Consider the following 54,747-nt stretch of genomic DNA (forward strand, 5'->3'; position numbering starts at 1 on the left):
AGGATTTTTTTACGGATATGGGCTGGATAGGTCATGATTTTGATGGTTACTGTTTTTTTGCTATTTAACTACAATGGCGCCTGAACGCGGGTGTCCGACAAACCGGGCAAGGCGAGAATTTCGCCATTTTTTGATGCCGCTGTCTCTTCGAACCAATACTTTGTCTGCTAGCTGTTCCGCGCTATTCTCCGCCCGGTTCCGTAGAGTACGCCAAGGTTGTACATGGCATAGGGGCTACCCATATCGGCTGCTTTACCAAAGTACCTCCGTGCACGGTTACTGTCCTGCGCGACATCTGCGGTCACGGTGGCCGGTGGCAGCGGTGGCCGGGCATGGCGGATGCAGGCGTAGAAGGCGAGCAGCAGTACGCCGGCGGCGGCATAGATCGGCAGGCGCTTCGTCATGGGGACTCTTTTTGCGAACCGGATGCGGGTTGCAGGCGCAATTCGCCGCCCGCCTGCTTCCACTCGAAATGACGCAGGATACGCATCCCCAGCAGCACTTCATCCTCCATCTGCGGCAGCACGGCGGCGGGAACGCGCTCGAACTGCCAGCCGCCGAAGCCGAGTTCATCCAGCGTGACCATGCCCGCCTCGGTAACGCCGTTCGCCGTGCTGACCTGGCTGCGCCCGCGCGGCTGCAAGCCGATGCGGCGCGCCAGATCCTCGCTGAGTGCCACGCCGCTGGCACCGGTGTCGAGCATGAAGACCACCGCTTCGCCGTTGATGGTGCCGGTGGTGCGGAAATGGCCGTCGGCGGAGGCTTTCAGCGTGAGCACCTCATCCACCGCCAGCGCGTTGCGGTTCGGCAGGTGGGTGGCGGACTCGTAGCGGTCGTAAGCGAAGAAAAACAGCGCGCAGCAGAGCAGGAAAACGATCAGCGCGAAAGCGGTGGCATAGCGGCGGGCAAACGGTTGGGATTGCATGAAATCTCCGGAACATGACAAGATGACGACCCCATTCAACCGGCCAAGGAGCCAATCTCATGGATTTCAACAGCATTCTAAATCAGGTACTGAGCGGCGGGCAGCAAATCGCGCGGCAGGGCGGCAACCTGCTCGGCGGCGTCAACCGCGACACCCTCAAAGGCTTCGGCGGCGGCGTGGCGGCGACCGGCCTCCTCTCGCTGCTTGCCGGGCGCAAAGGCTTTGGCCGCAGCGCGCTGGAACTCGGCTCGATGGCCGCCCTCGGTGCGCTCGCCTACAACGCCTGGAAAAACTATCAGGGCGGGCAACAGCAGGCTGCCGCCGCGCAGCCGCTCCTGCCCGCCGCACAACGCAGCCCGGCGCAGGCCGCACAGGCGGGCGAGCTGACCGTGAAGGTGATGATTGCCGCCGCAGCCGCCGACGGCCGCATCGACGAAGCGGAAAGCAGCGCCATCCTCACGCAAATCGGCACGGAAAGCGCGGAAGTGCGGCAATGGCTGGAAGGCCAGATCCGCCGCCCGGCGACGCCGCAGGAAATCGCCGCCGCCGCAGGCGATGACCGCGTACTTGCCTCCGAACTCTATCTCGCCGCGCGCGTCGTCTGCGGCGAACTCGACCGCAAGGAAATCGTCTTCCTGCACGAACTCGCCACCGCCCTCAAACTGGATGACGGCATCGTCGCGCAGTTGGAGCAACAGGCGGGATTCTGAACCGCAAAAAAGCCCGCGCAAGCGGGCTTTTTTCATGCCAGGCGGTATTGACGCCGCCCGGCGCGAAAAGCCCTATTGGGCATAGGTATAGTCGTTTCAACTAGAACTGATACGGTGTTGGCGAGCCTTGCCGTATTAAACATACTGTCTTCGGCTCGCCGCCTTGTCTCAGTCCTAGTTGAAACGACTATACCTACCCATCGCGCAGCGAGAAAATCTTTTTGGAAACAGCGGAAACCCCTGCCCCCCGCAGGCGGGGAAGGGGTTTTCGGGTCAGCGATTCGCAAAGCAAGCGGGCGGCACCCGACCGGCCCTCGGGTTATGTCCGGGATCAGGGATGGATACCGCCTCCGGCAGGCAGGGTCATGGTCTCGCCCATGCCGGTTTTCATGCGGTGGCGAAGACGTCCCGCCAGATGGCGCAGATGTCGTCGCGCAGTGCTTGCCAGGGGGCGGCGGGAACGCGTTTGTCGCGGTCGTTCAGTTGGCGGTGGTGGGCTTCCGCGCGCAGTTTGCGGTAGGCGTCGCGCAGGGTCATCGCCTGCGATGAGGTGAGGATGCCGGTGGCTTCGAGGGCGGCAAGCTGGCGGATGTTGTCGCTCATGCGGCTGAGGACGGGCTCTGCCGCGCCGTGCGCGAGCAGCAGGTACTGGACGATGAATTCGATGTCGATGAGGCCGCCCGCGCTTTGTTTGAGGTGGAAGGTGTCCGGCGGCAGTGGCGCGGCGTTGTCGTGCATTTTTTGCCGCATGGCGAGGATGTCTTCGCGCAGGGTCGCTTTGGCCGGGCGGGTGAGCAGTTCGTGGCGCAGGCGGGTGTAGCGTTCGCCGAGGGCAGGGCTCCCCGCCACGGGGCGGCTGCGGGTCAGCGCCTGGTGTTCCCAGGTCCAGGCGCTTTCTTGCTGGTAGCGGGCGAAGCCCTGGATGCTGATGGCGGGCAGGCCGCTCGCCCCGCCGGGGCGCAGGCGGGTGTCGATGGTGTAGATGCTGCCGTTACTGCTGGCGGCGGAAAGCAGGTTGCTGGTGCGCTGGGCGAGGCGGGTGTGGTAGAGGCGGTTGTCGATGGGTTTGGCGCCGTCGGTCATGCCGTCTGTGTCGCCGTCGTCGTAGAGGTAGATGATGTCGAGGTCGGAGCCGTAGCCGAGTTCGAGGCCGCCGAGTTTGCCGTAGCCGATGATGGCGACTTCCGCCGGGCTGCCGTCGGCTTTGCGCGGGATGCCGTGTTTGGCTTGCAGGGTGTGGGCGGCGTGGTCGAGTGCGGCTTGCAGGGTGGTTTCGGCGATGTGGCTGAGCTGGTCGCTCACTTGCATGAGCGGCAGGTGGCCGTGGATGTCCGCCCAGGCGGTTTTGAAGGTTTGCACGTGTTTGTAGTCGCGCAGGGCGTGTTGCCAGGTTTCTTCGTCGTCGATGTGTTGCAGGCGTGCGGCGAGGTCTTGTTGCAGGGCGGCGCGGTCGGGCGGCAGGCGGCGTTCGTTGTTGAGGTCGTCGAGGACGAGCGGGTGCGCGGCGATGTAGTGGATGAGCCAGGCGGCGCTCGCGGCGATGTTGAGCAGGTGGTTGGTGAGGGCGCTTTGTTCGGCGAGGAGGGTGATGTAGTTGTTGCGGCCGCTGACGGCGGTAATGAGGTCGAGGATGCCGGCGAGGCCGTCGAGCTGGTTGTTTTGTACGGCGCGGCTGAGGATGGCGGGGATGAGGCGGTCGAGGTGTTTATTGGTTTGTTGCGGCAGGCGGTGGCGGTTGTTGGCGCGGATGTGGGCGGCCAGCGTCGCGGCGGTCGCGGCGCGGGTGTCGCCGTCGGCGATGTTGTCGGCGAGCCAGCGCGCGAGGTGGGCGTCGTCCGGGTCGGTCCAGTCCACGGCGGCGAGGGCGTCGGCGATGGGGTCGGGCGCGGCGTTGTCTTCGTCGGCGATGGTCGCGGTGTAGTGGCGGTGGATGGTGTCGCGCGCCCGGCGGATGTCCGCTTGCAGGGTGGGGACGCTCGCGGCGCGGCAGGCGGTGGCGAGGTGTTGCCAAGCGTCGGTGTCGGCGTTGTCCGGCAGGCTGTGGGTTTGTTGGTCGTCGCGGTATTGCAGGGCGTTTTCGACGCGGCGCAGAGTGAGGTAGGCGTCTCGCAGGGCGGCGGTGTCGGCGGCGGGCATGAGGCCGCGCGCGCGGAGGTGTTCGAGGGCGGTGAGCAGCGACGGGGTTTGCAGCGCCGGGTATTGGCCGCCGTAGATCATCTGCATGGCCTGCACGGTGAATTCGGCTTCGCGGATGCCGCCCGCGCCGAGTTTGATGTGGCGCTCCATGCCTTCTTCGCGGATTTGCCGGTTGATGCTTTGCTTCATGTCGGCGAGGGCGTTCAGGGCGGCGTAGTCAAGATAGCGGCGGTAGGTGAAGGGGCGCAGGGCGGCGAGCAGTTCGCGCCCGCCGTCAAGGTCGCCGGCGACGGGGCGGGCTTTCATCAGGGCGTAGCGTTCCCAGTCGCGGCCGTGGATGAGGTAGTACTGTTCCATCGCGGCGTAGCTGAGGGCGAGCGGGCCGGTCTGGCCGAAGGGGCGCAGGCGCATATCGACGCGGTAAACATTGCCGTCTTCGGTCGCGGCATCGAGGGTGTGGATGAGGCGCTGCGCGAGTTTGCGGTACCAGGTTTCGTGTTCTTCGGGTTTGCGTCCGCCGCTGGTGGTGCCGTTCACGCGGTAGGCGTAGATGAGGTCGATGTCGGAGGAGAAGTTGAGTTCGCCGCCGCCGAGTTTGCCCATGCCGAGGATGAGCATGGGCATGGGGTTGCCGTCGCTATCCAGCGGGGTGCCGTAACGGGCGCAGTGGGCGGCGAATTGCCAGTCGTGCGCGGCGGCAATCAGGGTTTCGGCGAGCGCGCTGGTGCGGGCGAGGAAGGCGGGTTCGTCGATGAGGCCGTTCACAACAGCGTGGATGTGGCGGATTTGCCGGCGGTGTTTGTATTGGCGCAGTTGCCGCATCAGCGCCGCTTCGTCTGCGGGCGGCGGGTTTTCGGCGGCGTAAGTGGCGCGGTAGTCTTCGGTGGGGCTGGCGGCGGGGTCAAGGTCGGCGAGCCAGTCGGGGTGGCGTTCGAGCTGGGCGGCGGCGTAGGGGCTGGCGGTGTAAAGGCGGGCGAGGTCGGGGCGGGTCATGGCGGGCGGTGGGTTATGGGGAAGGGGATAGTGTAGTGTGCGCCCGCCTGTCGGGGTGTTTTTATTCAGGGCTCCTGCCACTGCCAGCGGCCACGGTGGGCGTCGGGGTTGTCGGTGAGGCGGGCGAGGTAGTCGCGGCGCGGGATGTGGACGGCACCCATGCTGATGAGGTGCGGGGTGAGGAATTGGGTGTCCAGCGTGTCGATGCCGATACGGGCGAGGTAGGCGCAGAGGCGGACGAGGACGATTTTTGACGCCGACGGGCGCAGGCTGAACATGGATTCGCCGCAGAAGATGCGTTCCAGGCTGACGCCGTACATGCCGCCGATGAGGATGTCGCCGTGCCAGAGTTCGCAGCTGTGCGCGCGGCCCTGGCGGTAGAGGGCGGTGTAGCAGCGGCGGATGTCGGCGGTGATCCAGCTTTCGCCGTGGACGTTGGCGCAGTAGTCGATGACGCGGCCAAAGGCGGTATCCAGGGTGAGGTGATACGGCATGGTGCGCAGCAGTTTGCGCAGGCTGCGGCTTGTGTGCACGGCGTCAGTGGGGATGATGGCGCGCGGATCGGGGCTCCACCACAGGACGGGGTCGCCGCTGTCGTACCAGGGGAAGACGCCCTCGCTGTGCGCGGCAAAGACGAGTTCGGCGTCGATGCTGTCGCTGTGCGCCAGCAGGCCGTGGTGGTCGGCGTATTCGGGGTTGGGGAAGCGGTATCGTGACATGGCTAGGCCTCCGGCAGGCGCCACACCCACAGCATCAGGGCCAGGATGATGAGGGCAAGCGCCGGTTTCAGGTGATTGTTATCGGGCAGGCAGATGCCGCCGCCCAGTGAGACGGCGAGCATGAGGGTGGCGAGGGTTTTGGCGCGGCGCGGCACGGTGCGGTGTTCGCGCCAGGCGGCGATGAGCGGGCCGAGGTGTTTGTGGGTGGTGAGCCAATGGTGGAAACGCGGGCTGCCTTTCGCCCAGCACCAGGCGGCAAGGATGAGGAAGGGGACAGTCGGCAGGATGGGGAGCGGGATGCCGATGAGTCCGAGGATGAAGGCGAGACAACCCGCAAGTGTCCACAGATGGCGGTGCATGGTTGGCGGCTGGTTGATGGGCTTGGCCGCATTCTACGCGTTATGTCGGCAATTTTGGGAATTTATTTTTGTTTTTCAGATAGTTGTGGTTTTTTGATTGGCATTGGGGAAATGTCCCCCGCTGCCGGGTTGTTTTTGGGGTTTTGCCGCCGTTTTTGTGCAGCGCTGTTGATATGGCGGGCTTCACTTATTAAAGAGCCAGTCGGGGATGTCGTCCCGGATGAAGCGGCAGATGGCGCGCAAGAGGTGCCGGATGCCTTTGGGGAGGGTTAGCAGGGCGGCGGGGAGGAAGGCGTGGATTTGGCGGAGGGTTTGCATGGTTTTGCGGCGCGTGGGTGTGGTGATGAAGGATACACCGCTTGACGGGGGCGGTATTTATGCCGCTTGGCGGGGTTTTTTCCGTGCCGCTATCAAGAACGCAAAAAGCAAACCCGGCAACTGCGCCGCCTGGCGGCACAGTGTTCAGGCCGTCGCCACCCAGGCGCAGAAGGGCAGGGCACGGAAGCAGGGGATGATGTCGCCAAAGCCGGCGCGGTGCAGGCGGTCTTCCACCGCCGCGTAGCGGTCAGTCTGCATGATGTGTTCCAGCGATTCGCGTTTTTGTGCAATCGCCAGTTGCGAGTAGCCCTGCGCGGCTTTGAAGGCTTCGTGCCAGCGGCGCAGGCGGTCATCATCCGGGCGGGTTTTTTCGGCGAGCAGCAGGGTGCCGCCGGGGCGCAGGGCGCGGCGGATGCGGGCAAGCAGGGCATCGCGCCTGTCGGGCGGGATGAATTGCAGGGTGAAGGTCATGAGGACGAGGTCGGCGGGGGCAAGTTCCAGCGTGGTGATGTCCGCCTGTGTGACGCTGATGTTGGCGATGCCGGCACCGGCAACGTAGGCGGCGAGGCGGTCGGTCATCGCCGCCGAGTTGTCCACGGCGATAATGGCGGCGTCTGCCGTCAGGTGTTGTTGCAGGGCGATGCAGGCACCGCCGAGGGCGCAGCCGAGGTCATACACCCGCCCGCCCGGCGGCACGATGTCCGCGCCGATGACGGCGAAGAGTTGCAAGAGTGCCGCGTAGCCCGGCACGGAGCGGTGGATCATGTCGGGGAAGACGGCGGCGGTGCGCTCGTCGAAACGAAAGTCAACGACCGCCTGCGGGCGGTCGTAGAGATCGTCGCGGGCGAAGCCGCCCATCAGAGGACGGCTTTCGCCGACATGTCGGCGTGGAAGGAGGAACGCACCATCGGCCCGGAGGCGACGTGGGTGAAGCCCATTTTCAGGCCTTCGTCGGTGAAGATCTGGAATTCTTCCGGCGTGTAGTAGCGCTTGACCGGCAGGTGGTGCACCGAGGGTTGCAGGTATTGGCCAACGGTCAGCATCTGCACGTCGTGGCGGCGCAGGTCTTCCATCACCGCGAGGATTTCCTCTACTTCTTCGCCGAGGCCGACCATCAGCCCCGATTTGGTGATGACGGGTTTGTTGCTCACTTTTTTGTATGCGCGCAAAAGTTCCAGCGAATGTTCGTAGTTCGCGCCGGGGCGCACTTCTTCGTACAGCCGTTTAACGGTTTCGAGGTTGTGATTGAAGATGTCGGGCGGGGTGTGACGCAGGATTTCGAGGGCTTTTTCCATGCGGCCGCGAAAGTCAGGGGTGAGGATTTCCACGGTCATGCGCGGCGCCTGACGACGGATTTCGCGCACGCAGGCGGCAAAGTGTGCCGCACCGCCGTCGAGCAGGTCGTCGCGGTCCACCGAGGTGATGACGACGTGGTGCAGGCCGAGGTTGCGCACGGTTTCGGCGAGGTGGATGGGTTCCATTGCATCCAGCGGGTTGGGGCGGCCATGACCCACATCGCAGAACGGACAGCGGCGTGTGCAGATGTCGCCCATGATCATGAACGAGGCCGTGCTGTGGCGGAAACATTCGCCGATGTTCGGGCAGGAGGCTTCTTCGCAGACGCTGTGCAGTTTCTGCTCGCGCATCAGCGCCTTCATCCGCTGCACTTCTTCGCCGCCGGGGAATTGGGCGCGTATCCAGCGTGGCTTGCGCAGGCGTTCTTCGCCGATGTGGTCGGTGTTTTCCGCAACCTGACGGATCTTTTCCGCGCCTTTTTTCTTGACGCCCATGGATTTGGGCTTGAAGACGACCGGTTCTGTCTGCTCGTTGTCGCTCATGATGGTTATCCTTGGAAACTGGTTTATGTCGCTTATTTTAACGCAGCCTGTGTATCGCCGTGGGGGATGGCTTGATGTCACGCAAGCGGATCTGGCAAAAATCACAAGAGGGAAAACAGAACCTGTCGCCTCGCCCGGCAGTGCTTGCCCACGGCGGGTTCACGTCGTAATCTGCTTCGGCCGGGATTGTCCGGCCATCCACCACGAGGAACTGTTTTATGTTTTCTACCCGTATGTTGAAACTGGCCGCGCTGGTCGCGGCGATGTCGCTCTCGCTGCATGTTACGGCACTGCAAGGCCCCGCGCCCGCGTCGCAGGCAAGTGAGGCGATTTTTTCGGAAAACGCCATCCAGCACCCTGTTTGGGCGAAAAACGGCATGGTCGCTTCGCAAGAGGCGCTGGCATCCGCCGTCGGCCGCGATATTTTGCAGCAGGGCGGCAATGCGGTAGATGCCGCTGTCGGCGTCGGCTTCGCCCTGGCAGTCACCCTGCCGCGTGCCGGCAATATCGGCGGGGGCGGCTTCATGCTCATCCACGATGCGCAGAAGCAGGAAACGGTTGCCATCGATTATCGCGAAAAGGCGCCGCAGGCGGCATTCCGTGACATGTATCTGGACGAGAAGGGCGAAGCGGTTGAGGAACGCTCGCGTTATCACGGTCTTGCTGTCGGCGTGCCAGGTACGGTGGACGGGCTACTGCTCGCGCTGGAAAAGCACGGCACAATGTCGCGCGAGCAGGTACTGGCCCCGGCCATTCGTCTGGCTGAGGAAGGGTTTGTGGTGACGCCGGGCTTGTCCACCTCGCTCACGGGTTTGTCCGAGCGGATGCGCCGCTGGCCTTCCACCGCCAAGATTTTCTTCCACTCCGACGGCAGCGCCTTGCAGCCCGGTGATGTGCTGAAACAGCCGGAACTTGCCGCTGCCCTGCGCCGCATCGCTAAAGACGGACGCGACGGCTTTTATCAGGGTGAGACGGCTGAGAAGATTGTCGCTGCCGTGCAGGGCGCGGGCGGTAGCATGACCACCGCTGATTTGCGCGATTACAAGGCGGTGGAACGCGTGCCGGTACGTGGCACCTATCGCGGCTACGAGGTGGTTTCCATGCCGCCGCCGTCATCGGGCGGGATTCACATCATCCAGATTCTGAATATTCTCGAAGGTTATGACCTGCGCGCTTCCGGTGCCAATACCGCACAGACGATCCACCGCCTTGCCGAGGCGATGAAGCCCGCCTATGCGGATCGCGCGGAGTATCTCGGCGATCCGGATTTCGTCAAGGTGCCGGTCGCCGGGCTGATCAACAAGGACTATGCCGCTATATTGCGTCAGCAGATTGACGACAAGAAGGCGCGCCCCGGGGCGGACATCCGTCACGGCAATCCGCTACCGTACGAAAGCGATCAGACCACGCATTACTCCGTCGTTGATAAAAACGGCAATGCAGTTTCCAACACCTACACCCTGAATTTCAGCTACGGCACGGGGCTGGTTGCGGAAGGCACAGGCATCCTGCTCAATAACGAAATGGACGATTTCTCCGCCAAACCCGGCGTGCCGAACGGTTACGGCCTGATTGGCGGCGATGCCAATGCAGTGCAGGCAGGCAAGCGGCCGCTGTCGTCGATGAGCCCAACCATTGTCTTCAAGGACGGCAAGCCCTTCCTCGTTACCGGCAGCCCGGGCGGTAGCCGCATCATCTCGACTGTGCTGCAAATCATCAGCAACGTCATTGATCACGACATGAATATCGCCGAAGCGACTAACGCGCCGCGCATGCATGATCAATGGACACCGGATGAAATCCGCGTCGAACACGCGCTGAACGACGATACCATCCGTTTGCTGGAAGGCATGGGGCATACCGTGGTACGCAAAGCAACAATGGGGTCAACGCAATCCATCATGGTGACGCCGGAAGGGTTGTACGGTGCATCCGACCCGCGTATTCAGGATGCGGCCACCGTCGGCTATTGACACAATGGCGGCGCGAGGTGATGCCGCATGAACGGCACTGTGCAAAAGCGTGAAAATCGCGCAATACAGACGCGAACAGATTGCATTTTGCCTGTCGCGCACATACCATGCGTCGCGAACTTTCCCCTTCCCTTAACCAAGAGGTACACACCATGAGAAAACTGATGATCCCCGCCATTGTCGCCCTGATGAGCGCCGGCGTGCTTGCCCAGGACGCTAAGCCGGCCGAAGCCTCTGCCGCTGCCCCGGCTCCGGCTGCCGCCGAAGCTGCCAAACCGGCTGCCGACGCCGCCAAGCCGGCTGAAGGTGCCGCAGCCGCTGCGGGGGACTGCAAAGTCGTGCTGAAGGCTGACGATGCAATGAAATTCGACCTGAAAGAATTCAAAATCAATAAAACCGCCTGCCCGGAATTTACCGTGGAAATCGACCACGTAGGCAAGCTGCCGGCCGCTGCCATGGGGCACAATGTTGTTATCACCAAAGAAGCCGATGTTGACGCTGCCGCCAAAGACGGTATTGCTGCCGGCCCGGCCAGCAACTACGTGAAAGAAGGCGACCCGCTGGTTATCGCCCACACCAAACTGGTCGGCGGCGGTGAGAAAGCCGACGTTACCTTCAAGACCGAAGGTTTTGAAACCGGTGGCGCTTATGCGTTCTTCTGCTCCTTCCCCGGCCACTATGCCGTGATGCGCGGTAAAGTCATCGTCGAATAATCCGGCCTGATGCCGAAAGCGCCCCTGAAAAGGGGCGCTTTTTTGTGCATGTCGGCAGGAGAGGGCAGGGCAGTAATTCAGCTTTCGCGGCGCAGGCGGGTTTCCACTTCGTGCAGCAGTTGCTTGAAAGAGTTGGTGAAGTGGTTGTTGTCGGTGTCGATGCGGATGTCGGCCAGACCTTCGTAGAGGCCGAGGCGTTCGTCGCGCAGCTGTTCGAGTTTTTGTTGCAGATTTTCCGCACTCTGCACCAGCGGGCGGTTGCGGTCGCGGCCGATACGCAGGATTTGCCGCCGCACGGAAACGTCGATAAAAACCACCAGGAATTGGCCGGCAATCAGGCGGCGGTTTTCCGCCCTGATGACGATGCCGCCGCCGCAGGCAACGACGCGTTCGCGCGGGTCGGCCAACTCGGCAGCGAGCGCGTCATGCTCGCGTTTGCGGAAACCCGCTTCGCCTTCTTGCGCGAAGATGGTCGGGATGTCCACGCCGGTGCGGGCGCACAGCGCCTGGTCGGTATCAACGAAGTCCCAGCGCAGGCGGGTGGCGAGGCGTCTGCCCAGTGAGGTTTTTCCCGCACCCATCGGGCCGATGAGGACGATTTTGCGGCCTGTCGTCATGTTATTTTCCCAGCAGCATGTGCTGCGGCAGGTGCTCTTTGAAGTAGTTGACGACGCCGTTGGCGATGCCTTGCGCCAGTTGTTCCTGGTAGGCGGGCGAGGCGAGCTTGCGCGCTTCGTCGGGGTTGGAGATGAAGGCGGTTTCAACCAGCATGGAAGGGATGTCGGGCGAGCGCAGGACGACGAAGTTGGCGCGCTGCACCTGGCCTTTGTGGATTTTGCCGATGCGGCCGAGTTCGTTCAGGGTCTTTTGCGCGAGGATGTAGCTGGATTCGATGGTCGCTTCTTGCTGCATGCCGAGCAGCGCCTGCTGGATGTCGTTGTCGTATTTGCTGACGTCCACGCCCCAGCGCAGATCCACCGAGTTTTCGGTACGTTCGAGGTATTTGCCGATGGCGGTGGTTGCGCCTTTGGTGGAGAGGATGTACACGGATGAGCCGCTGGGTGCACCGCTATCCACAGCATCGGCGTGGATGGAAATGAAGAGGTCGGCTCCGCGCCGGCGCGCACTGCCGGGGCGTTCCGGCAGCGGGATATAGGTGTCGTCGCTGCGGGTAAGGAAGGCACTGAAACCTTTTTTGCTGTTGATGTGTTTTTTCAGGCGGTGCGCGATTTGCAGGACCACGTCTTTTTCGCGCAGGCCGCTGCCGGGGTTGACCGCGCCGGTGTCTTTGCCGCCGTGACCGGGATCGATGGCGACAACGATGATTTTTTTCGAGATGGCGGCAGGCGCGATGATGTTGCTCTGTTTTTCGACTTTGCCGGTCGCCGAGATTTTCCGCTCGACGGTAACGGTGGCGGGGCGGCTGTTTTGTGGTGGCGGTGGCGGCGTCTGCGCGACGGTTCTGCCGCTGTTTGTGCCGCCCGGCGGGAAGGCGGGCAAGGGTGCGTTTTGCAGGAAGGGCGGCGGCGTACTGTCGCGCGGCGGTGTGTTGATGGCGACGGGGACGCCGGTGCTGCGCGGCGGCGGGGCGTTGATGTCTACCGGCACGCCCGTGCTGCGTGGCGGCGGATTGATGGCGATGTGTCCGCCGCCCGGTGGGGGGGAAAAGGCACCGATGTTACCGATGGGGGCGCTGTTATTGATGCTGATGCCGTTGTCGTGCATGTTTTCCAGCGCTTCTCCGGCAAAGACGACGTAGGGCGGCTGTGCTTCGCTGTCGAGTGATTCCAGCGTCAGCGCGGGCGCGGCGAGATTGTCGTAAATGTCGATGACGATGCGGTTGCCGCGATTGCCTTCCGGCGGCATGGTGTAGATGTTGGCTTTGGCGGTATAGCGCAGATCGATGACGACGCGCAGGGTGGTTTCATTGCTGAAGCCGGTGCGGATGCTGTCCACTGCACCCGCGCCAATGGTGATACCCGCACGCCCGCTGCGGGAAGCGTCGGGCAGGTCGAGGACGATACGCGGCGGCCCGGCAAGGCTGAATTGCTGAAAAACGGTGGGGCGGTCAAGGTCAAGGATGAGTTGGACTTTATCCGGCAGGCGGTTGTAACGCACGTCTTGCAGGACAACGGCAAGTGCAGCGGGGCTGTGGGCAAGGAAAAGGGCAGCGAGCAGGATGAGCGGGTATTTGCGCCATGAATGTAGTATGAGTAGTAGTCCTTGTTTCAGCACGGTGTATCCCGTTGTGAATGGTCAAGGCGCTATTATGCCCGCATTCCCGGAAAGCAGTCATGGCTTTTTCAGCGAATGCAGGGGAGCAACGACAATGTGCGGCAGTCCTTATGCAGGGAAAACTGACATATTGCGTCAGCCGGGGGTAGCAGATTGCCGCCGTTTTGCGCCCATTCGATAAAGATATGCCCGGCGCGTGTTGCCCAGTCGCGCACATCGAGGTACAACAGCTCGTCCGGCGCCGTCAGGCGGTATAAATCCGCATGGATAACCGTATGTTGCCCTATATAATATTCGTACATAAGGGCATAGGTCGGGCTCTGTACCGCACCCTGATAACCCGCTTGCCGCAGCCAGCTGCGGACAAAAGCCGTCTTGCCGGCACCCAGCGCACCTTCAAGATAATAGACTTTTATTTCAGTATGTTGCCGTATAGCTGCGACGGCTGCGTCAAGTGCGTCCAGCGTGGTGATGTCAAAATTTTGTTGCATGGGGTTCATCAGGTTCAAATCTGGGCAGCATTACAGCAATATTTCCCCCGGCAGGTAAAGGCAGGAGCTGAACAGCGCGTATTTTGTGCAATAATGTCATGTTATGAAAGGATTTTTAGGGATCGGTACGGCTGAAGCATAGAGGCAGGTGCCTTAGGCGTTATGCAAAATAGTTATATCACTTGGAGTAAATCACAATGGCTAAAATTGACCTCAGCAGCCTGCAAGACATTGACGGCTTCAAAGCAGCGGCACTGGTAGATTCGGACAGCGGTCTTGCACTCGCTACCGAAGGTTCGGGCATTGACCTCGAACTGGCTTCCGCCGGCAACACCGAAGTCCTCAATGCAAAACGTCGCGTATGCAAATCCTTGGGTCTGAACGACAGCATTGAAGACATCCTCATCACCCTCGGCAAGAGCTATCACTTGATTCGTCCGCTGGATCGCAACGAAAAACTGTTCCTCTATCTCGTTCTGGATCGTGCGCGTTCCAACCTGGCAATGGCCCGTCACGAACTGCGCAGCTTCGAAAAAGAACTTGATTTTTCCTGATTGGGGGAATCCGTCGCGCGCTCCCTACCTTATTGATAGGGAGCGCTATTTTTTATGTAACTCAGTGACATGGAAACTCTCGTCATGCCGGATAATCTCAATATCTGCCTGCTCGGATTTTCGCCTGAATCGGAAACCCGCATCAAGAAACTTATCAACAGCGCACCGCAAAATTCCAGAATTGCGTGGGTCGCTGCCAATCACAAGGGGCTGGACGGTGTGGTCATCAACGCCGGTTTCCTGCCGACCCCCCAGATTCAGAAATATATCTCGCTGGTGCATTGCCCCATCGTCTGTGCCTATAACAACGATGACGGTGCCGCACAGGCCAAACAACATCATTTTCCCGCCCTGGATTTGCGCGATACCGAGCATGGTGGTGATGCCGCACTGTGGCTGGACAAACTGTTCGGTGGCAACGGTGCCCCTGTGTCGGTATCCGGCGAGGAAACACCCGCAGCGACATACCGTACGGCCGGCGCCGCACCAAGCAGTAATACGCGCGAATTGCTCGATCATATCCGCCGCCGCGACAACATGGTCATCCGCGCCACGCATGAGCGCAACATTACCTGGATCAAGCCGCGCGAAGGGCTGGTGTATATCAACTACCCGCGCGAGGCCGTACCGGGTTTCGATTCCTGGACGTGGGTGATAACCGATAACGACGACATCCCCGACAGCGCGCGCAAACTGCAATTTGACCTGTGGCTCTTTGAAAGCCTGTGGCAATCGGATATGGACGGCCGTCAGGACATTGATGACCGGGCCTATTACCGCCTGACCCGTTTCCCGCAGCCGCTCGGCCGCCACGGACGCACCGAAGCCCTGCGCCTTGCCACCTGTGCGCAAACCCATCCGGTCAACATCGAAATCCTCTTCGAAAAGACCTCCTATTCCTATGACCGCATCCGCCGCTTCCTTTTCGCCACCCTGATGGCGGGACAGGTACAGAGAGTCGAACAGGGCAGCTTCATCGCCGAAGAACAAATCAGGCGCACATACAGCCCGCAAGAAAAAGAAAAAGTGGAACAAAAACGCGGCCTGCTGCAACGCCTGCGTGAAAAACTCGGCCTCTAACCTCAAACGGATAACCAAGACATCATGCAAGAATTCAAGATTATCTTTGCAGGCAGCATGGGTGCCGGCAAAACCACAGCAATCAAGGCGCTCTCGGACAAAGAAGTCGTCTCGACCGATGTCGTCAACAGCGACAAAAAAGCGCATAACAAACTGCTGACCACCGTCGGCATTGACTACGGGCAAATCATCTTGCCGCCGGATACCAAAGTCGGCCTCTACGGTACCCCCGGCCAGGAACGCTTCGAACTCGTCTGGCGCGTCGTCACCGAAGGTGCACTCGGCGCCATTGTTCTGGTGGACAGCTCCATGCCGAAAGCGGTAAAAGAACTGCCGTATTACGTGGACTATTTCCACAAACACAAGATGAACAGCATCGTCGTCGGCATCACCCATTGCGACCTCGAACACAGCTACCTGACGCTCGCCGAAAGCTTCAAAATCCTCGAAGCGCGCGACTTCAAATTCCCCATCTTTGAAGTGGATGCCCGGAAACGGGATGATGTATTATTGCTGGTCGAAACCCTGATAGCTTCCATCGAAGCAGAGATCAACTGAGGAACGTCCATCCATGGCAACACTTGAAGACTACCGCGAAAGCACCTTTGTCAGCTACTGCACCCGCGCACTGGAAACCTTTGCCGCAGAAACACCGGGCGTCAAAAACGTCCTGCTCGCCACGCCGGACGGCTTTGAAATCGCCGCCCACACCGACGACAGCAAACACAGTGCCGACAACCTTGCCGCCGTAGGTAGCTCGCTCTTTGCCCTCGGCTCCTCACTCATCTCCGAATTCGACCTCGGCAACAGCAAATCCATCACCATTGACAGCGAAAAAGGCAAAGTCTATATCAGCGCCGTCAGCGTGGATGACAAATCCCTGATTATCCTCATCCAGTCCACCCAGAGCGCCATGCTGGCGCACATCCTGCATGGCGCGAACAAACTCGCCGACCAAATCGGTAAACGCTTGATGCTCCTTTCCTGACAAGATCCACGGATACCACGGCAGCCCCGACCCCGCGCGGGGCTGCCGCTTTTTACAACGACTATGACCGCTCCGCTCATCCTCGCCGTCGAAAGCTCCTGCGACGAAACCGCCGTCGCCCTGTACAGCACAGACGAAGGCATCCTCGCCAACGAAGTCTATTCCCAAATCGAACTGCACCGCGTCCACGGCGGCGTCGTTCCCGAACTCGCCGCGCGCGACCACCTGCGCCGCCTGCCGCATATCCTGCACCAGGCGCTTGAACGTGCGGACAAAACCCTTGCCGACCTCGACCTCATCGCCTACACCGCAGGCCCCGGCCTGCTCGGCGCGCTGATGACCGGTGCCGGATACGCGCGTGCACTCGCGTACGGCCTCAACATCCCCGCCATCGCCATTCACCACATGGAAGGCCACCTGCTCTCGCCGCTGCTCGATGCCGCTGCCCAACCGCAACTTCCCTACATCGCCCTGCTTGTCTCCGGCGGACACACCCAGCTCATGGCGGTGGACGCACCGGGCAGCTACCGCATGCTGGGGCAGACCCTGGATGACGCCGTTGGCGAAGCCTTCGACAAAACCGCCAAACTGCTCGGCCTGCCCTATCCCGGCGGTCCCGAACTGGCAGAGCTCGCCGCTCGGGGTAACGGCAAACGCTTCCCGCTGCCGCGCCCGATGACCAACCGCCCCGGCATGGACTTCAGCTTCAGTGGCCTCAAAACCCAGGTGCGCCTGCTCATCGAAGAACAGGGCGACGACCCGCACACCCGCGCCGACATCGCTGCCGCCTTCCAGCAAGCGGTGGTCGATACCCTCGTCATCAAAAGCCGCCGCGCCTGGCAGGAAACCGGCTACCGCGACCTTGTCGTCGCCGGCGGTGTCAGCGCCAACCGCGCCCTGCGCCACGCCCTGCAACAAGAAGCCGGCAAACACGGCAAACGCGTGCATTTCCCGCCGCTTGCCCTTTGCGGCGACAATGCCCTGATGATCGCCTACGCCGCCGCACAACGCTATGACGGCCACGACAGCCCGCTCGCCATCAGCGTCAAAGCCCGCTGGGAACTCGCTGACCTGCCGCCCCATCCCGCCCCTCAACCATGAAAAAAATCCAGCACCGCCCCGTCCTTGAAACCTACCTCCTCGCCGCTGCGAGCCTCTGCCTCTCCCTGTGGATGCTGAAACGCCTCTTCGGCAGCGGACAAAAACTCGCCGCCATCGGCTGCGAATACAACGCCGCCCTGCCGCACAAAATCATCTGCGGTGCATGGCACAACAGCGGTTACAGCGGCTTTGCCGCCCTCTGCGCACTCGCCACCGTCATCGCCGGCATCTACGGTGCCGTGCAAAGCATACGCGGGTACAAAAGCGGCTACCTCACCCTCATCATCCTCTTTGCCCTGCAAACCATCCGCTTCGAATACGGCACATTCAGCTACTACCTGCCGACTGCGCTCAATCTCTACCTGCAACACCACGGCAGCGCGCTCATCCTCAACATCAACCTCCTCACCGGCTTCCTCTGCCTCGTCGCCATCGGCCGTTACCGCAACGACTACACCGGCTGAACCGCGCCAAACACGGCGATCCGGCTATGGCACCGGCGGAAGGGAATGAACCGCTCAATGCCTGCGGTAGCGCCGCCCGACCTATGCCAGATGTTTCCCGCTGTCGGCATCGCCGTTGACCAGCGCATCTAGGGCCCGCACCACCAGCAGCAGTCCGGCGGTAGCGTGTCCGCTGCCTTTCCAGGCTTCTTCGGCCATCGGCAACAGTCCGCTGCGCTCCGGCAGGGCGGCGTTGTCGGCGATGAAGGCTCGCATTTTCGGGATATACACCCATTGCAGCCATTCGTGAAAAAGCAGGGTATCGATGCAGAAAGGTTCCGTGCTGGCAAGCGCGGCGGCATCGGGGGGCGTTTCGTTCCACCGGCCGCTTTCCAGCAGGGCGAGTTCAAGGGCGGCCAGCAGTTCGTGCATGTGTTCGGTCGGATGCATGGGATTCCCGGGGTTATGAGGGGGTGTCATTAAAATCGCGCCGCACAGCCGACGGCGCGCCTTGATTCCCGGAATGGGCGTGAAGATATGCCCCGTCCGGCGAAGAGAATATCGCGAAGCAGTCCCTCCCGGCGAGGGACTTCTTGCTGCTCAGAGTGTATCCGGTGCCGGGGGCACGGGCGGCAGCATCCGTTTGTGATGTGAGCGTTCATGCCACCAGGCGATGGTTTTTTCTGCCTCGGCACTCACCGCTTCGCCGCGCAGGAAGGCGTCCAGCTCGCGGTAGCTCACGCCCATTTCGTCTTCGTCGGTTTGTCCTGCCCAGAGTCCCGCGCTGGGCGCTTTGTTGACGACGCGCTCCGGCACGCCGAGGTGGCGCGCAAGTTCGTAAACCTGTTCTTTGCGCAGGGCGGCAAGCGGCAGGACATCCGCGCCGCCGTCGCCGTATTTGGTGTAGTAGCCGGTGTAGATTTCGGCGGCGTTGTCGGTGCCGACGACGATGGCGCGGTGGCTCTGCGCAGTGGTGTAGAGCAGGATCATGCGCAGGCGCGCCATGAGGTTGCCGCGCAGGACGTTGACGCGTTCGGGGTCGGGGTTGAGCACGGGCGCGAGTTGTTGCATGGCGAGATCGTAAAGCGGCGCGATGCTGATGGTCGTGCCGCTGATGCCCGCGCTGGCGAGGACGGCTTCAGCGTCGCTCTGGTCTGCCTCGCTGCTGACGGCGGCAGGCAGCATCAGCGCGTGGACGGGCGCGCCGGTGCGCGCGAGGAGGTGGGCGCAGATGGCGCTGTCCACGCCGCCGCTGACGCCGAGAGTGTAGGCGTCCATCCGGTAGAGGGTCTGCCGCTGGTTTTCCAGCCAGCGGATGAGGTAGTCGGTGTAGGCGGTGAGGTTCATTGCGGTTTGCCTGCGTGTTCGCGGATGAGATCCTGTTTGAGTTGCCACAGGGCGACCGAGAGGTCAACGTAGTAGCCGTGCGGGTTTTCCAGACGGCGGATTTCGTCCCACAGGGTTTCCTGTCCGGCAGCGCAGTGGGCGCGGATTTCGTCCAGCGAGGGGTTGTGGGCGCTGCGCGCACCGTGTTCCATCCATTGCTGCATGAGTTTTTCGGCGCGGTAGTTGCTGACGGTTTTTCTTTTCCACGGGTATTCGGGGTCGAAGAGTTCGTAGGGTTGGCTGTCGTCGATGGTTTCGTCGTGCAGGGTGATGACGTCCGCGATGGCTTTGCCGCTGGCGTTGTCGTAGAGCCGCCACAGTTGCTTGAAGCCCGGCGTGGTGGTTTTGCTGAGGGTCTCGCTGATTTTGATTTTGGGGATGATGTCGCCGTCTTTTTCGAGGGCGACGATTTTGTACACGCCGCCGAAGACGGGGTCGCTTTTCGCGGTGATGAGCCGCTCGCCGACGCCGAAGGCGTCAATCGCCGCCTGTTGTTGCATGAGGTCTTTGATGAGGTATTCGTCGAGCGCGTTGGAAACGCTGATTTTGGTGTCGTGCATGCCCGCCTCATCCAGCATTTGCCGCGCGCGGTTGCTGAGGTAGGCGAGGTCGCCGCTGTCGATGCGGATGCCGCGCAGGCTGTGCCCGTTCGGCGCGAGGTATTCTTTGTGAACGCGGATGGCGTTCGGGATGCCCTGGCGCAGGGTGTCGTAGGTATCGACGAGCAGCACGGTGTTGTCCGGCCAGGTTTTGGCGTATTGCAGGAAGGCGTCGTATTCGCTGTCGTGGCTTTGCACGAAGGCGTGCGCCATGGTGCCGGCGGTGGGGATGCCGCTGGCGTATTCGCTGTACACGTTGGAAGTGGCGGCAACGCCGCCGATGTAGGCGGCGCGTGCGCCGTAGTTGGCGGCGTCCCCGCCGTGGGCGCGGCGGGCGCCGAATTCGAGCACGGGGCGGCCTGCGGCGGCGTGGACGACGCGCGTCGCTTTGGTGGCAATCAGCGACTGGTGGTTCAGGCTGAGCAGCAGGTAGGTTTCGATGATGTGGCAGTCGATGAGCGGCGCACGCACGCTGAGCAGCGGCGCTTGCGGGAAGACGATGCTGCCTTCCGGCACCGCCCAGATGTCGCCCCGGAAGTGGAAGTCGGCAAGGTAGTCGAGGAAGGCGTCGCTGAACATGCCCTTGCTGCGCAGGAAGGCGATGTCTTCTTTGCCGAAGCGCAGGTATTGCAGGTAATCCAGCACTTGGCTGAGTCCGGCGAAGACGGCGTAGCCGCCGCCGTCGGGGATTTTGCGGAAGAAGTAGTCGAAGTAGGCGATTTCGTCCTGGCGGCCTTCGTTGAAATGGCTTTGCGCCATGGTGAGTTCGTAGAGGTCGGTCAGGAGGGCGCGGTGGCTGTTAATCATGGGGATTTCCTCGTTTGTCGATGAGTTCGCCGTGGATGACGCTGCCGTCTTCACGGGTGGCGGTGATGTTTTTCGGCGGGGTTTCAGCTTCGTCGCCGTTGTCGGCGCGGTAAGTCTGCTGCTGCCAGCTGAAAGTGCTGTACACCGCCTGCGGCTGCACGATACGCAGCAGGGTTGAGGCGAAAAGCGCGCGCAGCGGCGGAATGAGGAAGATGAGGGCGAGGAGGCTGCTGATGAAGCCGGGGACGAGCAGCAACACGCCCGCCGTCATGCGGTACACGCTTTCGCGCGCCACATCGCGGTCCTGTGTCTGTCCCATGCGCAGTACCGCCTGCTGCTGACTGCGTAACAGATAGGAACCGGCGGCGCTGCTCAGGAGCAGGAGGGCGATGGTCGGGAAGAAGCCGATTTTCATGACGGCAAGGACAAGGGTGGCGATTTCGGCGGCTCCCCAGATGCCCAGCAGGGCGAGAAACGGCATGGTGTTTTCCTGTGTTGTGGGTCTTTGGGGATTATTGGCGTCATGTGGGGATATTGCAAGCAAAAGCGCAGCGCGGTTCATGGTGCATGCGTTTCTTCCAGCAGACCGGCGGCGGCGATGACCGCGCCCGCTTTGTTCAGGGTTTCCTGCCATTCGCTGTCGGGGTTGGAGTCGTACACGATGCCCGCGCCCGCCTGCGCGTAAAGGCGGCCATCTTTGATGATGGCGGTGCGGATGGCGATCGCCATGTCCATGTTGCCGCCCCATGACCAGTAGCCGACGGCGCCGCTGTACACGCCGCGCCGTTCGGGTTCGACTTCGTCGATGATTTCCATCGCGCGGATTTTCGGCGCGCCGCTGAGTGTTCCCGCCGGAAAGGTGGCGCGCAGCACGTCCATCGGCCCGACGTCGTCGCGCAAGGTGCCTTCGACGTTGGAGACGATGTGCATGACGTGCGAGTAGCGCTCGATCCCCATTTTTTCGCTGATTTTGACGCTGCCGGTTTTGCAGACGCGGCCAATGTCGTTCCTGCCCAAATCGATGAGCATGACGTGTTCGGCGATTTCTTTGGCATCTGCCAGCAGTTCTTGTTCGAGCGCTTTGTCTTCTTCCGGGGTTTTGCCGCGTTTGCGTGTGCCGGCGAGCGGGCGCACGGTGACGGTGTCGCCCTGGACGCGGGCGAGGATTTCCGGGGATGAGCCGATGATGTGGAAGTCGTCGAGGTCAAGCAGGTACATGTACGGCGAGGGGTTGGTGTGGCGCAGGGCGCGGTAGTAGTCGAGCGGTGCGTGGGTGTAGGCGCAGCTCATGCGTTGTGAGGGCACGACTTGCATGCAGTCGCCCGCCTTGATGTATTCGCGGATTTTGGCGACGTCCGCCTTGAACCGGGCTTCGGGGTAGTGGTGGTGGATGGCAGGTGGCCGGGCATGGCGGTTCAGCGCGCGCACTTGTGCCGTGCCGGGGCGGTTGATGGCGGCAACCATGGCATCCAGTCGCGCTTCGGCAGCGGCGAGGCCGTTCGGGTCGGCGAGGTCGGCGTGGCTGATGAGGTGGACTTCGCCGCGCAGGTTGTCGAGTACGGCGACGTCGAGGCTTTGCATGTAGAGGATGTCCGGCACGCCAAGCGGGTCGTTTTGCGGGCGCTTGGCGAGGCGTTTTTCGATGTAGCCGATGCTGTCGTAGGCCAGGTAGCCAACGAGGCCGCCGCTGAACGGCAGGTCAACGGGCAGCGGCGCGGGGCGGATGGTGGCGTGGTAGTCGGCGAGCCAGGCAAGCGGGTCGGCAAGTTCGCGCTCTTCGATGACGGCACCGTCGCGGCGGATGGTGAGGTGATGGTCGCGGATGGTGGCGACTTCGCGCGCAGGCAGGCCGATCATGGAGTAACGCGCCCAGCGTTCGCCGCCTTCGACGGATTCGAGCAGGTAGGTGTAGGGCGCGCCCGCGAGGCGGTCGTAGAGAGCGACGGGGGTGAGCAGGTCGGCGAGGATGGTGCGGACGACGGGTTGGTGGGTGTAATTCATGCGGTTTGTCCTTTGGCGATTTCCTGGCGCATGGCGCTGATGACGGCGGCGTAGTCGGCCGCGTTGAAGATGGCTGATCCCGCCACGAACATGTCCGCGCCCGCCGCAGCGATTGCGGCGATGTTGTCGGTTTTGACGCCGCCATCGACTTCGAGGCGGATGTCGCGGCCGCTGGCATCAATCAGGTGGCGCACGGTGCGCAGTTTGTCCAGGGCGGACGGCAGGAAGCTCTGCCCGCCAAAGCCGGGGTTGACGGACATGATGAGGATGAGGTCGAGTTTGTCCATGACGTATTCGAGGCAGTTGAGCGGGGTGGCGGGGTTGAAGACGAGCCCCGCTTTCAGGCCATGATCCTTGATTTGTTGCAGGCTGCGGTCGATGTGGATGGTCGCTTCGGGATGGAAGCTGATGTAGTCCGCGCCCGCTTTGGCAAAGGGTTCGATGAGGCTGTCCACCGGGCTGGTCATGAGGTGCACGTCAATCGGCGCGCTGATGCCGTAGTCGCGCAGGGCTTTGCAGATGGGCGCGCCGAAACTGAGGTTGGGGACAAAGTGGTTGTCCATCACGTCGAAGTGGATGACGTCCGCACCGGCGGCGAGGACGGCAGCCACGTCGTCGCCGAGGCGGGCAAAATCAGCGGAGAGGATGGAGGGGGCTATGAGGGCTGGGCGCATGATGTTTGTTCCTGTGTTCGTGTGTAAAATGCCGCGCCATTCTACTCAGCAATGGCAGGTTTTTCCCGTGCTAGACGCATCCGCATTCCCCGATTTCGCCGCGCTCGCCGCCTGGCTGCAACGGCAATCCGCCCCCGCCTGCGCGCGCGGCGGCGGCCAGCTGGCGCTCTGCTATCCGCTGGACGGCACGCCCGCGCTGCATCAGGGTTTGTTGCAGGCGGTAACGCTCGCAGCGGCGGAAAGCGGCGACTTGCGCCTGCATCGTGACGGCTCGCTCTTCCGCCGCGACGGCAGCCCGCTGGGGCGGGTAACGGTTGACGTCATCCCGCTCGGCGAGAATTCGCTGGCGCGGATAACCACCCCCGACCTGGACGGGCTGGAAAGCGCGCTGTTATCTCGCTTGGCCGACTGGAACCTGTATCCCTATCTGCCCGTTATCAACCGCTGGCGCGAGTTTGCCCTTGATGGCGACATTGACCAGAAAGGCCGCGCCGTGCGCATCGTCAGCGGCAAACCCGTCTTTGAGGCGTAGCCGTGTACCTCCTGATTGACGCGGGCAATTCCCGCATCAAATGGCTCTACGGCAGCAGCGTGCCGGGCATCGTCGAAGCGGCGTCCTACCGCGAAGACTGGCGCACCAAACTGTGGCGCGCCTGGCACCTCTTGCCCGAACCGAAACACATCGCCATGAGCAGCGTCAAAAACGGCGACATCGCCGACGACGTCGCCACCATCGCCGACGACCTGTGGCGCAAACCTGTGCACCTCTTCATCGCGCAAAAAGAAACCAACCATACCCTCACCGTCGCCTACGAAGACGCCGCCCTGCTCGGCACTGACCGCTACCTCGCCATGCTCGGCGCGCGCAGCCTCACCCACGAACCGCTCTGCGTCGTCGGTTGCGGCACGGCGATTACGCTTGATGTCGTTGACCGCGACGGCCTGCACCTCGGCGGTCTCATCCTGCCCGGCATCCGGCTGGCCGAAAACGCCCTGCTGCAACACACGCAAAAACTCAAACCCATGCGCTGGACACCCAACCCGCTCGGCAACGACACCGCCTCCTGTATCGGCGCGGGCATCCACCACGCCCTGCCGGCGGGCATCAACGGCATCATGGACGAACTCGAAACCGAAACCGGCCACTATTACCACCGCTTCGCCTTCGGCGGCGACGCACAAATCCTTTTCGGCAACCGCCCGGACTACCGCATCGAGCCCGACCTCATGTTTCGCGGCATGATCGACCGCCTGGCCGCCGAAAATACCGACTAACCCACACACAAAGGAAAACAACATGGAATGGCAAAACAACCGCCGCAGCGACAACATCGAAGACCGGCGCGGCCGGGGCGGCGTCATCGGCGGCGGCATCGGCCTCGGCGGCCTGCTCATCGTCCTCATCGGCTGGGCCTTCGGCATCGACCCCTCCACCATGCTCGGCTTCGTCGAAGGCAGCGGCATCGGGCAAAGCCAAAGCCGCGCGGGCGGTGGCAAAGACGACGAAGCCAAACGCTTCCTCGGCGCCGTCCTTGCCTCCACCGAAGACGTCTGGCAGCCCATCTTCCGCCAGTACGGCAAATCCTACCGCGAGCCAACCCTCGTCCTCTTCGAGGGACAGGTGCAATCGGCCTGCGGCATCAGCAGCAGCGCCACCGGCCCCTTCTACTGCTCCGCCGACCAAAAACTCTACATCGATCCCGCCTTCTACCGCGAAATGCAAAAAATGGGTGCTAGCGGCGAATTTGCCTTCGCCTACGTCGTCGCGCACGAAGTCGGCCACCACGTGCAAAACCTGCTCGGCACCCTCGGTCAGGCGCACACGCAAATGCGCCGCAGCAACAAAGCCACTGCCAACCAAATCTCCGTGCGCATCGAACTGCAAGCGGACTGCTACGCGGGCATCTGGGGCAACAAACTCGAAAAATACAGCAAGATCCGCATCAACGAAGCCGATATCCGCAATGGCCTGAAAGCCGCTGAAGCCGTCGGCGACGATACCCTGATGCAGCGCGCCGGGCAGCGGGTCAACCCCGCCAACTTCACCCACGGCAGCTCCGCCGACCGCATGAAATGGCTCAACACCGGCCTGCAATACGGCGAAATCAGCCGCTGTAACACCTTTAACTGAGCGCGCAGCGGGCGCGTGTAGTAACCGCATCGGGCGCGGCAGTATAATCCGCGCCCGTTTTAACTGAGGGGAACATCATGTGCGGCATCGTCGGCATCGTCGGCAAACACTACGTCAACCAGGCGCTTTATGACGCGCTCACCGTCCTGCAACACCGTGGGCAGGATGCCGCCGGTATCGCCACCTGTGACGAAGACGGGCGCTTTTTCCTGCACAAAGACAACGGCCTTGTGCGCGACGTCTTCGACGAACGGGAAATGCGCCGCCTCGTCGGCTGCTTCGGCATCGGCCATGTGCGCTACCCCACCGCCGGCACATCCAGCGCCGCCGAAGCGCAGCCGCTCTACGTCAACTCGCCCTACGGCATCGCCCTCGCCCACAACGGCAACCTCACCAACAGCGACGAACTCATCCGCGACATCTACGCCAGCGACCTGCGCCACATCAACACCCGCTCCGATTCCGAAGCGCTGCTCAACGTCTTCGCCCACGAACTGCAACGCCAGGCGCAACTGCGCCCGACGCCGGATGCCATCTTCACCGCCGTCGCCGCCACCCACCGCCGTGTGCGCGGGGCGTATGCCGTCGTCGCCATGATCAGCGGTTACGGCCTCGTTGCCTTCCGCGACCCGTTCGCCATCCGCCCGCTCATCTACGGCGTGCGCGACGGCGAAGACGGCCTCGAATACATGATTGCCAGCGAATCCGTCGCCCTCGAATCCCAGGGCTACAGCGTGGTGCGCGACCTCGAACCCGGCGAATGCCTCATCATCACCGCCGACGGCAGCGTGCACCACCGCCAGTGCGCGGAAGCGCCGCGCCGCGTGCCCTGCATCTTTGAATACGTTTACTTCGCCCGCCCCGATTCCACCATCGACGGCATCAACGTCTATAAAGCCCGTCTGCGCATGGGCGAAAAACTCGCCGGACGCATCCGGCGCGAATGGCCGGAGCACGACATCGACGTCGTCATCCCCATCCCCGACACCAGCCGCAGCTCGGCCATCGAACTTGCTGCCCACCTCGGCGTCAAATATCGCGAAGGCTTCGTGAAAAACCGCTACATCGGCCGCACCTTCATCATGCCGGGACAAAAACAGCGGAAAAAATCCGTGCGGCAAAAACTGAACGCGATGACCCTCGAATTCCGCAACAAAAACGTCCTGCTCGTCGATGACTCCATCGTGCGCGGCACCACCAGCGAACAAATCATCCGGATGGCGCGCGACGCGGGCGCGAAAAAAGTGTACTTCGCCAGCGCTGCGCCGCCGGTGCGCTACCCGAACGTTTACGGCATCGACATGCCGACGCACAGCGAACTCATCGCCTACCGGCGCGAAGAAAACGAAGTCGCCGCCGCCATCGGTGCCGACCGCGTCATCTACCAAAGCCTGCCCGACCTCATCGACGCCTGCATGGACACCAAATACAGCCTGCCCGAAGACTTCGACTGCTCCGTCTTCAACGGCTGCTACATCACCGGCGACATTGACGACGCCTACCTCGCCCGCCTTGAAGCCGCGCGCCGCGACAACAAAGCCTCGCGCAAGACGCCGATGGAAGAAGCCACGGAACAAAATTAGGAGTTATCTAATGAATACCAAGACATATTTTTTACAAAAACCGCACCCGGAGAATCTGGCAAACTCTTTTACTGTGGACATTATTCGTGACAGGGAAAGCAGTGGACTGACCGCTGTATGCGAACCTCTCGGCATCGTCACCGAAGCAGAAAACCACGAAGCATTGATTAAGCGCGTATGGGCTGTTGCGCCGGAAATGTATGAATTGTGTGGATATGGCGTGGCTGACGACCACTTCCATCTGCACTTTCACGATTAAAACACCATGCGCCTGCATTACTCCCAATACGCAACCGCCACCTACCAGGCATTGCTCGCCCTCGAAGCCAGCCTCAAACTGGATAACCCCCTCAAAGACCTCATCAAAATCCGCGTTTCGCAAATCAACGGCTGCGTCTTCTGCGTTGATATGCACGTCAAAGAAGCCAAACTGCACGGCGAGCGCGAACTGCGCCTTTATCACCTGCCCGTCTGGCGCGAATCCGCCCTGTTCAGCGACAAAGAACGCGCCGCGCTGCAATGGGCGGAAACCCTCACCCGCCTGGCTGACCACCCTGTCAGCGATGCCGACTACGCTGCCGTGCGCGCCCATTTCGACGAAGAAGAACTGGTCGCCCTCACCCACGTCATCAACACCATCAACACCTGGAACCGCCTCAACGCCGCCTTCGCCACTCCCGCCGGGGGGATGGACAAAATTATGGGGCTGAACAAAGCAGCATTAACATAAACCCGCAACATCCACAGGAGATCCCTATGAAAAATCCCAACAACCACCCAGCCCTCGCCGATTTTCGTGCCATCGTCGGCAAACGCCACACCATCACCGACCCGGCAAAAACCGTGCCCTACCGCAAAGGCATCCGCTACGGCGAAGGCGACGTGCTTGCCGTCGTCCAGCCACAAACCCTCTACCAGCTCTGGCAAATCGCCGAAACCTGCGTCGCGCACGACCTCATCATCATCATGCAGGCAAGCAACACCGGCCTCACCGGCGGCTCCTGCCCCTACGGCGACTACGACCGCCCCGTCGTCCTCGTTTCCACGCGCCACCTGAAAGGCATCCGCCTCATCGAAAACGGCGAACAGGCCATTGCCCTGCCCGGTGCCACCCTCTACGAACTCGAAGACGCCCTCGCCGCCATTGGCCGCGAACCGCACAGCGTCATAGGCTCCTCCTGCATTGGTGCCTCCATCATCGGCGGCATCTGCAACAACAGCGGCGGCGCACTCATCCATCGCGGCCCCGCCTACACCGAAATGGCCGCCTACGCCCGCCTGAACGAAAACGGCCAGCTCGAACTCGTCAACCACCTTGGCATAAACCTCGGCGACCACCCCGAAGCCCTGCTCACCCGCCTGCAAAACGGTGACTACACCGACGCCGACATCCAGCCTGCGAGCGGGCAAACCTCCGATCATGAATACCAGACCCGCGTGCGCGACATCGACGCCGACACCCCCGCGCGCTACAACAACGACGGTCGCCGCCTCTTTGAGGCCTCCGGCTCGGCAGGCCGCCTCATCGTCTTCGCCGTGCGCATCGACACCTTCGCCAAACCCGCGCGCCAACAAACCTACTACATCGGCGCCCACGACCCCGACACCCTCAGCGAGCTGCGCCGCCACATCCTCGGCACCTTCAAAAACCTGCCCGTCTCCGGCGAATACATGCACCGCGACTGCTATGACATCGCCGAACGCTACGGCCGCGACACCTACCTCGTCATCGACCGCCTTGGCAGCAAACACATCCCGCGCTTCTTCCGCTGGAAAAACACCTTTGACCGCTGGGCAGCCAAACTGCACCTGCCGGCAGCAAGCAGCGACCGCCTCATCCAGTGCATGACCGACGCCCTGCCCTCGCACCTGCCCGCTTTCATGCGCGACATGCACCAAAAATACGAACATCACCTCATCCTGAAAATGGCCGATGGTGGTGTGGACGAAGCCGCTGCCTACCTAGACGAATACTTCAGCGCCCACCCCGAACGCGGCGCCTACTACGCCTGCAACGGTGCCGAAGGCGCACAGGCGACCCTGCACCGCTTCGCCGCTGCCGGTGCCGCGAACCGCTACCACGCCGTGCACGGCAAACAAGTCGGCGACCTGCTCGCGCTTGACATCGCCCTGCGCCGCAACGAACGCGACTGGTTCGAGCGCCTGCCGCCGGAAATTGACCAGTACATCGCGCACAAACTCTACTACGGCCACTTCTTCTGCCACGTCATGCACCAGGACTACATCTTGAAACCCGGCACCGACGCCGCAGAAGTCAAACACCTGCTGCTCGCCTACCTCGACGGCAAAGGCGCGGAATACCCGGCAGAACACAACGTCGGCCACCTTTACCACGCCAAAGAAGCGCTGGCAGACTTCTACCGCGCACAAGACCCGACCAACAGCTTGAACCCCGGCATCGGCAAAACCACGAAGAAAAAACACTGGGCGGACGACGGCTGCGGCTGCGGCGGACACTAAACCAACCTGCCCAAAGCCGGACACGATCCGGCTTTATCGTTGTTTCATCCCTGTTTGAAACGACGATAACGACAAGGTGACGGGGGTGCCGGGTGCGGGTGCCCGGCAACGACAAGGCGGGCAACCCGGTCATCCGCAAGTTGTTGCCCGCATGCGCAAGGTGCCGCCGCTAACGCGCCTGCAACGTCGCTAATGCCGCGCGCCTGCCCGCCGCTTATCCGCCCAGACTGCCCAGCGCCGGGCAGTTTTCCGCATCATGCGCGTCGGCCCGCGCGATTGTCTGCAAAAAAGCGCGGATTTCCATGAGCTGCGCAATCTTCTCTTCCACCTGTTGCAACTGCGCCGCCACCAGCGCATCGGCGCGGTCATGTTCCGCCGGCTGACTTTTCAGCCGCTGCAACAGGCGGATGTCATCCAGCGTGAAGCCCAGAGCGCGACAGGATTTGATGAATGCCAGCGCGTGCAGCGCCGCTTCGTCGTAAACGCGGTAGCCGTTGGCGGCGCGCTGCGGCGGCGGCAGCAGGTCGCTCTTTTCATAAAAGCGCACCGTCTCGGCATTTACCCCGCTGCGCGTGCTCAGTTCCCGGATTTTCATGTGCTGCTTGACCTCGTAGTGGCTACGGACTTTACCATCGCCGCCATGTTAACCAACCCACCGCGAGGAAATCACCATGAACGATAACACCCTGACCCTGAGTGCCCTGCACGAACGCCATCACGACCATGCCCACGGCCACAGCCATGTGCCGCAGAACCGCAAAATCCTGGCGCTGAGTTTCGCCCTCATCACCGCCTACATGGTCGTGGAATTTCTCGGTGGCTGGCTCTTCCGCAGCCTGGCGCTGATCGCCGACGCCGGCCACATGGCGAACGACAGCTTCTCGCTCTTCCTCGCCCTGCTCGCCCTCTACCTCCCACCGCGCGGACAGAAAGGGTTTGCCCTGCTTAACGGCGCCTCACTGCTGCTGGTGGCGCTGCTGATTCTGCATGAAGCGTGGGAACGCTGGACAGCACCGGCGGCGATGCTGGCCGGGCCGATGCTGACGGTGGCGGTTGCCGGATTGCTGGTCAACCTCATCGTCACCCGCCTGATGCTGCACGGCGACCATGACAACCTCAACGTCAAGGCCGCCTACCTGCATGTGCTGGCCGACCTGCTCGGCTCGGTGGTGGCGATTACGGCGGGGCTTGCCGCCTGGCTGCTCGGCTGGCAGTGGGTGGATACCGCCGCCAGCACCCTGCTCGCCCTCTTCATCCTGAAAAGCGGCTGGCAGATCAGCCGCCGGGCGTGGCGGGAATTACGCTGAAAAAGATGCGTGCGTTGCGGATGGATGCGCATCAGGCGGGAGGAACACCGGGTTCATCCTGCAAACCGCGCCATTAAAAAACCGCCCCGAAGGGCGGTTTTTTATAGTCGTTGCAAACAGAGATGGAGCGGTGTTGCCCCGCCTGGTCAGGTTCTCATAAAAATCGCTGCGCGATTTTATGGTTGCCCGCGCCGTACGGTCTGTGTTGTCTCCGCCTCGCCGCCTTGTCATATTCCTGTTTGAAACGGCGATACCCCTGCTCCTTTTGTCCGCGTGGCGCATCGCCGCAGGGGCGCGATGTTTATGCCCCTGCGTTAATCGTCGGCTGGCTGCCGCGTTCCGAGCAGAGGACGACCAGCAGGTTGCCGACGATGGCCGCTTTTTGTGCGTCGTCGAGTTTGACCGTGTCGTGTTCTTGTAGTTGTGCCAGCGCCGCCTCCACCATGCTGACGGCACCGGTGACGATGCGGCTGCGCGCGGCGATGACGGCGTTTGCCTGTTGCCGTTGCAGCATGGCCTGGGCGATTTCCGGCGCGTAGGCGAGGTGGCTGATGCGCGCATCGAGCACGGCGACGCCTGCATCGGCAAGGCGGTCGGTCAGTTCGCTTTGCAGGTGCGCCGAGATTTCGGCGGCGTGGCTGCGCAGGGCAAGCTGCCCGTCTTCGTGCTGGTCGTAGGGGTAGCTGGTCGCCATCGCGCGCAGCGCCGCTTCGGACTGGATGTGCACGAAGCTTTCGCAGTCGTCCACGTTGTACACCGCTTCGGCGGCGCTTTCGACCTGCCAGACGATGACAGCGGCGATTTCGATGGGCGAGCCGTCCAGCTCGTTTACCTTCAAGCGACCGCTCTCGAAATTACGCACGCGCAGCGAAATTTTCTTCTTTTGATACAGCGGGTTGTTCCAGCGCAGACCAGTATCGCGCACTGTGCCGCTGTATTTGCCGAAGAAGCTCAACACTGCCGCCTGGTTGGGTTCGAGTTTGTAGCAGCCGCTTGCGATGAAGATGACCAGCGCCAGCAGCGGGAAGCCGAGGATGGCACCGGTTTCGTTTTTTGCGTTGATGGAGGCGATGAAGTAGAAGCCGAGGAAAAGCACCGCCGCAATTAGCACGGGGAAGCCGGAAAAGGAGGTTTTAGGTTTTTCGGTCATGGGATTTCCGCTTATTTGCAGGTGAGCGAGACGACGATGCCGCTGTTGCTGATGACGGCGCTGCATTGCCGGCCATCGCCGTCCGGGTAGTATTGCTGGCACCAGCCGATGTCAATGTTGCGCCCGCCGACGCTGCAACTGCTGAGGACACCGCCGCTCGTGCCGAGGCTGAGGATGCCGTTGGCGCGGGTGAAGCCTTTGTTGCCGCGCGGTTTGGCGGCTGGGGCGTCGGCGGCTTGCGCGAGGAGCGGGTCGCGCGCGGTGCGCAGGGCGTTTTGTGCTTCGACCCGGGCCTGGGCGGCGCTGCGTGCGGCGGTCTGCGCCTGTTGCCGCGCCTGTTCTTCGGCGCGGCGCGCCGCTTCGGCCTGCTGGCGGGTGCGTTCGGCTTGTGCCGCCGCTGCCGCGCGGCGGGCGGCGCGTTCTTCGTTGAGACGGCGCTGTTCGGCTTCGCCGGGGTTGGCGTTGCCGATATTTTGCGCCTGAGCACGCAGTTGCCGGGCTTCGCGGTTTGCCGCTTCGGTTTGCTGGCGCGCGGCGGCGAGTTCGGCGGCGTTGCGCGCAGCACGCTGTTCGTCTTCGATGCGTTCTTGTTCGGCGATGCGGCGTTCTTCTTCTTCAGCCTCTCTGGCGGCGGCTTCGGCACGGGCGCGCGCTTCGGCGGCTTTGCGCTGGTTTTCGGCGCTGCGCCGCGCTTCTTCCTGTTGTTGTGCGGCGTTTTGCGCGGCCAGACGCGCGCGGCGGTCGGCACCTTTGCGTTTGTCGTTCTTCTTGCCCGCTTCGTTTTCGGCCAGCATGAGTTGGTAGATGAGCTGGTCGTCGAGGTAGCTGCCGCCCTTGGCCATTTTCCGCTCCTGGCGGAAGGCCTGGATGGCGCTGCTGTTGCCGGTGTTTTTGCCGGTTTTGTAGCCGAGGTTTTTCAGGGTGGCCTGGGTTTTTTTGCCGAGTTCGCGGTTGAAGGCGGGCAGCCAGCCGGTGTCAATTTTGCCGCTCTGGCTCACGCGGTTGGCTTTCTGGAAGGCTTTGATGGCTTTGGTGGTGGCGGCGGTCTGTTTGCCGTTCGCCGCGCCCGCGTCATGGCCGAGGTAGCGCAGGCCGGTTTGCACGAGTTTGATGAGCGCGCTGCTGTATTGGTTTTTTTGTGCGATTTTGTTGGCAACGAGCCAGTCGGTGATGTTTTTGCGGCCGTGCAATGCGGCGATGTCGTAGAGGGTGTAGCCGCGCGGGTCGGTTTTTTTCAGGTCGCATTTGTTGTTTTTGTGTTGTTTCAGGGCATCAAGGCGGCCTTCGGCGGCGGCCTGGAAGACGGCGCTTTGTGCTTTTTCGCATGGGGTTTGTGCGGGTTTGGCGGCTGTTCCGGCGGCGGGTTTTGTAGTGTTTTTGGCGGTTTTTTTGTCTGCCGGAGCAGTTTTTGTGCTTTTGGCCAGGGTTTTCCCCGCTGTTTGGGCGGCAGTTTTGGTGTTTTTGTTTGTCGCTGTTTTTGCCGGGGGCTTGGCGGTGGGTTTGGCTTTTGCGGTCGCGACGGGTTTGGCGGCGGCGGGTTTGGCCGGGGCGGCATGTGTGATGGGGGCGAGGCCGAGGGCGATGCCGAGGGCGAGGGTGATGAGGGTTTGCTTCATGGGTTTGCCTTTTGGTGTTGTGCCGCGAGGTGCGGGTGGCGCAGCAGGAAGGCCTGCATGGCGAGCAGGGTGTTGGCGTTGTCGAGTTTGCCGCTTGCGAGCCAGTCGAGGGCTTCGCGGTAGTTGAGGCGGTGTACGGCGATGTCTTCGCCTTCGGCGGCGATGCCGCTGTAAGCGACGGTTTGGCTGCTGTCGATTTCGGCGAGGTAGAGGTGGACGCGCCCGGCGCTGCCGCCGGGGCTGCCGTAGTAGCTCATGAGGTGTTCGAGGCGGCGGGCGCGGGTGCCGATTTCTTCTTCGAGTTCGCGCTGGATGGCGGCTTCGGGGGTGGTGTCTTTTTCGTCCATGAAGCCGGCGACGATTTCGTTCTGCCACGGGTTGCTGCCTGCCACCATCGCACCGATGCGGAATTGTTCGACGAAGATGAGTTCGCCGCGTTCGGGGTCGTACGGCAGGGCGGCGACGACGGCGCTGCCCGCGCGCCCGAGGCATTCGCGCTCGACCGGCTCGCCCATGCCGCCCCGGTAGCGCTCGTAGGCGACGGTGTAGCGGCGTACGCGGAAGAAGCCGTGGTAGGTGTCGTTCTGGTTTTCGACGCGGTAGCGGTATTGCATGCGGGGCTCAGTAGCGGGGGGTGGTGCCGATGTAGGCATAGGGGTTGACGGATTGGCCCTGTTTGCGGGTTTCGAAGTGCAGGGCGGGGATGTTCTGCGGGCTGATGCCCATGGTGGCGATTTGCTGGCCGCGCGTTACGCGCTGTTTTTCGCTGACTTGCACGTCGGCGAGGTAGCCGTAGGCGGAGAGGACGCGGTCGTCGTGGCGCAGGATGACCATGCGGCCGAAGCCGGAGAGGCCGGAGCCGACATAGGCGACTTCGCCGTCGCGGGCGGCGCGGATGGCCTGCCCCCGGCTGCCCGCGATTTTGAGGCCCTGGCCGCCGGGGGTGGCGGGATCGTATTCGCGCACGACGCGCCCCTGGGTCGGCCAGCTCCAGCCGGGTTGTCCCATGCTGCTGATTTGCGGGGCATAGACCGGGGCACGGGTAACGCCGCGTGGCGGGCGGGTGTGCAGGCGTTGTCCCGCGAGGATGCGGTTGGGGTCGGCGATGCCGTTCCAGCGCGCGAGTTCCTGCATGTCGAGGCCGTAGCGCCAGGAGATGCCGAAGAGGGTGTCGCCGGGACGAACGATGTAGTCGGCACCGGGGCGCAGCGCGCCGCGCTGGCCGTGCAGTTCGGTGGCGGTCGGGCCGTGGTAGTGGGTGCCGCAGGCGGTGATGATGAGGGCGAGGATGGCGAGGGTGGCAAGGCGTTTCATCGGATATCCTCCAGCCAGACGGCAAGATCGTTTATCTGGCCGTGGGCGGTGAGGTCGAATTGCAGCGGGGTGACGGAGATATAGCCTGCTTCAACGGCGTGGAAGTCGGTGTTGTCGCCGTTGTCGGTGCCGTTGCCCGCCGAGCCGATCCAGTAGAGGGTTTTGTCGCGCGGGTTTCTGGTCTGTTGCAGGGGGCCGGCGGGGTGGCGCGCGCCGAGGACGGTGGCGCGGATGCCCTTGATGTCCTTGTAGGGCAGGTCGGGGATGTTGATGTTGAGGAAGAGGTTGCGCGGCGGGGGGTTGGCGTTCATGTGGCGGTAGAGTTCGGTGGTGATTTTCACGGCGCTGTCGAGATGGGCGGGGTTGCGCGCGGCGGTGGAGACGGCGATGGCGGGCAGGCCGAGATTGTGGCCTTCAAAGGCGGCGGCGACGGTGCCGGAGTAGAGGACGTCTTCGCCCATGTTTGCACCGTGGTTGATGCCGGAGATGACCATGTCGGGACGGGTGTCGAGGTAGCCGGTCAGGGCGAGGTGGACGCAGTCGGACGGGGTGCCGTCCACGCTCCAGACGCCCGCTTCGTGTGCGGTGATGCTGAGCGGGCGTTTCAGGGTGAGGGAGTGGCTGGCACCGCTGCAATCGCGGTCGGGGGCGATGACGGCGAGGCGGGTGGTTTCGCTGCGCAGGGCGTCTGCCAGTTGGCGCAGGCCGGGGGCGAGGTAGCCATCGTCGTTGGACAGGAGGAGAAACATGACGCTTCCGGATGGTGAGTTGGACGCAGTTTATAACGGCGTCTGGCGTGTTTTCAATTGGCGCGGCAGTGGTAAAAATGAGACGCGGCGGGCGCGCAAAGGCCGTGGCGGGCGGTGGCGGTGGCGTATAATCCGCGCCTCTTTTTGTTTGTGAGGTGTGTGATGCGTCCTTTGTGGAAGGAAGTGGATGTGGCGGCGTTGCGGCACAATATGCGTGTGCTGGCGGCGCAGGCGGGGGCGGCGCGGGTGATGACGGTGGTGAAGGCCGATGCCTACGGGCACGGGGTGGCGGCGCTGGCAGGCGCGCTGGGCGGGGCGGTGCTGTTTGCCGTAGCCTGCATGGAGGAGGCGCTGACCTTGCGCGCGCAGGGGCTGCCGCAGCCGGTGGTGTTGCTGGAAGGGGTGTTTGCCGCCGATGAGCTCGATGTCTGCGCCGCCGAGGGGTTTGAGCCGTGGCTGCACGACGGGCGGCAGCTCGAATGGTATCGCCGCGCGGCGGCAAAACCCGCCTGCTGGCTGAAGGTGGACAGCGGGATGCACCGCCTGGGTTTTGCACCAAAGGATGTGCCGCAGGCGGTGGCGGCGTTGCAGGGTTTGCCGTGTCGCGGGCTTGCCACGCATTTTGCCTGCGCCGACGAGGCGGATTTGTCGCATGCGGAGATGCAGTGGCGCGCGTTTGACGCGCTGCCGTTGCCGCCCGGCTGGCAGCGCACGGCGGCCAATTCGGCGGCGCTGTTTGCCCTGCCGCAGGCGCGCGCGGACTGGGTGCGGCCGGGGCTGGCGCTGTACGGGATGTCGCCGTTTACCGGCCGCACGGCGGCGGATTTGGGGCTGCGTCCGGTGCTTGGTCTGCATTCGGCGGTGCTGGCGACGCATTTTCTTGCGCGCGGCGAGGGGGCGGGGTATGGCTGCGGTTTTGTCGCCGCTGAGGATGGTTATTTGGCGACGATTGCGCTGGGTTATGGCGATGGTTTTCCGCGCGCGATTGCAAGCGGCGCAGTACAGGTGCGCATCGGTGCGGCGACGTTCCCGCTGGTCGGGCGGGTGGCGATGGATATGGCGCTGGTCTGGCTGGGGCACGAGGCGGTTCCCGTCGGCAGCCCGGTGCTGGTGTTTGGCGACGGGCATCCGGTAGAGGTAGTCGCGGCGCAGGCGGGGACGATTCCTTATACGTTGACGGCGATGTTGTCGCCGCGTGTGCACACGGTGGTGACAAATGGCTAAGGCGAAGTCGCAGTTTGTCTGTCGCGAGTGCGGGGCGGTCTATCCGAAGTGGCAGGGGCAGTGCCGCGATTGTGGTGCCTGGAATGCGCTGGATGAGGAAGCGGTGCAAGCGGCGCCGTCGCGCGGCAGCAAGGGCGGCGGTTATGCGGGCGTGGTCGCCGGCAAGGTGCAGCGGCTGGACGCGGTGGAACTGGTTGAGGAAGCGCTCCTGCCCAGCGGCATCAGCGAGTTCGACCGTGTTCTCGGCGGCGGTCTGGTCAGCGGCGGCGTAGTGCTGATTGGCGGCGATCCGGGCATTGGTAAATCGACGTTGTTGTTGCAGACGGTGCATCACATCGCTGCCACGCGCCGCTGTCTGTATGTGAGCGGCGAGGAATCGCCCCGGCAAATCGGGCTACGCGCCGAGCGGCTGGGGCTCGCACGCGAACGGATTTTGTTGTTCAGCGAAACGCAGGTGGAGAAGATTTTGGCGACGGCACTGGCGGAGCAACCGGAGGTGCTGGTGGTCGATTCGATTCAGACGCTGTACAGCGAGGCGCTCTCCGCCGCGCCGGGGGCGGTGAGCCAGTTGCGCGAATGCACGGCGCAGTTGGTGCGTTTCGCCAAGAGCACCGGCACGACGGTATTCCTGATTGGCCATGTGACAAAAGAGGGCTCAATCGCCGGGCCGCGTGTGCTGGAACATATGGTGGACACGGTGCTGTATTTCGAAAGCGAGGCAGGCAGCCGCTTCCGTATGCTGCGCGCGGTGAAAAACCGCTTCGGGCCGGTGAACGAGCTGGGAATGTTTGCCATGCTGGAAGGCGGCTTGAAGCCGGTTGCCAATCCGTCGGCGATTTTCCTCTCGCGACCGGACGGGCAGCAGCCGGGCAGTGCGGTGGTGCCGGTATGGGAAGGGACGCGCGCGCTGCTCGTCGAGGTGCAGGCGCTGGTGGACGGCGGCGGGGGCGGCTATCCGCGCCGCGTCACCCTGGGGCTGGACGGTGGCCGTCTCGCCATGCTGCTTGCGGTATTGCACCGTCACGGCGGCGTTGCCCTGCACGATATGGATGTGTACGTGAATGTCGTCGGCGGTCTGAAAATCAGCGAGACCGCAGCGGATCTGGCAGTGCTGGCGGCGGTCTGGTCCAGTCTGCGCGAACGCGCCCTGCCGCGCGAACTGGTGCTGATGGGTGAAGTGGGGCTGTCCGGCGAACTGCGCCCCGTCGCCAACGGCGAAGCGCGCATCAAGGCGGCGCAGCAGCATGGTTTCAAACAGGTCATCCTGCCCGAAGCTAACCGCCCGCGCGCCTCTGCTACAATGCGCGGCCTGAGCATCCACCCGGTCGCGACCCTCGCCGCCGCGCTGGATGTCCTCACATCCCTGTAACAAGAGGTATAAAACCATGAGTGAACCCGTCAGACTTGCCGTCTTCCCCGTCGCCGGATTCGGTACCCGCTTCCTGCCTGCGACCAAGGCTACCCCGAAAGAAATGCTGCCCGTCGTGGATAAACCGCTGATCCAGTACGCCGTCGAAGAAGCTTACGAAGCGGGCATCCGTAACATGATCTTCGTTACCGGCCGCAACAAATGGGCGATCACCGAACACTACGACATCGCCTACGAACTCGAAAACGAACTTGAACAGCGCGGCAAAAAAGAATTCCTGCAACTCGTGCGCCGCATCAAGCCGCGCGACATGAGCGTCACCTACATCCGTCAGGAAATGGCCGCCGGGCTTGGACACGCCGTCCTCTGCGCCCAGCCCATCGTGCGTGACCGCCCCTTCGCTATCCTGCTTGCCGATGACCTCGTCATCAACGAAGGCAAACCCGTGATGAAGCAGATGGTGGAAGTCTTTGAAAAACACCAGCAGGGCGTACTGGGCGTGATGGACGTGCCGCGCGAAGACACCAAACGCTACGGCATCATCACCGAAGGCGCGGCGCTGTCTGAACAAATCTTCACCGTGGACGCCATCGTCGAAAAACCGGAAGCGGCAGAAGCGCCTTCCACCCTTGCCGTTATTGGTCGCTACATCCTGCCGGGCTACATCATGCAGCTCCTGCAAAACACGCCGAAAGGCGCAGGCGGCGAAATCCAGCTCACCGACGCCATCAGCGCGCTGATTAAAGAACGCACCGTGCTCGCCTACCGCTTCGAAGGCAAACGCTACGACTGCGGCGACAAACTCGGCTACCTCGAAGCCAACGTCGAACTCGGCCTGCGCCACCCCGAACTGGGCGAAGACTTCCGCGAATACCTGAAAAACCTCGCCCTCTGAACCGAATAGCGCAAGCACAGGGCTGCCACCGCGCAGCCCTCTTTTTTAGACGACTGCCAAGCGGTGAAATGCCGGGAGCGCGCAGGGTGGATTTAGCCCACCGGGCAGGTGCCGCCTGCTTTTTGTATTCTTGATAAGAACAACGCCAAGCGGAGCATAGTCGTTTCAGATAGGACTGAGACAAGGCGGCGAGCCGAAGACAGTATGTTTAATACGGCGAGGCTCGCCAACACCGTATCGGTTCTGGTTGAAACGACGATAACGACGCAGCTTTTGGTTTTGGAGACGCCGCAGGCACGTCCCTGCAAAATCCGGCACACGCCGCCTGGCGGAAACCACCACCTGCCCCGCTTGCCCCTTTTCCTCACCCCGACCCCTTATGACCCCATCCCCCATCGCCGTCCTCCTCATCAACCTCGGCTCGCCCGACGCGCCGACACGCAAAGCGCTGCGCCCCTACCTCAGCGAATTCCTCTCCGACCCGCGCGTCGTGGATCTGCCGCGCTGGCAATGGCTGCCCATCCTGCACGGCATCGTCCTCAACACCCGCCCCAAACGCAGCGCCCACGCCTATCGGCAAATCTGGCAGGAAGACGGCGCACCGCTGATCGCCATCAGCGCGCGGCAGACCGTCGCTCTGCGCCAGGCCCTTGCCGCGCGCGGGCTTGACCATATCGGCGTCGAATACGCCATGCGCTACGGGCGCCCGACCATCGGCGAAACCCTGCGCGCCATCGCCGCACGCGGTATCGACAGGCTGCTCGTCATCCCGATGTACCCGCAATACAGCGATGCCACCACCGCCAGCGTCTTCGACGGCGTCGCGCAGGCGCTCGCCGCCCGGCGCGGCATCCCCGAACTGCGTTTTGTGCGCGACTGGCACCGCCACCCCGCCTACATCGACGCGCTGGCCGCCAGCATCCGCCGCCACTTCCTCGCCCATGGGCGGGCGGAAAAACTGCTCTTCTCCTATCACGGCCTGCCCGAACGCTACGCCCGCGAAGGCGACCCCTATCAGCAGCAGTGCGAAGCGACTACCGCCGCTGTTGCCCAAGCCCTGCAACTGCCCGCCGGACGCTGGCAAATCGTGTACCAGTCCCGCTTCGGCAACGAACCCTGGCTGCAACCCTATGCCGATGAAACCATCCGCGCACTGGCTGAGGCGGGCTGCGGCAGCCTCAGCGTCATCTGTCCCGGCTTCGCCGCCGACTGCCTCGAAACCCTGGAAGAGATGGCGATGACCAACCGCGACCTCTTCCTGCAACACGGCGGCAAACACTACGACTACATCCCCGCCCTAAACGACGACCCCGCACACATCGCCCTGCTTGCCGATTTGGTCGAACAGCACACCCGGGGCTGGTCCAGGGACTGTTGACACCTAACATTGCGGCGGCTTTTCGGCCAAAATCCGCTGCGCAAGTCGAATGTCAACAGTCCCTGGCGGCTTCAACTAGCAATGATACCGTGTTGGCGCGTCTGACCGGGCACATATCCGGCAGGCCGCCGATAGCACCGCTGCGCGCTTTCCCTTACCATAGCGCCATTCACTCACCGGAAAACCCCATGGCAGAGAACCAACCCAAAAGCATCCTCATCACCGGCTGTTCCAGCGGCATCGGCTACACCGCCGCGCACATGCTGCACAAACGCGGCTGGCAGGTGTTCGCCAGCGCCCGCGATGCCGCCGCCGTCGAAAAACTCAAACAGGAGGGCCTGAACGCGGTGCAGCTCGACTTGAACGAAACCGACAGCATCCGCATGGCGCTAGACTGGGTGCTGAAACAGACCGGCGGCACCCTCGACGCCCTTTTCAACAACGGTGCCTTCGCCATCCCCGCCGCCCTCGAAGACCTGAGCCGTGTCGCGCTCGCCTACCAGATCGATACCGGCCTGCTCGGCTGGCACGAACTCACCATGGTCGTGCTGCCCGTCATGCGCAGGCAGGGGCACGGCCGCATCGTCAACACCGGCTCGGTGATGGGGCTTGCCGCCATGCGCTTTCGCGGTGCCTACTGCACCACCAAACACGCGCTCGAAGGCTGGAGCGACGTGCTGCGCCTCGAACTCGCCGGCACGGGGATTTACGTCAGCCTGCTCGAAGCGGGCCCGATCAAAACAGCCTTTCGCGGCAACTCCTTCCAGCAATTCAAACAATGGATCGACATCGACAACAGCCCGCACAAAGAACGCTACCTCGCCATGCAAAACCGCCTGCAAAGCGACAAACCGCTGCCCTTCACCCTGCCGCCGGAGGCGGTGGTCGAAAAACTCATCCACGCCATCGAATCGCCGCGCCCGAAAGCGCGCTACTACATCACCGTGCTTACCCGGCTGATGGTCGTCGCCAAGCGCCTGCTGCCGACCTTCCTCATGGACAAATTCATCCTCTGGCTGGCGGCGCGCGAGAGCAGGCGCTATCAGCGTTGAGCAAGGGCGCATCCTGCGGGCATCACCGGCATCGCGCTTGTCCCGATTCCGGAAAACAACACGGTCTCCCGCACACGACGGCATGCCGCAATAAAAAACCCCGCCGGTGCGGGGTTTTTGTCAGGGATTTTGGCCTGCCATCAGGCGTTGCAGGATGACGGTGTTCGGTTCAGGGAAGCGGTAGCCGCCGAGTTCGGCGCGTGTCACCCAGCGCCAGCGTTGCCCTTCGAGACTTTGTGGCTGCATCTCGTGCGATGGGCGGCAATGGTAGAAGTCAATGCTGATTTCCGTGCCGCGTGTGCCGTGGTAGTAGTGGGTGAGCGGGACGCCGGCGAGGTCGAGGCCGAGTTCTTCGCGCAGTTCGCGGATAAGCGCCGCCTCCTGGCTTTCGCCTGCTTCGATTTTGCCGCCGGGGAACTCCCAGTAGCCCGCCCAGTGCTTGCCGGGCGGGCGTTCGGCGATGAGCAGTTGGCCGGCGCGGTTTTCGATGATGGCGGCGACGACGGCGACAGGCGCGCTCATCAGGCGAGTTTGCCGTGGCAGTCTTTGACGCGCTTGCCCGAACCGCAGGGGCAGAGGCCGTTGCGGCCGACGCGCGCCAGTTGTTCCGGCGTCGGGTTGGGGATGGGCGCGGCATCACTGCCGTCACTGCCGCCCTGGTAGCGGGCGTGGGCGAGTTCGGCGTCGTGCTGTTCGCGCGCCTGTTGCTGCATGGCGTCGGCTTCGTCGGCGGCGCTTTGTTGCTGGAACTGGATGTGGGCAAGAACGCGCACGATTTCAAACTGGATGCTTTCGAGCAGGTCGCGGAAGAGCTCGAAGGACTCGCGCTGGTATTCGCGCTTCGGGTCTTTCTGTGCGCGCGAACGCAGCCAGATGGCTTGGCGCAGCATGTCCATGGTTTGCAGGTGCTGTTTCCACTGGGTGTCGATGGTTTGCAGGGCGACGTATTTTTCGACGCGGCGCATGAGGTCCGCCCCGACTTGTGCCTCTTTGCCCGCCTGCACGGCGCTGAGGAATTCGACGATGCCGTCCTTGATTTCCTGCGCGGTCATGTTCGGCTTGGCTTCGAGCCAGTGGCCCTTGATGTCCACCACATCCTTGCCGATGCCGAATTGTTGCAGCAGCGCGGTTTCGAGGCCGTCCAGATCCCAATTCTGCCGCACCTGTTCGTCGCTGATGTAGCGGCCGGCGAGGCTGTCGATGACGCTGACGCGCATGTTGGCAATCATGTCGGCGATGCTGTCGGCATCCATGATGGCGGCGCGCTGGGTGTAGATGACTTTGCGCTGTTCGTTGGCGACATTGTCGTATTCGAGCAGGTTTTTGCGCGAGTCGAAATTGTGTGCTTCGACTTTGCGTTGTGCGCCTTCGATTTGTTTGGAGACCATGCGCGATTCGATAGCTTCGTTTTCGCCCATGCCGAGGCGGGACATCAGCGATGCCATGCGTTCGCCGGCGAAGATGCGCACAAGGTTGTCGTCGAGGGCGACATAGAAGCGGCTGGAACCGGGGTCGCCCTGGCGGCCGGAACGGCCGCGCAACTGATTGTCGATGCGGCGCGATTCGTGCCGTTCGGCACCGATGACGTGCAGGCCGCCGGCGGCGACAACGGCGTCGTGGCGCGCCTGCCAGTCGTCGCGTACCGCCTGTTTTTCTTCTTCCGTGGCGTCTTTGCCGAGCGCGTTCAGTTCGGCGCGCAGGCTGCCGCCGAGGACGATGTCGGTACCGCGTCCGGCCATGTTGGTGGCGATGGTGACCTGCCCGGGGCGGCCCGCCTGGGCGATGATTTCCGCTTCGCGCGCGTGCTGTTTGGCGTTCAGGACATTGTGCTCAATGCCGAGTTTGGAGAGCAGACCGGAGACGAGTTCGGAGGTCTCGATGGAGGCGGTGCCGAGCAGTACCGGCTGGCCTTTTTCCTGGCAGGCGCGTACGTCTTCGGCGATAGCGTCGTATTTGCCCTTCTGGTTGAGATAAATGAGGTCGGTGTGATCCTGACGCAGCACCGGGCGGTTGGTCGGGATGACGACGGTTTCCAGGCCGTAAATATCCTGAAATTCAAAGGCTTCGGTGTCGGCGGTGCCGGTCATGCCCGCCAGCTTGGTGTAGAGGCGGAAGAAGTTCTGGTAGGTGATGGAGGCGAGCGTCTGCGTTTCCTGTTTAATCGGCACGCCTTCCTTGATTTCGATCGCCTGGTGCAGGCCGTCCGACCAGCGGCGGCCTTCCATGGTGCGCCCGGTGAATTCATCGACGATGACGACTTCGTCGTCGCGGATGATGTAGTCCACGTCTTTGTGATAGAGGTGGTGCGCGCGCAGGCAGGCGTTCAGGTGATGGAAGATGCCGAGGTTTTTCGGATCGTAGAGGCTTTCGTCCGCGCCAATAATGCCGCGTTCGACCAGCAGGGCCTCAAGGTGGTCATGGCCGCTTTCGGTGAGGCCGACCTGCTTGGTTTTCTCGTCGATGCTGAAATCACCGGGGCCGTCTTTTTCTTTCTGCGGCACAAGTTCCGGGACGATGGCGTTGAGCTTCTGGTAGAGGTCGGTATCCATGTCGGCCGCGCCGGAGATGATGAGCGGGGTGCGCGCTTCGTCGATGAGGATGGAGTCCACTTCGTCCACGATGGCGAAATTGAGCTCGCGTTGCAGGCGGTCTTCGGGGGAAAGCGCCATATTGGTGCGCAGGTAGTCGAAGCCGAATTCGTTGTTGGTACCGTAGGTGATGTCGCTGCGGTACGCCGCCTGTTTATCCTGCTGCGACATGCCGGCGATGATGATGCCGGTCGAGAGGCCGAGGAAACCGTACAGTTCGCCCAGTTCCTCGCCGTCACGGCGGGCGAGGTAGTCGTTGACGGTCACAACGTGCACGCCCTTGCCGGAAAGCGCGTTCAGATACACCGCCAGTGTCGCCACCAGCGTTTTTCCTTCACCGGTACGCATTTCCGCGATTTTGCCCTGATGCAGGACGATACCGCCGATCAACTGCACGTCGTAATGACGCAAACCCAGTACGCGCCGACTCGCCTCGCGCACCACGGCAAACGCTTCGGGCAGGATCTGATCCAGCGTTTCGCCCTTGCCGAGGCGCTCGCGGAATTCGAGCGTCTTCGCTTTCAGCCCCGTATCATCCAGCGCCTGCATCTGCGGTTCAAAAGCGTTGATTTTGCTGACGGTTTTGCGGTACTGCTTAATCAGGCGTTCATTACGGGAGCCAAAAATTTTTGCAGCGATATTGTTAAGCATTGTTCCATCCTTATCATGGGGTTGCGCCACCCGGACAGGCGGCAAGACAGCGCGCATCATACCGTAATATGATGACGCCCAATACGCGCGATATGCGTCCATCCGCACCACAATCAAGCCCGTCATGAAAAAACATTTCACCCTGCCCGAGCGGCACCTCAAACCCATCCTGCGTCAGCTGCACCTCGACGCGGGCAGCGGGCAGGCGATGCGCTACCGCCAACTGCTCAACGCCTGCCTACCCGCGATGTGGCGCGAGCGGGTGCTGCTTGGCAGTGTGGAAGGCTTGCGCTGGCAGTTGTGGGTGGCGAACGGCAGCGACGGCAGCCGCCTGCGCTTCCTGCTCAGCGAGATAAAAAACGAACTTGCGCGCAAACTGCCGCACCCGCCGGAATTGAGCGTTGCCGTCCGCCCCGACATCTGGGTGCAGCAGCGCCGCCCCGCCGCCATTCACCTGCACCGGCGCCACTACTACACGGCGGAAGAGGCCGATGCGGTGATTCAGACGTTTATCGACGCACTGCGCTGATTCAGGTTTTGTCGCGCATCTGCCGGTAGAGCGCGGCGGCGAGCAGGGCGCAGACGACAATGGCGGTAGCGGTCGCATAAAAAATATTGCCGATGCCGACCAGCGGCGAGATGGCACCGCCGAGGCTGAAGCCGAAAAAGCCGAGGAAAGCGGAAGCGCTGCCTGCGTATTGGCGCTCGGCAGACATGGCCAGCGCGGACAGGCCAGGATTGACCCCGCCCATGCAGAACAGCAGCAGAAACAGGCCGGTTTCCAGCAGCCACAACGGCGCATGCGCCACCAGAAACAGGCCGACCAGTACCGCTGCGGCGGTGAAACCGGCGATGCCGAAGCGCAGCGCGCGTTGCACCCGCATCTTGCGCGCGAGCGCCGCCCCGCCAACCAGCGCCGCACCGTTCAGGCCGAAGCAGATGCTGTACACAAAATCGCTGACGCCGTAAGCCTCCTGAAAAATGAACGATGATGAGGCGATATAGGCGAACAGTACGCCCATCAGCAGCACCTGAATACCGGCAAACCCCATAAACGTGCGGTTCATGAGAATCTTGCCGAGCACGGCAAAAATCGCGAGCGGCGAGCCGGAAACGCGCTTGTGTGGCGGATGCGTTTCTTCCAAACGCAGGCTGAACACCATCAGCACCACGCCAATCAGCACCAGCACCACGAAAATCCCGCGCCAGTTGGTGAATTGCAGCAGCAGCGCACCGACGACCGGCGAGACAATCGGCGCGATGCCGTTCACCGACATCAAGAGACCATAAAAACGGCCGAGTTCCTCGCCCTGATACAAATCGGCGGCGACCGCACGCGACAGCACCACGCTGCCCGCCGAGGACAGTCCCTGAATGGCGCGCAGCACAATCATCCCTTCAATATCCTGCGCGAACACAATGAGCAGGGTGCTTGCAATATAAACCGCGAGCGACACCAGCAGCGGGCGGATGCGTCCGTAGCGGTCACTGATGGGGCCGATGAAAAGCTGGCCGATGCCGAGGCCGATCATCGACGTGGTCAGGGTCAGTTGCACCATCGAGGCGTTGGTGTGGAAATACGCACCCATGCCCGGCAGCGCGGGCAGGTAGAGGTCGGTGATGAACGGGCCGAAGGCGGAGAGCGAACCAAGCAGCAGCACCAGAAACAGGCGGCTGTTTTTCGTTTTCGTTGAAGTCATAAAAAATCCGGAATCAATCAAGAGACTTGCCGAGAATCACAATATCGGCGGTAAACGACTGCAAATCGCAGACTTGCGGCAGCAGCCCCCAATCGGCGAAACCATGCTTGCGGAACAGTGCCAGACTGGGGGCGTTGTGCGCAAACACCACCGCCAGCACGCGGCGGATGCCGAGGGCGGGCGCGCGTGCCAGCATGAAATCGAGCAACTGCCCGCCCAGCCCCGCGCCCCGCCGCTCCGGGGCAACATAAATGCTGATTTCCGCGCTGATGTGATAGGCCGCACGCGGATAATAATCGCTGAAACTGCCCCAGGCGCAGACCGCGCCGCCGTCATCGACGGCGACAAACAGCGGGCGGTTATCACGGTGCGCCGCAAACCAGGGCTGCCTGTCTGCAACCGTGACCGGCTGCAAATCGGCGGTGGACTGACGCCCCGCCACCGTGCTGTTGTAAATGGCGACGATGGCGGGCAAATCGGCGGCAAGCGCCGGGCGGATGGTGAAAGCGGACAAGAGGCACCTCAAAAAGCGCCATTGTATAGTCGTTTCAAATAAGACTGAGACAAGGCGGCGAGCCGAAGACAATATGTTTAATACGGCGCGGGTTTCCCATAAAAATCGCGCAGCGATTTTTATGGGTGCCCGGTCAGGCGCGCCAACACCGTATCAGTTCTCGTTGAGACGACATACTCTTGCGTGCAGGCGGCTCCGGCGGGACTACGCCTGTGTTTTGTCGTCGCCAGCGTACACCGTCTGCCAGAAGGTGCGCGAAGTCATCGCCGGGAAGCGCGAGCGGTATGCCTGCCGCAGTTGCCGGTAGTGCGATGCGTGGCGCAGCAGCAGACCCAGCAGGCGGAAGAGCAGGGCAAAGAAGCGCTTGCGGTCGTAATGCGCCATGTAGCCGATGTGCCCGGCCTCGTATTCGTAATAGACCCGCTTGAAGCGGAAGATTTCGCGGAAAGTGGCGCGGAAGCCTTTGCGCTGCCAGACGATGTCGTCTTTGAGCAGGAAGGAGGGCAGGAGCAGGCCGTTCAGGGTGAGGAAGCGGCACAGCTTGCGCCAGCGGCTTTCGTGCATGCCCACGCGTTGCGCGCCGATGTCTTCATGCCGTACCGACGTCATTTTCTCCTGCGCGGTGAGGGGCGCCATTTTTGCGCGCACCCCGGCGGCGGTCATGTCCTGCAAGAAGGTGTCCGGCCCCCGGCATACATCGTCCAGGGCGAGCAGCAGTGCTTCGGCGGAGGCGTAGTTGTGCGAGAGCGCGCTGGCGGCGAACCATTTCAGGCAGGTCAGCGACAGCCGCCACCGCGATACATCGCCCGTGAGCATCGCGCAGACCAGGGTGCTGCGCAGGCCGAGATAGCGGGTAAGCGGGTTTTCCTTGATGGCAAAATCATCGCCCCAGCAGGCGATGCCGCTGAGGGTGAGGATGTTGAAGCGGTTGCTGATGCCGAAGAGGATGTCGTCGCCACGCACGAAGAAGGGATAGGGATACACTGCGACATCGCGGATATTGAAGGCGAAGAACCACCAAGCGCCGAAATTGGCCGCCCTGTCGCCGTGTTCCGAAGCGAGGATGTTTTCCCTGCTGCTGATATCCAGACCGCGATGCAGGCCGTCATTGAGCGTATGGCGATAGACGGCGCCTTTTTCATGCAGGATGGAGGGGAATTCCTCCTGTAATAAGGCGCCCGCGACGGCGAAGCGTTCTTCCTGCACGTATTGCAGCAATGTGTAGGTGCGCAGGATGGATTCGATTTCGCAGGAAGCGTCATCGTCCATAAACAGGCAATGGGTAAAATCCCCTGCATCCTGCAAATAGAGCAGGCCGCGCGTGAAGCCGCCGCTGCCGCCGAGATTCTGGTTGGGGATGACGTGCGCCAATCCCGCTTCCTCCGCCGTAATGTTTTGCGAATTATCGACGACAACCAGGGCGATTTTCTCCGCCCATTGCGGATTGCCGAGAATATGGCGGCTGATTCTCGCGATGGCGGGCAGGATGTAGTTCTTGCGGTTGAAATGGGTGATGACCATGCCCAGTTTGACCGGATTGCGCGGCGCGGTATCCGTCCAGTAGGTGCCGCCATAAAAAAGCGCGTCTTCTTCCAAAGCGGTAATGGCGGGATAGAGCATACCGTCCGGCCAGGCGAGGGCGGCATCAAGCGCAAAGGAAACACCCGCTTCCGTCAGCAATATCTGCTGTTCCAGCACGACCCTGTGCGTAGGATTTGCGGTCTTTCCCGTTTTGTCGTAATCGCTGTATCGCACCAGCATGAATTGCACGAGGAATAATCCTTTGCCGCGCAGGGTGACATTCAGGGAATCCAGCTTTGCCCGATCAACCCAGGCATTGAGCATAAAACCGTTAAAGTAGGTATCGAAAGTGTATTGCCCGTATTTTCTGCATTGCAGGCAGCCTTCGTTGCGCAGGAATACGCCGGCATCGGTGCCCCGGAAATACATGTCTGCGGGTGCCAGCGGGTTATAGTCGGGGAAAATGAAGTTTTGCAGGATATTCATGATGGTCTTGGTCGAAGTTGTGAGAGGGAATTGCGGCGTTGCCGCTTGTATGAATGGCGTTTTGATACCACGTTTCCCGTTTCGCGGATGGCGCAAGGCAGCGATACGGTTATTGCGGGGAAACAGAGCGGGCGCGGCGCATTATATCGGCCGGGCGGTGGATCTTGATGCTCTGATGGCAAGATTGGAGATTGGTGGCAGTAAAAAGCCCCGTCTTGGCGGGGCTTGTATCAGAGCTCCATGACCGCCGGAAAACATTTTCCCGCATATGTGCATGGATTTTATGACATGGCCGTTTTTTAGCCTTTTGCCGGTGCCATCTTTTTCATGGCTTCTTCGGAAGCCTTTTTCATCACGCTGATATCCAGGTCACAGGCTTTGTAATTTTCTTCGGTTTTTTGTTCCAGTGCTTTGAGTTCTTCTTTGGATTCGGCTTGCGGGTTGGCCATTTGTTTTTCCATGAGGGCAAAGACGCTTTCAAAGTCGGTCTTGTCGGTCACGCATTGGCAGTTGCTGCTCTTGTCGTTGCCATACAGTTCGACACAGTCTTCTGTCGAGCCTTTTTTCATTTCATCGAGGTTGGCGCGCATTTTTTCGACCAGCTTTTTGCCGAAATCTTCGGCGGAAGGCTGTTTGCCGCTGCTTTGTGCTTCCGTCATCATTTCCTGCATGATTTCGTTGGCGATTTTTTCACCGAGTTTTTGCGAGGTTTTGCCGCCGACGGCCTGCGCGGATGCGGTCATGGTCATGCCTGCAAGCAGTAATCCGGCGAGGGCGCTTTTCATCAATACTTTCATGAAATTTCCTTGGTTTGTGAAGAAGGGATGTTTCGCGATGAAACAGATAAATTGTAAGTGATTTAGCGCAACCGGATGTTTATTTTTCCGTAATTGCGGCGGCTACGGCAGCGGCAATGCGTCACGAAACCAGGCAATGGCGAGATTGGCGGCGGCCTCGTCGAATTGCAGGGCCGTGTGCGAGGTGTGCAGGCGATGGCGGGCGGCGGCAGCGGGCAGCTCGGTTTCGGCGACCGCAACGGTGCCGTCGTTCGGTTCGTCGGCGGCAAAAAGGCGCAGGGTGCTGCCGATGCCGATGCTTTTGGTGCCCGCGATACTGAGCAGCGGGATGGCACCGTCCCACGGCGGGGCGTTGCCGTCCAGCCCCGCTTCCCAGCAGTGGCCGAGAATGTTGCGCCGCCAGCCGCGCGCGCGGAAGTAGGCGCCGACTTTGCTGCCGAGGTGCGGGGTGCCGAGGGTAACGACGCGTCCGCCCGCCAGCCCCTGCGGCCATTGCGCCAGCAGGTGGCGCAAATAGAGACCGCCGAGGCTGTGGCCGACGGCATAAAGCGGGGCGCCGGCGGCAAAGTCCTGAATGAGCGGCAGGTGCGCGGCGACGCTGTCATGCAGGGTTTGCCGCCGGGTCGGATAGGTGAGCGCCAGGCAGGTGCAGCCCTGTCGCCGCAGACGCGCCGCCAGCGGCATCATCATGATCGCCCGCATGAACAGGCCGTGAACAAGCAGGATTTTGGGGCTGGGTGCGGTCATGGAGGCCTCCGGTGGGTGAGCGGAAAATTATAGCCGGGCGTCAAATACCGCCATGTTAAGGCGCCGACAGGCGGCGCGAACCTGGCAGCGGCAGCGTGACCGCCTGCATCCCTTCTTCTTTTGCGTTGTGCTCGGGATGACGCCGGAAGTGCAGTTGCCCGTTTTCCAGGCGGTAGCCTGCGGGCAGCGGCATTGCCGGGTCGCGCAGGATGGCAAGGGCGCGCAGGTAGTGGTTCACGTTGAGCAGGACGGCCTGATAACCGTGGTTATCCGGCCCGCCCATCCCGCACAGGGGGTTATCGAAGGGAAGGCAGTAGCGCGGCCAGGTGTCGCGCTGCGGCAAGCGCAGCTCGTCCCGCGCAATGGCAGCCAGGATTTCCGGCGCGCAGTATTTCGCTTTTTCGTACAGGATTTGCCTCATCGCCTGCCGTGTTTCGATGAAATACAGCGCTTTTACCGCCGCAGAAACTTCATCAGTGGCGCTGACTTCCGCGTCCCCCTCCGCCATGAGGTGCTGAAAACTCAGCCATTCGCCGTACATCAGCGGACAAAGGGCGAGTTCCTGCGGCGGCAGCGGTTGCAGTGCGTCACAAAGTGCAGGCCACGGTGCCTCCGGCGGCAGCTCGGCACGCATCTGCGCCAGCAGGATGACATCGCGCTCAATCAGGCGCGCGGCGAGGGCACTGGCCAGCAGGGTGCCGCGACTGTGTACCAGCCGCAGCCCAAGAACGAGGTCGCGGCACAGGCCGCGCTGCGCCGCCTCAACCTCGCCGCTGGCAAAGCGGTAGGCGTGCAGGTTCCGCGTCCGCAGCAGAAACTGAAACGGCGGCGTTTCCGCCGCAAAATAATATTGTTCGCGGCGCGGGCGGAAGTAATCGTATTGCAGCAGGGCGTCCAGCGCCGCTTCCCGCCGCTGCATATCGGCCGCAATCGCCGGGTATGCCGCCTGATGCGCGCGCACGAAAGCGAGGCAGTCGGTTTCTTCGCGCGAACACAGGTAGTCACGCCCCGCCTTTTCCGCCTCACCCGACGGCATGCGCAGAAACAGCGCCTGATAGCCGTTTGTGCCGTGCATTTCGCCCTGCGCCGCGTGCAGTTGCGCGATGAGCGCGGCATCGGGCTGCACGCCGGGCCAATAGAGAATGAAGAACAAGGCGGCTGCCAGAATGGGGGTCAGCATGATGGTCTCCTCGCTTGACGGGTCATGGTGTTGATGAACCGGGCAGTGGCAGCACCACCGCCTGCATTCCCTGTTCTTTGTCGCTATTCGGGTGCCGCGAGAACAGCAGTTTGCCGCCTTCGTACCGGTAGCCTGCGGGCAGCGGCATTGCCGGGTCGCGCAGGATGGCAAGGGCGCGCAGGTAGCGGTTCACGTTGAGCAGGCGCGCCTGATACAGGCGATACAGGCCGTCGTCCACGGCGACCAGGCGGCAATACGGGTTGGCGGGCGAGCAGTGTTGCGGCAGGATGTCCGGTGCGGGCAGCCATACTTCGTCCCGCGCAACTGCCGCCAATGCTTCCGGCGCACAGGCTTTCATTTTTTCGTGCAGCGTTTGCGCCAGCATCTGCTGCGCGAAGATCAGCGTGATGTAGTCGTCGATGGTTTCCGGCGGCGAGGCCGCGAAGTCTTTCTCTATCGGCTGCCGGAAGCCCAGCCATTCGCCGTACATCAGCGGGCAAAGGGCGAGTTCCTGCGGCAGCAGCGGTTGCAGTTCGTCACAAAGCGCAGGCCACGGCGCATCCGGCGGCAGCTCGGCGCGCATCTGTGCCAGCAGTTCGATGTTGCGTTGCAGCAATGCCGTGCCCGCCATGCTGCCAAGCAGCAAGCCCTGACTGTGCACCAGCCGCCGCCCCAAAACAGCATCGCGACAGGCACCGCGCTGTGCCGCTGCCGTGTCGCCGTTGATAAAACGCAAGGCGTGCAGGGATCTTGCCGCCAGCAGCGGCATGAACGGCGGATACACGCCCGAAGCGTCGTATTGTTCCTCGCGCGGACGGAAATAGTCATACCGCAACAACCCTTCCACTTGCGCATCCCATGCCTGCAAGATCGGCAGTGCCGCCCGGTAGACCGCTTCATGGGTGCGGGCAAAGGCGAGGCAGTCGGCGGTATCGCGCGGGCAAACGGTTTTCCTGACCGCCTGGTCGTTGTGCGGCAATGCATAAAGTGCTTGGTAGCCGTTTGACCCGCTGACCGGCGCGCGGGTCTGCGCCGCCTGCGCAACCACGGCGGGATCAATCCGCGCGTCGGGAACGGAGAGAACCGCGAAGAGGAAAGACAGAAAAAAAGCAGACGGCATGGCGATACTCCGGGGGAAGGAACCCACCGCAGTATAGTCCCGCCCGCCGTGCCGCGTGAATGACCTTTAATGAAGGCCGCAAAGGGCAATCGCTATCATGCCTGCCGCACAATCAACAGGAGACAATTCCATGAAAAAAAGCAACTTCGGTCTGCTGGCAGGTGCTGCGGCGCTCATGATCGCCGGCTGTGAATCGGGTTCGGGCCTGCTCGCCAACAACCAGTCCACCGCGATGGGTACCGCTATCGGCGCGCTTGCGGGCGGCGTCCTCGGCCACCAGATTAACGACGACAACGGCCGCTATGTCGGCGCCGTTGCGGGTGCCCTCGCCGGTGCCGCCATCGGCAACTACATGGACCGCCAGCAGCAGCAACTGCAACAGCAGGTCGCCAACAGCGGCGTGCAGGTCAACCGCGTCAATGAAAGCACCATCCAGCTCAATATCCAGAGCGAAGTGCTGTTTGACACCGACCAGTCCGTCATCAAGCCGAACTTCTACCAGCCGCTCGGCAGCATCGCGCAAACCCTGCAACAGTACCCGGAAACCATCGTCCACGTGTACGGCTTCACCGACGGCAGCGGCACCCCGCAGCACAACATGCAGCTTTCGCAACGCCGCGCCCAGTCCGTCGCCCAGTACCTCTCGCAACAGGGCATCAACTCGCAGCGCTTCGTGGTGCAAGGCTACGGCGAGCAATACGCCACGGCGGAAAAGAACGCACAAGACCGCCGCGTCGCCATTTATATCAAGGCTATCGACCAGGCCAACCCGCAGGCCGCTTATCAGCCGGTATTCTGAGGCCGCCGCTCATGCAAAAAACCGCCGCAAGGCGGTTTTTCTTTTGCCTGAATCACGGAGCGGTCCGCTGTTGCGGTTTTTCGCTATGGCTAATGCCAACGCGACGGCAAGCGGCAAAGGCGTGTCGTGCATGAAGCATGTCCCCAAAGCCCCAAATAACAATCCCGCCCGCAGGCGGGATTTTCTTCCGGGCGGCGCAGATTACTTCAAGGCGGCAATCATCGCCGCAAAGCCTTGCAGCAGGGTATCGAGCGACATGGTGGCGCATTGCGCGTCTTTGCCGTTTTTCACCGCCATTTGCTGCGGCAGGTAGGGGATATGGACGAAACCGGCAGGAACCGCCTGACCGTGGAGGGCGAGATAGTGCAGCAGGCCGTAGAGCAGGTGGTTGCAGACGTAAGTGCCCGCCGAATTGGAAACGCTGGCCGGGATGCCCTGCGCCTTGATGTTCGCCACCATTTTCTTGATCGGCAGCGTAGCCCAGTAGGCGACCGGGCCGCCGGCGACGATGGGTTCGTCAATCGGCTGGTTGCCCTTGTTGTCGGGAATGCGGAAGTCGTCGATATTGATGCCGACGCGTTCCACCGTGATGTCCGGGCGGCCGCCCGCCTGACCGATGGCGATGACGGCATCGGGCTGCACTTCTTCAATCGCCGCCTGCACGGCTTTCAGTGCCTCAAAACGCACCACCGGAATCTCCCGCGCAATGACGTCATAACCATTTATGGTCTTACCCTGCAAGCCTTTGGCGACTTCCAGTGCGGGATTTACCGATTCGCCATCAAAAGGCTGAAAGCCGGTAATCAACAGTTTTTTCATCGTTTACTCCAATTTAAAAGCCGAGGAAATACATCAGGAAAATATTGGCGCACAGCAGCAGTAATGCCACCGGGATTTGCGCCTTGATGACGCCGTATTTATTGTCCATTTCCAATAAAGCGGCGGGGACGATATTGAAGTTGGCCGCCATGGGCGTCATCAATGTGCCGCAATAACCGGCGAGCATGGCAATGGGGGCCACAATCAGCGGATTGGCATGGTGCAACTGTATCGCCAGCGGAATGCCGATACCCGTCGTCATGACGGCGAAAGCGGCAAAGGCATTGCCCATGATGACGGTAAAGAAGGCCATGCCGATGCAATAAGAAGCGGCGACGGCGAAGCCGATATGGGTCGGCACGACTTGCGCCACGATATGCGAGACGATGCCGCCGATGCCCGCCTTGTCGAAAAGCGCGCCGAGGGCGGCAAGCAGTTGCGAGAGGATGGCGGCCCAGCCGATGGCATCGAGCAGGCGGCGGCCTTCGTGGAAGGATTGCAGCGGCGAGCCACGGGTGATGACCCAGACCAGC

At 62.3% G+C, this 54,747-nt stretch carries 59 protein-coding genes (1 of these 59 only partly in view); 24 read left to right on the forward strand and 35 right to left on the reverse strand.

Translation table 11 applies throughout. The annotated features are described in order from the left end of the window. Positions 1-167 precede the first annotated feature (167 nt). Positions 168-404 carry a hypothetical protein gene (locus Q0562_RS04640; protein ID WP_298641793.1) on the reverse strand — a complete coding sequence of 79 codons (237 nt, stop codon included), beginning with the start codon at positions 402-404 and terminating at the stop codon, positions 168-170. Then, on the reverse strand, positions 401-925 hold the full coding sequence (locus Q0562_RS04645; RefSeq protein ID WP_298641795.1) for a retropepsin-like aspartic protease: 525 nt from the start codon (positions 923-925) through the stop codon (positions 401-403). The genes Q0562_RS04640 and Q0562_RS04645 overlap by 4 nt, the downstream gene beginning before the upstream one ends. Before the next feature lie 59 nt (positions 926-984). Here Q0562_RS04645 and Q0562_RS04650 point away from each other — a divergent pair, with 59 nt between their 5' ends. Further along, positions 985-1,635, forward strand: a complete 651-nt coding sequence (locus tag Q0562_RS04650; protein ID WP_298641797.1) for a tellurite resistance TerB family protein — start codon at positions 985-987, stop codon at positions 1,633-1,635. A 387-nt stretch (positions 1,636-2,022) separates the two neighbouring features. Here the strand turns inward: Q0562_RS04650 and glnE are convergent, their stop codons facing one another. The 6 genes from glnE to lipA form a co-directional block, all read right to left on the reverse strand. Next, positions 2,023-4,764, reverse strand: a complete 2,742-nt coding sequence (gene glnE, locus Q0562_RS04655) for a bifunctional [glutamate--ammonia ligase]-adenylyl-L-tyrosine phosphorylase/[glutamate--ammonia-ligase] adenylyltransferase (RefSeq protein WP_298641799.1) — start codon at positions 4,762-4,764, stop codon at positions 2,023-2,025. A 65-nt stretch (positions 4,765-4,829) separates the two neighbouring features. Continuing rightward, positions 4,830-5,483 carry a leucyl/phenylalanyl-tRNA--protein transferase gene (gene aat, locus Q0562_RS04660; RefSeq protein ID WP_298641800.1) on the reverse strand — a complete coding sequence of 218 codons (654 nt, stop codon included), beginning with the start codon at positions 5,481-5,483 and terminating at the stop codon, positions 4,830-4,832. A gap of 2 nt (positions 5,484-5,485) precedes the next feature. Continuing rightward, complete coding sequence (locus Q0562_RS04665; protein WP_298641802.1) at positions 5,486-5,842, reverse strand: YbaN family protein; 357 nt, start codon at positions 5,840-5,842, stop codon at positions 5,486-5,488. Positions 5,843-6,025: 183 nt separating this feature from the next. Further along, positions 6,026-6,160 carry a hypothetical protein gene (locus Q0562_RS04670; protein ID WP_298641804.1) on the reverse strand — a complete coding sequence of 45 codons (135 nt, stop codon included), beginning with the start codon at positions 6,158-6,160 and terminating at the stop codon, positions 6,026-6,028. Positions 6,161-6,304: 144 nt separating this feature from the next. After that, on the reverse strand, positions 6,305-7,018 hold the full coding sequence (locus tag Q0562_RS04675) for a methyltransferase domain-containing protein (protein ID WP_298641806.1): 714 nt from the start codon (positions 7,016-7,018) through the stop codon (positions 6,305-6,307). Continuing rightward, entirely contained in the window at positions 7,018-7,998 is a 981-nt protein-coding gene (gene lipA / locus Q0562_RS04680; protein ID WP_298641808.1) for a lipoyl synthase, read from the reverse strand. The genes Q0562_RS04675 and lipA overlap by 1 nt, the downstream gene beginning before the upstream one ends. Before the next feature lie 263 nt (positions 7,999-8,261). On the opposite strand from lipA, the gene ggt reads away from it, so the two are divergent. Both ggt and azu read left to right on the forward strand, forming a co-directional pair. Continuing rightward, positions 8,262-9,971: a gamma-glutamyltransferase gene (gene ggt, locus Q0562_RS04685; RefSeq protein ID WP_366144706.1), complete on the forward strand. Its 1,710-nt coding sequence runs from the start codon at positions 8,262-8,264 to the stop codon at positions 9,969-9,971. 152 nt (positions 9,972-10,123) lie between these two features. Next, positions 10,124-10,684 carry an azurin gene (azu, locus tag Q0562_RS04690; RefSeq protein ID WP_298641812.1) on the forward strand — a complete coding sequence of 187 codons (561 nt, stop codon included), beginning with the start codon at positions 10,124-10,126 and terminating at the stop codon, positions 10,682-10,684. A gap of 77 nt (positions 10,685-10,761) precedes the next feature. On the opposite strand, the gene Q0562_RS04695 is transcribed toward azu, so the two are convergent. From Q0562_RS04695 to tsaE, 3 genes are all read right to left on the reverse strand, one after another. Further along, complete coding sequence (locus Q0562_RS04695; protein ID WP_298641814.1) at positions 10,762-11,301, reverse strand: shikimate kinase; 540 nt, start codon at positions 11,299-11,301, stop codon at positions 10,762-10,764. A gap of 1 nt (position 11,302) precedes the next feature. Continuing rightward, positions 11,303-12,919 carry an N-acetylmuramoyl-L-alanine amidase gene (locus tag Q0562_RS04700; RefSeq protein ID WP_298641816.1) on the reverse strand — a complete coding sequence of 539 codons (1,617 nt, stop codon included), beginning with the start codon at positions 12,917-12,919 and terminating at the stop codon, positions 11,303-11,305. Positions 12,920-12,987: 68 nt separating this feature from the next. After that, positions 12,988-13,410: a tRNA (adenosine(37)-N6)-threonylcarbamoyltransferase complex ATPase subunit type 1 TsaE gene (tsaE, locus tag Q0562_RS04705; RefSeq protein ID WP_298641818.1), complete on the reverse strand. Its 423-nt coding sequence runs from the start codon at positions 13,408-13,410 to the stop codon at positions 12,988-12,990. 197 nt (positions 13,411-13,607) lie between these two features. Here tsaE and Q0562_RS04710 point away from each other — a divergent pair, with 197 nt between their 5' ends. From Q0562_RS04710 to Q0562_RS04735, 6 genes are all read left to right on the forward strand, one after another. Beyond that, entirely contained in the window at positions 13,608-13,964 is a 357-nt protein-coding gene (locus Q0562_RS04710; protein ID WP_298641819.1) for a roadblock/LC7 domain-containing protein, read from the forward strand. A 69-nt stretch (positions 13,965-14,033) separates the two neighbouring features. Then, a complete protein-coding gene (locus tag Q0562_RS04715) occupies positions 14,034-15,044 on the forward strand; it encodes a hypothetical protein (RefSeq protein ID WP_298641820.1) in 1,011 nt (336 codons plus the stop codon). A gap of 24 nt (positions 15,045-15,068) precedes the next feature. Further along, on the forward strand, positions 15,069-15,602 hold the full coding sequence (locus tag Q0562_RS04720; RefSeq protein WP_298641821.1) for a GTP-binding protein: 534 nt from the start codon (positions 15,069-15,071) through the stop codon (positions 15,600-15,602). Positions 15,603-15,615: 13 nt separating this feature from the next. Beyond that, entirely contained in the window at positions 15,616-16,032 is a 417-nt protein-coding gene (locus Q0562_RS04725) for a roadblock/LC7 domain-containing protein (protein WP_298641822.1), read from the forward strand. Positions 16,033-16,095: 63 nt separating this feature from the next. Next, the gene (gene tsaD / locus Q0562_RS04730) at positions 16,096-17,133 is read left to right on the forward strand and encodes a tRNA (adenosine(37)-N6)-threonylcarbamoyltransferase complex transferase subunit TsaD (protein ID WP_298641823.1); all 1,038 of its coding nucleotides are present in this window, start codon (positions 16,096-16,098) and stop codon (positions 17,131-17,133) included. Continuing rightward, positions 17,130-17,597, forward strand: coding sequence for a hypothetical protein (locus Q0562_RS04735; RefSeq protein WP_298641824.1), 468 nt, complete (start codon positions 17,130-17,132; stop codon positions 17,595-17,597). The genes tsaD and Q0562_RS04735 overlap by 4 nt, the downstream gene beginning before the upstream one ends. 81 nt (positions 17,598-17,678) lie before the next feature. On the opposite strand, the gene Q0562_RS04740 is transcribed toward Q0562_RS04735, so the two are convergent. From Q0562_RS04740 to rpe, 6 genes are all read right to left on the reverse strand, one after another. Then, entirely contained in the window at positions 17,679-18,026 is a 348-nt protein-coding gene (locus Q0562_RS04740; RefSeq protein WP_298641825.1) for a YqcC family protein, read from the reverse strand. 150 nt (positions 18,027-18,176) lie between these two features. Then, on the reverse strand, positions 18,177-18,923 hold the full coding sequence (gene nadE, locus Q0562_RS04745; protein WP_298641826.1) for an NAD(+) synthase: 747 nt from the start codon (positions 18,921-18,923) through the stop codon (positions 18,177-18,179). Continuing rightward, complete coding sequence (locus Q0562_RS04750) at positions 18,920-20,368, reverse strand: nicotinate phosphoribosyltransferase (RefSeq protein WP_298641827.1); 1,449 nt, start codon at positions 20,366-20,368, stop codon at positions 18,920-18,922. Before Q0562_RS04750 ends, nadE begins: the two co-directional genes overlap by 4 nt. Continuing rightward, positions 20,361-20,849, reverse strand: coding sequence for an FxsA family protein (locus Q0562_RS04755; protein ID WP_298641828.1), 489 nt, complete (start codon positions 20,847-20,849; stop codon positions 20,361-20,363). Before Q0562_RS04755 ends, Q0562_RS04750 begins: the two co-directional genes overlap by 8 nt. Positions 20,850-20,926: 77 nt before the next feature. Continuing rightward, entirely contained in the window at positions 20,927-22,369 is a 1,443-nt protein-coding gene (gene trpE / locus Q0562_RS04760; RefSeq protein WP_298641829.1) for an anthranilate synthase component I, read from the reverse strand. Further along, positions 22,366-23,043 (reverse strand): ribulose-phosphate 3-epimerase, encoded by a 678-nt coding sequence (rpe, locus tag Q0562_RS04765; RefSeq protein WP_298641830.1) that lies wholly within the window; start codon positions 23,041-23,043, stop codon positions 22,366-22,368. Before rpe ends, trpE begins: the two co-directional genes overlap by 4 nt. A 67-nt stretch (positions 23,044-23,110) precedes the next feature. Between rpe and Q0562_RS04770 the strand changes: the two genes are divergently transcribed. The 7 genes from Q0562_RS04770 to dld all read left to right on the forward strand — a co-directional run bounded on the left by Q0562_RS04770 (position 23,111) and on the right by dld (position 29,238). Beyond that, positions 23,111-23,575, forward strand: coding sequence for a hypothetical protein (locus tag Q0562_RS04770; protein WP_298641832.1), 465 nt, complete (start codon positions 23,111-23,113; stop codon positions 23,573-23,575). Positions 23,576-23,577: 2 nt separating this feature from the next. Beyond that, positions 23,578-24,318 (forward strand): type III pantothenate kinase, encoded by a 741-nt coding sequence (locus Q0562_RS04775; protein WP_298641834.1) that lies wholly within the window; start codon positions 23,578-23,580, stop codon positions 24,316-24,318. Positions 24,319-24,340: 22 nt separating this feature from the next. After that, positions 24,341-25,174, forward strand: a complete 834-nt coding sequence (locus Q0562_RS04780; RefSeq protein ID WP_298641836.1) for a neutral zinc metallopeptidase — start codon at positions 24,341-24,343, stop codon at positions 25,172-25,174. Positions 25,175-25,251: 77 nt separating this feature from the next. After that, positions 25,252-26,757 carry an amidophosphoribosyltransferase gene (gene purF / locus Q0562_RS04785; RefSeq protein WP_298641838.1) on the forward strand — a complete coding sequence of 502 codons (1,506 nt, stop codon included), beginning with the start codon at positions 25,252-25,254 and terminating at the stop codon, positions 26,755-26,757. A 10-nt stretch (positions 26,758-26,767) separates the two neighbouring features. Next, positions 26,768-27,016, forward strand: a complete 249-nt coding sequence (locus Q0562_RS04790; protein ID WP_298641840.1) for a hypothetical protein — start codon at positions 26,768-26,770, stop codon at positions 27,014-27,016. Positions 27,017-27,022: 6 nt separating this feature from the next. Continuing rightward, positions 27,023-27,487 carry a carboxymuconolactone decarboxylase family protein gene (locus tag Q0562_RS04795; protein ID WP_298641842.1) on the forward strand — a complete coding sequence of 155 codons (465 nt, stop codon included), beginning with the start codon at positions 27,023-27,025 and terminating at the stop codon, positions 27,485-27,487. Between the two features lie 26 nt (positions 27,488-27,513). Then, positions 27,514-29,238, forward strand: a complete 1,725-nt coding sequence (gene dld / locus Q0562_RS04800; protein WP_298641844.1) for a D-lactate dehydrogenase — start codon at positions 27,514-27,516, stop codon at positions 29,236-29,238. A gap of 214 nt (positions 29,239-29,452) precedes the next feature. Here the strand turns inward: dld and Q0562_RS04805 are convergent, their stop codons facing one another. Then, the gene (locus Q0562_RS04805; protein ID WP_298641846.1) at positions 29,453-29,833 is read right to left on the reverse strand and encodes a MerR family transcriptional regulator; all 381 of its coding nucleotides are present in this window, start codon (positions 29,831-29,833) and stop codon (positions 29,453-29,455) included. Positions 29,834-29,909: 76 nt separating this feature from the next. Here Q0562_RS04805 and Q0562_RS04810 point away from each other — a divergent pair, with 76 nt between their 5' ends. Continuing rightward, on the forward strand, positions 29,910-30,545 hold the full coding sequence (locus Q0562_RS04810; protein ID WP_298641848.1) for a cation diffusion facilitator family transporter: 636 nt from the start codon (positions 29,910-29,912) through the stop codon (positions 30,543-30,545). 301 nt (positions 30,546-30,846) lie between these two features. Here the strand turns inward: Q0562_RS04810 and Q0562_RS04815 are convergent, their stop codons facing one another. From Q0562_RS04815 to surE, 5 genes are read right to left on the reverse strand one after another with little or no spacing between them, the layout of a single operon-like run. Further along, a complete protein-coding gene (locus tag Q0562_RS04815; protein ID WP_298641850.1) occupies positions 30,847-31,695 on the reverse strand; it encodes an SPFH domain-containing protein in 849 nt (282 codons plus the stop codon). Between the two features lie 11 nt (positions 31,696-31,706). Beyond that, positions 31,707-33,311 carry a peptidoglycan-binding protein gene (locus Q0562_RS04820; protein WP_298641852.1) on the reverse strand — a complete coding sequence of 535 codons (1,605 nt, stop codon included), beginning with the start codon at positions 33,309-33,311 and terminating at the stop codon, positions 31,707-31,709. Next, the gene (locus tag Q0562_RS04825; protein WP_298641854.1) at positions 33,308-33,925 is read right to left on the reverse strand and encodes an NUDIX domain-containing protein; all 618 of its coding nucleotides are present in this window, start codon (positions 33,923-33,925) and stop codon (positions 33,308-33,310) included. The genes Q0562_RS04820 and Q0562_RS04825 overlap by 4 nt, the downstream gene beginning before the upstream one ends. A 7-nt stretch (positions 33,926-33,932) precedes the next feature. Further along, positions 33,933-34,625, reverse strand: a complete 693-nt coding sequence (locus tag Q0562_RS04830) for a peptidoglycan DD-metalloendopeptidase family protein (protein ID WP_298641856.1) — start codon at positions 34,623-34,625, stop codon at positions 33,933-33,935. Next, positions 34,622-35,374, reverse strand: coding sequence for a 5'/3'-nucleotidase SurE (gene surE / locus Q0562_RS04835; protein WP_298641858.1), 753 nt, complete (start codon positions 35,372-35,374; stop codon positions 34,622-34,624). Before surE ends, Q0562_RS04830 begins: the two co-directional genes overlap by 4 nt. Positions 35,375-35,536: 162 nt before the next feature. Between surE and alr the strand changes: the two genes are divergently transcribed. The 5 genes from alr to Q0562_RS04860 all read left to right on the forward strand — a co-directional run bounded on the left by alr (position 35,537) and on the right by Q0562_RS04860 (position 41,292). After that, on the forward strand, positions 35,537-36,598 hold the full coding sequence (alr, locus tag Q0562_RS04840) for an alanine racemase (protein WP_298641993.1): 1,062 nt from the start codon (positions 35,537-35,539) through the stop codon (positions 36,596-36,598). Continuing rightward, positions 36,591-37,967 carry a DNA repair protein RadA gene (gene radA, locus Q0562_RS04845; protein WP_298641860.1) on the forward strand — a complete coding sequence of 459 codons (1,377 nt, stop codon included), beginning with the start codon at positions 36,591-36,593 and terminating at the stop codon, positions 37,965-37,967. The genes alr and radA overlap by 8 nt, the downstream gene beginning before the upstream one ends. A gap of 16 nt (positions 37,968-37,983) precedes the next feature. Continuing rightward, on the forward strand, positions 37,984-38,862 hold the full coding sequence (gene galU, locus Q0562_RS04850; RefSeq protein ID WP_298641862.1) for a UTP--glucose-1-phosphate uridylyltransferase GalU: 879 nt from the start codon (positions 37,984-37,986) through the stop codon (positions 38,860-38,862). Positions 38,863-39,241: 379 nt separating this feature from the next. Further along, on the forward strand, positions 39,242-40,240 hold the full coding sequence (gene hemH / locus Q0562_RS04855; RefSeq protein ID WP_298641864.1) for a ferrochelatase: 999 nt from the start codon (positions 39,242-39,244) through the stop codon (positions 40,238-40,240). A 188-nt stretch (positions 40,241-40,428) separates the two neighbouring features. Beyond that, on the forward strand, positions 40,429-41,292 hold the full coding sequence (locus Q0562_RS04860; RefSeq protein ID WP_298641866.1) for an SDR family NAD(P)-dependent oxidoreductase: 864 nt from the start codon (positions 40,429-40,431) through the stop codon (positions 41,290-41,292). Positions 41,293-41,412: 120 nt separating this feature from the next. Here Q0562_RS04860 and Q0562_RS04865 read toward each other — a convergent pair whose 3' ends face one another. After that, positions 41,413-41,814: a (deoxy)nucleoside triphosphate pyrophosphohydrolase gene (locus Q0562_RS04865; protein WP_298641868.1), complete on the reverse strand. Its 402-nt coding sequence runs from the start codon at positions 41,812-41,814 to the stop codon at positions 41,413-41,415. Continuing rightward, positions 41,814-44,531 (reverse strand): preprotein translocase subunit SecA, encoded by a 2,718-nt coding sequence (secA, locus tag Q0562_RS04870; protein WP_298641870.1) that lies wholly within the window; start codon positions 44,529-44,531, stop codon positions 41,814-41,816. Before secA ends, Q0562_RS04865 begins: the two co-directional genes overlap by 1 nt. A gap of 124 nt (positions 44,532-44,655) precedes the next feature. Between secA and Q0562_RS04875 the strand changes: the two genes are divergently transcribed. After that, a complete protein-coding gene (locus Q0562_RS04875) occupies positions 44,656-45,060 on the forward strand; it encodes a hypothetical protein (RefSeq protein WP_298641872.1) in 405 nt (134 codons plus the stop codon). A 1-nt stretch (position 45,061) separates the two neighbouring features. On the opposite strand, the gene Q0562_RS04880 is transcribed toward Q0562_RS04875, so the two are convergent. The 7 genes from Q0562_RS04880 to Q0562_RS04910 form a co-directional block, all read right to left on the reverse strand. After that, a complete protein-coding gene (locus tag Q0562_RS04880) occupies positions 45,062-46,231 on the reverse strand; it encodes a multidrug effflux MFS transporter (RefSeq protein WP_298641874.1) in 1,170 nt (389 codons plus the stop codon). Between the two features lie 13 nt (positions 46,232-46,244). Further along, entirely contained in the window at positions 46,245-46,745 is a 501-nt protein-coding gene (locus Q0562_RS04885) for a GNAT family N-acetyltransferase (protein WP_298641876.1), read from the reverse strand. A 204-nt stretch (positions 46,746-46,949) separates the two neighbouring features. Next, the gene (locus Q0562_RS04890; protein ID WP_298641878.1) at positions 46,950-48,752 is read right to left on the reverse strand and encodes a hypothetical protein; all 1,803 of its coding nucleotides are present in this window, start codon (positions 48,750-48,752) and stop codon (positions 46,950-46,952) included. A gap of 299 nt (positions 48,753-49,051) precedes the next feature. Beyond that, the gene (locus Q0562_RS04895) at positions 49,052-49,549 is read right to left on the reverse strand and encodes a hypothetical protein (protein WP_298641880.1); all 498 of its coding nucleotides are present in this window, start codon (positions 49,547-49,549) and stop codon (positions 49,052-49,054) included. Positions 49,550-49,651: 102 nt separating this feature from the next. Then, the gene (locus Q0562_RS04900) at positions 49,652-50,296 is read right to left on the reverse strand and encodes an alpha/beta fold hydrolase (protein ID WP_298641882.1); all 645 of its coding nucleotides are present in this window, start codon (positions 50,294-50,296) and stop codon (positions 49,652-49,654) included. 55 nt (positions 50,297-50,351) lie between these two features. Beyond that, complete coding sequence (locus Q0562_RS04905; RefSeq protein WP_298641884.1) at positions 50,352-51,476, reverse strand: hypothetical protein; 1,125 nt, start codon at positions 51,474-51,476, stop codon at positions 50,352-50,354. A gap of 22 nt (positions 51,477-51,498) precedes the next feature. Continuing rightward, on the reverse strand, positions 51,499-52,596 hold the full coding sequence (locus Q0562_RS04910) for a hypothetical protein (RefSeq protein ID WP_298641886.1): 1,098 nt from the start codon (positions 52,594-52,596) through the stop codon (positions 51,499-51,501). Positions 52,597-52,726: 130 nt separating this feature from the next. On the opposite strand from Q0562_RS04910, the gene Q0562_RS04915 reads away from it, so the two are divergent. Beyond that, positions 52,727-53,395: an OmpA family protein gene (locus Q0562_RS04915; protein WP_298641888.1), complete on the forward strand. Its 669-nt coding sequence runs from the start codon at positions 52,727-52,729 to the stop codon at positions 53,393-53,395. A gap of 9 nt (positions 53,396-53,404) precedes the next feature. Here Q0562_RS04915 and Q0562_RS04920 read toward each other — a convergent pair whose 3' ends face one another. From Q0562_RS04920 to Q0562_RS04930, 3 genes are all read right to left on the reverse strand, one after another. Beyond that, positions 53,405-53,527, reverse strand: coding sequence for a hypothetical protein (locus tag Q0562_RS04920; RefSeq protein ID WP_298641890.1), 123 nt, complete (start codon positions 53,525-53,527; stop codon positions 53,405-53,407). A gap of 69 nt (positions 53,528-53,596) precedes the next feature. Continuing rightward, positions 53,597-54,214 (reverse strand): pyroglutamyl-peptidase I, encoded by a 618-nt coding sequence (pcp, locus tag Q0562_RS04925; protein ID WP_298641891.1) that lies wholly within the window; start codon positions 54,212-54,214, stop codon positions 53,597-53,599. A gap of 13 nt (positions 54,215-54,227) precedes the next feature. Next, on the reverse strand, positions 54,228-54,747 hold the final stretch of the coding sequence (locus Q0562_RS04930; protein WP_298641893.1) for a DUF979 domain-containing protein. 569 nt of this gene lie beyond the right edge of the window; only the last 520 of its 1,089 coding nucleotides appear in the window; its start codon lies beyond the right edge, outside the window; the stop codon is at positions 54,228-54,230.

Source organism: uncultured Cardiobacterium sp., assembly GCF_938028825.1.
Classification (GTDB): domain Bacteria; phylum Pseudomonadota; class Gammaproteobacteria; order Cardiobacteriales; family Cardiobacteriaceae; genus Cardiobacterium.

Coding starts and splice junctions, on each gene's coding strand:
- Q0562_RS04640 (WP_298641793.1), bottom strand. CDS start 404: ATGACGAAGCGCCTGCCGATCTATGCCGCCGCCGGCGTACTGCTGCTC.
- Q0562_RS04645 (WP_298641795.1), bottom strand. CDS start 925: ATGCAATCCCAACCGTTTGCCCGCCGCTATGCCACCGCTTTCGCGCTG.
- Q0562_RS04650 (WP_298641797.1), top strand. CDS start 985: ATGGATTTCAACAGCATTCTAAATCAGGTACTGAGCGGCGGGCAGCAA.
- glnE (WP_298641799.1), bottom strand. CDS start 4,764: ATGACCCGCCCCGACCTCGCCCGCCTTTACACCGCCAGCCCCTACGCC.
- aat (WP_298641800.1), bottom strand. CDS start 5,483: ATGTCACGATACCGCTTCCCCAACCCCGAATACGCCGACCACCACGGC.
- Q0562_RS04665 (WP_298641802.1), bottom strand. CDS start 5,842: ATGCACCGCCATCTGTGGACACTTGCGGGTTGTCTCGCCTTCATCCTC.
- Q0562_RS04670 (WP_298641804.1), bottom strand. CDS start 6,160: ATGCAAACCCTCCGCCAAATCCACGCCTTCCTCCCCGCCGCCCTGCTA.
- Q0562_RS04675 (WP_298641806.1), bottom strand. CDS start 7,018: ATGGGCGGCTTCGCCCGCGACGATCTCTACGACCGCCCGCAGGCGGTC.
- lipA (WP_298641808.1), bottom strand. CDS start 7,998: ATGAGCGACAACGAGCAGACAGAACCGGTCGTCTTCAAGCCCAAATCC.
- ggt (WP_366144706.1), top strand. CDS start 8,262: ATGTCGCTCTCGCTGCATGTTACGGCACTGCAAGGCCCCGCGCCCGCG.
- azu (WP_298641812.1), top strand. CDS start 10,124: ATGAGAAAACTGATGATCCCCGCCATTGTCGCCCTGATGAGCGCCGGC.
- Q0562_RS04695 (WP_298641814.1), bottom strand. CDS start 11,301: ATGACGACAGGCCGCAAAATCGTCCTCATCGGCCCGATGGGTGCGGGA.
- tsaE (WP_298641818.1), bottom strand. CDS start 13,410: ATGCAACAAAATTTTGACATCACCACGCTGGACGCACTTGACGCAGCC.
- Q0562_RS04710 (WP_298641819.1), top strand. CDS start 13,608: ATGGCTAAAATTGACCTCAGCAGCCTGCAAGACATTGACGGCTTCAAA.
- Q0562_RS04715 (WP_298641820.1), top strand. CDS start 14,034: ATGGAAACTCTCGTCATGCCGGATAATCTCAATATCTGCCTGCTCGGA.
- Q0562_RS04720 (WP_298641821.1), top strand. CDS start 15,069: ATGCAAGAATTCAAGATTATCTTTGCAGGCAGCATGGGTGCCGGCAAA.
- Q0562_RS04725 (WP_298641822.1), top strand. CDS start 15,616: ATGGCAACACTTGAAGACTACCGCGAAAGCACCTTTGTCAGCTACTGC.
- tsaD (WP_298641823.1), top strand. CDS start 16,096: ATGACCGCTCCGCTCATCCTCGCCGTCGAAAGCTCCTGCGACGAAACC.
- Q0562_RS04735 (WP_298641824.1), top strand. CDS start 17,130: ATGAAAAAAATCCAGCACCGCCCCGTCCTTGAAACCTACCTCCTCGCC.
- Q0562_RS04740 (WP_298641825.1), bottom strand. CDS start 18,026: ATGCATCCGACCGAACACATGCACGAACTGCTGGCCGCCCTTGAACTC.
- nadE (WP_298641826.1), bottom strand. CDS start 18,923: ATGAACCTCACCGCCTACACCGACTACCTCATCCGCTGGCTGGAAAAC.
- Q0562_RS04750 (WP_298641827.1), bottom strand. CDS start 20,368: ATGATTAACAGCCACCGCGCCCTCCTGACCGACCTCTACGAACTCACC.
- Q0562_RS04755 (WP_298641828.1), bottom strand. CDS start 20,849: ATGCCGTTTCTCGCCCTGCTGGGCATCTGGGGAGCCGCCGAAATCGCC.
- trpE (WP_298641829.1), bottom strand. CDS start 22,369: ATGAATTACACCCACCAACCCGTCGTCCGCACCATCCTCGCCGACCTG.
- rpe (WP_298641830.1), bottom strand. CDS start 23,043: ATGCGCCCAGCCCTCATAGCCCCCTCCATCCTCTCCGCTGATTTTGCC.
- Q0562_RS04780 (WP_298641836.1), top strand. CDS start 24,341: ATGGAATGGCAAAACAACCGCCGCAGCGACAACATCGAAGACCGGCGC.
- purF (WP_298641838.1), top strand. CDS start 25,252: ATGTGCGGCATCGTCGGCATCGTCGGCAAACACTACGTCAACCAGGCG.
- Q0562_RS04790 (WP_298641840.1), top strand. CDS start 26,768: ATGAATACCAAGACATATTTTTTACAAAAACCGCACCCGGAGAATCTG.
- Q0562_RS04795 (WP_298641842.1), top strand. CDS start 27,023: ATGCGCCTGCATTACTCCCAATACGCAACCGCCACCTACCAGGCATTG.
- dld (WP_298641844.1), top strand. CDS start 27,514: ATGAAAAATCCCAACAACCACCCAGCCCTCGCCGATTTTCGTGCCATC.
- Q0562_RS04805 (WP_298641846.1), bottom strand. CDS start 29,833: ATGAAAATCCGGGAACTGAGCACGCGCAGCGGGGTAAATGCCGAGACG.
- Q0562_RS04810 (WP_298641848.1), top strand. CDS start 29,910: ATGAACGATAACACCCTGACCCTGAGTGCCCTGCACGAACGCCATCAC.
- Q0562_RS04815 (WP_298641850.1), bottom strand. CDS start 31,695: ATGACCGAAAAACCTAAAACCTCCTTTTCCGGCTTCCCCGTGCTAATT.
- Q0562_RS04820 (WP_298641852.1), bottom strand. CDS start 33,311: ATGAAGCAAACCCTCATCACCCTCGCCCTCGGCATCGCCCTCGGCCTC.
- Q0562_RS04825 (WP_298641854.1), bottom strand. CDS start 33,925: ATGCAATACCGCTACCGCGTCGAAAACCAGAACGACACCTACCACGGC.
- Q0562_RS04830 (WP_298641856.1), bottom strand. CDS start 34,625: ATGAAACGCCTTGCCACCCTCGCCATCCTCGCCCTCATCATCACCGCC.
- surE (WP_298641858.1), bottom strand. CDS start 35,374: ATGTTTCTCCTCCTGTCCAACGACGATGGCTACCTCGCCCCCGGCCTG.
- alr (WP_298641993.1), top strand. CDS start 35,537: ATGCGTCCTTTGTGGAAGGAAGTGGATGTGGCGGCGTTGCGGCACAAT.
- radA (WP_298641860.1), top strand. CDS start 36,591: ATGGCTAAGGCGAAGTCGCAGTTTGTCTGTCGCGAGTGCGGGGCGGTC.
- galU (WP_298641862.1), top strand. CDS start 37,984: ATGAGTGAACCCGTCAGACTTGCCGTCTTCCCCGTCGCCGGATTCGGT.
- hemH (WP_298641864.1), top strand. CDS start 39,242: ATGACCCCATCCCCCATCGCCGTCCTCCTCATCAACCTCGGCTCGCCC.
- Q0562_RS04860 (WP_298641866.1), top strand. CDS start 40,429: ATGGCAGAGAACCAACCCAAAAGCATCCTCATCACCGGCTGTTCCAGC.
- Q0562_RS04865 (WP_298641868.1), bottom strand. CDS start 41,814: ATGAGCGCGCCTGTCGCCGTCGTCGCCGCCATCATCGAAAACCGCGCC.
- secA (WP_298641870.1), bottom strand. CDS start 44,531: ATGCTTAACAATATCGCTGCAAAAATTTTTGGCTCCCGTAATGAACGC.
- Q0562_RS04875 (WP_298641872.1), top strand. CDS start 44,656: ATGAAAAAACATTTCACCCTGCCCGAGCGGCACCTCAAACCCATCCTG.
- Q0562_RS04880 (WP_298641874.1), bottom strand. CDS start 46,231: ATGACTTCAACGAAAACGAAAAACAGCCGCCTGTTTCTGGTGCTGCTG.
- Q0562_RS04890 (WP_298641878.1), bottom strand. CDS start 48,752: ATGAATATCCTGCAAAACTTCATTTTCCCCGACTATAACCCGCTGGCA.
- Q0562_RS04895 (WP_298641880.1), bottom strand. CDS start 49,549: ATGAAAGTATTGATGAAAAGCGCCCTCGCCGGATTACTGCTTGCAGGC.
- Q0562_RS04900 (WP_298641882.1), bottom strand. CDS start 50,296: ATGACCGCACCCAGCCCCAAAATCCTGCTTGTTCACGGCCTGTTCATG.
- Q0562_RS04905 (WP_298641884.1), bottom strand. CDS start 51,476: ATGCTGACCCCCATTCTGGCAGCCGCCTTGTTCTTCATTCTCTATTGG.
- Q0562_RS04910 (WP_298641886.1), bottom strand. CDS start 52,596: ATGCCGTCTGCTTTTTTTCTGTCTTTCCTCTTCGCGGTTCTCTCCGTT.
- Q0562_RS04915 (WP_298641888.1), top strand. CDS start 52,727: ATGAAAAAAAGCAACTTCGGTCTGCTGGCAGGTGCTGCGGCGCTCATG.
- Q0562_RS04920 (WP_298641890.1), bottom strand. CDS start 53,527: ATGCACGACACGCCTTTGCCGCTTGCCGTCGCGTTGGCATTAGCCATA.
- pcp (WP_298641891.1), bottom strand. CDS start 54,214: ATGAAAAAACTGTTGATTACCGGCTTTCAGCCTTTTGATGGCGAATCG.